This is a genomic window from uncultured Phenylobacterium sp., from assembly GCF_902826855.1.
In the GTDB taxonomy this organism is placed as follows: Bacteria; Pseudomonadota; Alphaproteobacteria; order Caulobacterales; family Caulobacteraceae; genus Phenylobacterium.
The window spans coordinates 22,472-71,240 of sequence record NZ_CADEGK010000003.1 but is presented as its reverse complement, the minus strand read 5'-3'; the positions used below and the strand labels follow the sequence as shown (position 1 = coordinate 71,240).

The following is a 48,769-nucleotide window of genomic DNA, read 5'->3' as shown; positions in this document are numbered from 1 at the left end:
GACGTGAACGGCCGCGAGCGGATCCTGCGCGTGCACATGAAGAACGTGCCCCTGGCGGCGGACGTGGACGTCAAGGTCATCGCCCGCGGCACCCCCGGGTTCTCCGGCGCGGACCTGGCCAACCTGGTCAACGAGGCGGCCCTGATGGCCGCGCGCAAGAACCGCCGCATGGTCACCCAGCGCGACTTCGAGGACGCCAAGGACAAGGTCATGATGGGCGCCGAGCGCCGGTCCATGGTCATGACCGAGGAAGAGAAGAAGAACACCGCCTACCACGAGGGCGGCCACGCCCTGGTGGCGCTGACCGTCCCTTCCTCCGACCCCGTGCACAAGGCCACCATCATCCCGCGGGGCCGCGCGTTGGGCATGGTGATGCAGCTGCCGGAAGGCGACCGCTACTCGGTGAACTACGAGCAGATGACGTCGCGGCTGGCGATCATGATGGGCGGCCGGGTCGCAGAGGAGCTCATCTTCGGCAAGGAGAAGATCACCTCCGGGGCCTCCAGCGACATCCAGGCGGCCACCAGCCTGGCGCGCAACATGGTCACTCGCTGGGGCTACTCGGACAAGCTGGGCCTGGTCTCCTACGGCGACAACCAGGAGGAGGTCTTCCTGGGCCACTCGGTGAGCCGGACGCAGAACGTCTCGGAAGAGACGGCCAAGGTGATCGACGCCGAGGTCAAGCGCCTGGTCCAGGGCGGCTACGACGAGGCCAAGCGGATCCTCACCGAGAAGATCGACGACCTGCATAAGGTCGCCAAGGCGCTGCTCGAGTACGAGACCCTGAGCGGCGACGAGATCGTGGGCGCGCTGAAGGGCGTGAAGCCCAACCGCGACGAAAGCGAGACCAAGCGCCCCACCGGGCCCGCGGTCGCGGTGCCTATCTCGCCGCGTCCGAGCGCCGAACCGGCGTAGGGCCGGGCGACAACCCGAACTTGTGGAGGGCGGTCGCTGCGCAGCGACCGCCCTTTTCCGTTGCCGCCGCGAGCCGACGACGTTGCCGCCGCGCGTAGCGCGCGCCATCTTCGGGCGTCACGAAGCGGGAGGGACGGCATGACCACGACCTGGAGGCCCCGGATCGTCCTGGCGAGCCTCATGGCTGCGGGCCTTTCGACGGCGGCGCAGGCGCAGGACGCCACCGGGGACTGGATCGGCACGGTGAAGACGCCGGGCGCCGAGCTGACCGTCACCCTGCACGTGAAGACCGGCGCGAACGGCGCCCTGGAGGGCCACGCGGGAAGCCCCGACCAGACGCCCGATCCCCTGCCGATGACCGATGTCGCGGTGAAGGACGGAACGTTGTCCTTCGCCGTGCCGGTGGTGCAGGCCACCTATGCCCCCAAGTGGGACCCTGCCGCCAGGGCCTGGACCGGGACCCTGACGCAGGCGGGCTACGACATGCCGCTGACGCTGACCCGCGGCAAGGTCGGGCCGCGGCCCACGGTGGCGGGCCTCGACGGCCAGTGGGCCGGCGTTCTGGCCGCGCCGCAGGGCGACCTGCGCATCGTGATCACCGTGAAGACCGGCGCTGGCGGAACCTCGGCGATGTTCGCCTCGCCCGACCAGAGCCCGGACCAGATGGCGGCCGCGCCCACGCGCCAGGGCGACGCGGTGGTCTTTGAGCTGAAGGGCATCGGCCAGTTCGACGGCAAGCTCTCGCCCGACGGCCAGACCCTCGAGGGCCTCTGGCGACAGGGCGGCGGTTCGCTGCCCCTGACGCTGAAGAAGGGCGGCTAGCTGGGCCTCAGCCCACGAAGATCCAGGCGGGGTCGAGACCTGAGAGGGTTACGCCAACCAGCACCACGCGGGCGCCGCCTGCGACCTCAACGACGGCGTCGGCGCCCTGCTGGCTGGCGGTGAAGCTGCTGCCCGCGTCAAGCCGCACGCGATCGCCTTCGCCGCGGTTGAAGTCGGTCACCCGGTCGAGGCCGGCGTCGCCGAAGCTGTTGAAGATGTCCGCGCCGAGCCCGCCGGTGAGCGTGTCGTCGCCCAAGTCCCCGGAGATGAAGTCGGCGCCATCGCCGCCGCGCAGGACATCGGCGCCCTGGCCGCCGCGCACCAGATCGGCGCCTGCGCCGCCGTCGCCGGTGTCATTGCCGAGGTTGCCGAACACGATGTCGTCGCCGGCGTCACCGCTCAGGCTGTCGTTGTCCTTGCCGCCCACCACCCAGTCGCCGCCGTCGCCGCCGGAGACGGTGTCGTTCCCCATGTTGCCGTGCACGTCGTCGAAGCCGAAGCCGCCGTAGATGACGTCGTCGCCCTCCTCCCCGCGCAGGTAGTCGAGGCCGTCCCCGGCCGTGGCGCCGGGGGTAAGCCGGTGGATGTCGCCGTCCAGGCCGATCACGTAGAGCCGCCCGGAGCCGTCCACCGCGAACGAGGCCAGTTGGTCGAAGTCGCCGCCGCCGGTCAGCGCCAGTTGCGCGTTGCGGTTCATGAAGTCCTGCGCCGTCCCGCCGGGGGCGTAGCTGACGGTCCAGAGGTTGGCCGTGCCGAAGTCGCCGAAGACGTAGAGCCCGTTGGCGCCGCCCGGCCCGTGGTAGACATAGCCGCCGGTGACCGAGAACCCGGAGAAGCCCGGCGTGGAGCGGTTGTAGTCGAGGATCGGATCGGTCAGCCCGCCCGGCGCCGCGCCCTCGAAGGGCAGGAAGCCCTCGCGGAAGTCCCAACCGAAGTTGATCCCGCCCTGCCCGGCCGGGGCCACGTCCACTTCCTCGCGCGCGCCCTGGCCGACGTCGCCGATCCACAGGTTGCCGTTGGCGCTGTCGAAGCTGGCCCGCCAGGGATTGCGCAGGCCCGTGAGCCAGATCTCGTCGGCCCCGGGGGTGGCGCCGGCGAACGGGTTGCCGGCTGGGATCGCGTAGTTCCGCGCCGCATCCGCAGGGAAAGCGTCCGAGTTCACGTCGATGCGCAGGATCTTGCCGAGTAGGGAATTGACGTTCTGGGCGTTTCCCATCGGGTCGCCGCCCGAGCCACCGTCCCCCGAGGCGATGTACAGCATCCCGTCCGGCCCGAAGCCCATCCACCCGCCGTTGTGGTTGGTGAACGGCTGGTCGTAGCCGAGGATCACTCGCCCGGTGGCTTCCGAGTGGTTGGCGTCGGCCCGGCGGTATTCGCGGATTTCGGTGTCACCGGCCGCATTGGTCAGGTTCACGTAGAACAGGCCGTTCGCGGCATAGTTGGGGTGGAAGGCCAGGCCCAGCAGCCCCTGCTCCCCGCCGCCGGCCAGGCTGGAGTCCGGCAGGTCCAGGAAATGGTCGCCGTTCAGCTGGCCGGAGTTGAGGTCGAGGATGCGGATGCGCCCGGTGTGCTGCTCGACGATGAACAGCCTGTCGGGGTCGCCGGGCGGCGAGGCGGCGTAGAGCGGGCCCGAGAGGCCGGAGGCTACTCGCAGGGCGGAGATCGTCGACGACCCAGCGGTGAGGTCCGCGGTGGAGTGGCCATAGATCACATCGTCCGCCGCCCCGCCGAAGACGCTGTCGGACCCGTCGCGGCCGGTGAGCACGTCGGCCCCGGCCGTGCCGTTCAAGGTGTCCCTCGCGCTGGTCCCGTCGATATCCGCCATCGCTCAGCCCTCCACACTCGCCGCAAGCTTCGCTGGGCAGTATGACCACTGTGAGGCCCGATGAGTTCCGCACGCCAGTCCCTATCGCCACCGCCATCGCCAACCCGGGCGCGCGTCATGGGGATCGTGAACACGACCCCGGACAGCTTCTCCGACGGCGGTCGCCACCTGGCGCTGGCCGACGCGCTCGCCCACGCCCGCCGTCTGATCGTCGAGGGCGCCGACATCCTGGACCTGGGCGCGGAGTCCACCCGGCCCGGCGCCGATCCCGTCCCCGCCGAAGTCGAGATCGCCCGCCTGGCCCCGCTGATCGAGGCGATCCGCGCGGAGAGCGACATCCCGATCTCCGTCGACACCATGAAACCGCAGGTGGCGAGGGCGGCCGCGGCGGCTGGTGCATCGATGTGGAACGACGTCACTGCACTGCGCCACGCCCCTGACAGCCTCACCACCGCCGCTGAGCTCGGCTGTGAGGTGGTGCTGATGCACATGCTGGGCGAGCCGCGCACAATGCAGGCCGAACCGCACTACGACGACGTGGTGGCCGAGGTGGCCGCGTTCCTGGCCGTGCGGGCCGAGGCGGCGATGGCGGCGGGCGTGGCGCGCGAACGGATCTGGCTCGATCCCGGCATCGGCTTCGGCAAACACATGATCCGCCACAACCTCCCGCTGTTGGCGGGCCTGGATCGTATCACCGCCCTGGGGTTCCCAGTGCTGCTGGGCGTAAGCCGCAAGTCGTTCATCGGGGCCCTAGACGGTGGGGCGAAGACAGATGCGCGGCTCGGTGGCTCGATCGCTGGCGCCCTGGCCGGCGCGGCGGCGGGGGTCGCGGCCGTGCGCGTGCACGACGTCCGCGACACCGCGCAGGCGCTCACGGTCTGGAGCGCGATCGCTCAGGCGCGGTAGAGCGGGCTCACCTTCGCCTCGCGTTCCAGCAGGACCGACCACGGGGTAAAGATCGCGTCAGTGGCGTCCTGCAGGGCCTCGAGGTGGGCGTGCCAACCCGCGGCCACCCCCTCGCTCTCCGCCACCGAGAGCTTCGTGTGGGTCAGCGTCAGGCGGCAACCGTCGCCGTCGGGGCGTAGGTCGAAGCGCACCAGCGATTCCTTCGTCCCATCGGGCTCGGACCACGCCCAGGCGAACACGTGCGGGGGTTCCAGGGCCACGATGCGGGCCTTGCTGCGGTAGTCCGCGCCACGGAAGTAGAGCTGCATCGTGCCGCCCACTTCGAAGCGATCGATTGTGGTCTCGGCGAACCAGTCGGCGAGCCGCTCCGGCACGGTCAGGGCGGCCCAGACCTTCTCGATAGGCCGGGCGTAGCGGCGATGGAACACCATCTCCACGGTTTCGCCGACGCGGCGCACGTCCCCCATTTCCTGTTCGGCGGCGGCCATGGTCAAGCTCCTGTCTGCAACGGTTCGGTGGTCATTGCTCACGCTCCAGGTGACCTTCCAGCGCGCTCAGCCTGTCGGCCCAGAAGCGCCGGTGCGGCTGCAGCCAGGCGAAGCATTCGGCCATACCGCGCGGGTCCAGGCGGTAGAGCCGGCGCTGGCCGTCCGCGCGGGCCTGCACGAGGCCGGCCGCCTTCAGGATCTTCAGGTGCTTGGAAACGCCAGGCTGGCTGATCGATAAGGCTTCGCCGAGCTCCCCGGCCGCCCGCTCGCCGGTCACCAGCGCATCCAGGATGCGGCGCCGGTTCGGCTCGGCGAGGGCTTCGAAGGGGCTCATGGCGAGATATATTCACAATGGGAAATATAACTCAACAAGACATTATTCGGATCATCCTCCGCAGCTCGGCGGCGGCGCAGCGGTCAGACGTCAGTTGAGCTTCAACCGCACCCGTTCCCGCTGCGCCCGCGCCGCGAGCGCCGCGCCGCCGTCCAGCGCGGTGGCGCGCTGCAGGGCCTCCAGCGCGCCGGCCAGTGCGCCCTGGCCCTCGCGGGCGGACGCGACGTCCAGCCAGGGCCGGTGATCGGTGGGGTCCAACAGTGCGCGGCGCAGTGCGGCGCGTTCCGCGCGGCCGAAGTCGCCGAGTTTGCTGGCCTGGGCGAAGACCACGTTCTGCAGCCGCAACAGCACGGCCCGGTCGCTCACCGGGGCCATCAGCCGGTCCAGCCGGTCGGCGACGTTGGGGGTGAGCCCCGCATGCAAGGCCCGCCGGGTCAGCTCCGACGGCAGCACCACGCGGCCCTCCGAGAACGGGTCCAGCGCCAGCGGCCCCTCCTCGGTCTCGATGCGCAACAGGAAGTGACCGGGGAAGTCCACGCCCTGAACCGTCAGGCCGCAGCGGCGCGCGGCATGCAGGTAGTAGACCCCGATCGTCACAGCCAGGCCTCGGCGGCGGTTGGCCAGCGCCACGACGTCGGCATTGTCCGGGTCGTCCGGCGTGAACAAGTCGCCGGAAAGGCCCAGGTCGCCGGCCATCGTCTCGGCGATCGCCTCCTCAGGACTCTCGCGCTTTAGCCGCTGGGTCAGGCGCTCGACGCCAATGGCGGCCACCTCGCGCGCCGCCGCGGCGTCGCGCGCCGGCTCCTCGTGGATGGCGCAGGCGATCGCGGCTTCCAGCAACGGGAACTCGCCGTCGGTCAGGCTCCCGGCGGAGGACAGGATCGTCTCGGCCTCTTGGCGGTCCATGGCGTCCCTCAGCCACCCTTCCACGCGTCGGGAATATGCCTAGGAAGCCGCCCGGGCGCGAGGGCCAGCAAGTCCAGCCGCACCGCACAGCTCGCCAGCCCTCGTCGGCGCGCGGCCAGGGTCACGCCCGCCCGCCGCAGGCGCTCACGCTGGTCGTAGGTGACCGCCTCCAGGGCGGCCTCGATGTCGGCGCGGCTCTTGACTTCGACCACGGCCAGAACGTCGCCCTTCTTGGCCAGGAGGTCGATCTCCGCCTGAGGAGTCTTCAGGCGGAAGCCCAGGATGCGATAGCCCTTGGCCATCAGCCAGGCCGCCGCCCACGCCTCGCTGCGCCGTCCCGACAGACGGGCCGTCGCGCCGCGCTGGATGCGCGGGTTCACCGGCCCTCACCCTTTGCCTGATCCTTTAGCTCGAGCGCGCGGCGGTAGAGGTCGCGGCGTGGCAGGCCCAGCGCCTTGGCCACCTCGCCCGCGGCGTCGGCCGGCTTCAGCCGCGTGAGCGCATCGGCGAGCGCGGTGTCGGCGTCGGCGGCGGTCGCCTCGGTCTCGCGGCCGGGTCCCACGAGGATGACGATCTCTCCCTTCGGCGCGTCAAGCTTCGGATCGGCGGCCAGCACCGACAAAGGGCCCCGGTAGAAGGTCTCGTAGAGCTTGGTAAGCTCCCGGCAGACCACCGCCTCGCGATCGCCCAGCACCGCGGCCATGTCGGCCAAGCTCTCGGCCAGTCGCGACCCGCCCTCGAAGAACACCAGGGTGGCGCGCACGCCGGCGAACTCGGTCAGGAACGTCCGCCGCGCCGCGCTCTTCGCAGGCGGGAAGCCGACGAACAGGAAGCGGTCGGTGGGCAGGCCGCCAGCCGACAGCCCGGCCAGCAGGGCGGAGGCTCCGGGGATCGGGATCACCGCGTGGCCAGCCGCCGCTGCCTCGCGCACCAGCCGGTAGCCGGGGTCGGAGATCAGGGGCGTCCCGGCGTCGCTCACCAGGGCCACCCGCTGCCCGGCGGCCAGCGCCGCCATCGCCTTGGGCCGCGCCCGCTCAGCGGCGTGCTCGTCGTGCCGCTCTAGCTTGGCCGAGATGCCGTAGGCATGCAGCAGCTTGCCGGTCACGCGTGTGTCCTCGGCCAGCACCAGGTCGGCCTGGGCCAGCACGTCGAGCGCCCGCAATGTGATGTCGCGCAGGTTGCCGATCGGCGTCGCCACCACATAGAGCCCCGCCGCCAGCGGCGTGTCGGAGAGCGCAGGCGTGGCGACGGCGCGGGCCATGCGCGGAGGGTTCGCCGCTCCGGCGCCGAAACGCAAGCATGCTGCACGTTCCCTGGCCTGCCCGGCTTCCTCCTAGGGGAGGGAGGCCGTCGCCAGCTCGCTCGTCAGCCGATCCAGCACCCGCCGTCCTGCGGGCGTGGCGCGCAGCCTGAACGGATCATCCGCCACCAGCCCCAAATCCACCATCCGCCGCACCGCCGGTTGTCCCGCCGACAGCCCCAGCGCCGCCACCTCAGAGAACGCCACGCCCTCGGTGATCCGCAGGCCGGACAGCAGCCGTTCCTCGGCAGCTTCCACCGGCGTGAGCGCCTCCCGAGCGAGCCGGCCCGCGCCGACCGCTGCGATGTAGTCGGCGGGCCGGTCCGGCGCGACCGTGGCCTCGCGGACGCCGCCCAGGGTCAACCGCCCGTGCGCGCCAGGCCCCGCGCCGACGTAGTCCCAGCCCCTCCAATAGACCAGGTTGTGCCGCGAGCGGGCGGCCTTGCCGCGGGCGTGGTTGGAGACCTCGTAGGGGGCGAATCCGCGGGTCTCCAGCACGTCTTGCGTCGCCTCGTAGAGATCGGCGGCCAAGCCCTCCGGCGGCGGCGCGAAAACCCTGCGGCGCACGGCGCGGTCGAAGGCGGTGCCGGCCTCGATGGTCAGCTGGTAGGGCGAGAGGTGCTCCGCGCCCAGGTCGACCGCGGCGGCGAGTTCGTCGCGCCAGGCGGCCAGCGTCTGGCCGGGGCGGGCGTAGATCAGGTCCAGCGACAGGCGGGGAAAGGCGCGCGCGGCGGCCTCGGCGGCGCGCCGACCCTCGGCGGCATCGTGGTTTCGGCCGAGGAACGTCAGCGCCGCGTCATCCAGCGCCTGCAGGCCCAGCGAGAGGCGGTTCACGCCCGCCTCCGCGAAGGCGGCGAAGCGCCCGGCCTCGGCGTCGGTGGGATTGGCCTCCAGGCTGACCTCAAGGTCGGTCGCCGGGGTCCACAGCCGCCGCGCCGCGGCCACGATCTCGCCGGCCCATTCCGGATCCATCAGCGACGGGGTGCCGCCTCCGAAGAACACCGAGACCAGCGTCCGCGGCCCGGTCAGCGCCGCTTGGGCCTCCAGGTCGGCCACGATGGCCCGGGCCAGGCCCGCGGCCTCCGCATCGCGCCCCTTGGCCTTGAAGACGTTGAAGTCGCAGTAGGGGCAGATGCGCGCGCAGTAGGGCCAGTGGACATAGACGCCCAGCGGCGGCCCTTCGGTCATCTCATCCCCCTACGGGTAAGGAGAGGATGGTCGAGCCACCTCACAGCAACGCGGCCTTCAGTTTCGCGAACGCGCGCGCACGATGGCTGATGGCGTCCTTGGCGGCCGGGTCCATCTCGCCGAATGTCTGGGAGAGGCCCTGCGGCGTGAAGATCGGGTCGTAGCCGAAGCCCCGGTCGCCGCGCGGAGGGAAGCTGAGCGTTCCGTCCACCCGGCCCTCGACCACCACGGCCGGTCCGTTCGGCCACGCCACCGCCAGGGCCGAGGTGAACCAGGCGGCAAGGTCCTCGGCGCCAACCTCCTCCAACCGTTCCTCGACCTTACGCATGGCCATGGCGAAGTCCTTCCCTGGTCCCGCCCAACGCGCCGAATAGATGCCCGGCGCGCCGTCCAGCGCGGCGACGGAAAGCCCGGAGTCGTCGGCCAGCGCGATCAGGCCGCTCGCATCGGCGGCCGCGCGGGCTTTCAGCAGGGCGTTGCCGACGAAGGTGGTCTCGGTCTCCTCCGGCTCCGCCAGGCCAAGATCGCCGGCCGCCACCAGCTCGAACCGCCGCTCCAGGATCTCGGCCAGCTCGCGCGCCTTGCCGGGATTGTGGGTCGCCACCACGAGGCGGCTTCCAGGCTCGAGCTTCAGGGCCATGGCGCGGTCTCCTTCGCGGGACCGCGTCTTAGCCTGCCGCAAGCATCGCTGCATTGCGAAAGTTTAATATCGTTACTCGATATTCACGTGATCGAGAAACGATGCGGACGTATTGATAATCACATCGGGACAGCGAGTTCCGACCCACCAGCCGCTGCACTGCAGCAAGCCAACTGGAGAGATAAGATGTTCTCGACCGCCATGACCTTCCTCGACCGCACCGCGATGGTGTTCATCGTCGTCCTGGCCGCCGCGCCGATCCTCAGCATCGCCGCCAACGCCGCCTTCCTCTAAGACTTAGGGTGCAAGTCTTGAGGCACGTCCGATCCGCCCGGCGCCAGGCTGAAGAAGCTCGCCGCGGCGGATCCTGACGCAAGAGGGGAAGCGGAACGGCCATGCGCGCCTTGGGTCCAGGCTCGGTATCGAGCTTTCTGAAGATCATCCTCGACGTGGTCTTCGCCGCCCTCTGGATCGGCGTCGGCGTCTTCGCCCTCATCACGCTCGCGGCGCTGCTGCTGAGCCTCAACCCGGATCTTCTTCCGAACATTCCGTTCCGCGACGAGATCGACGGCAGGTCCGTCCGCACCACCGCCGTCAACGAGCTGGTCAGGAACGGACCTTCCCTCACCAGCGGCCTGTTCGCCGCCGGCCTCTACCTGGCGGGCGTCCTGGTGATCGTGGGCTCGCTCCGCCGCATCTTCACGACGCTCACCGCCGGCGACCCCTTCCATCCCGACAACGTGGCGCGCCTGCGCCTGATCGGCCTGATGCTCGCCGGGCTGGAGCTCGGCCGCTACGCCTTCTGGGCGGTCAGCGCCTGGCTGCTTCCGGCGGTGAACCGTGTCGAGCCGTCCCTCAGCCTCACCGCATGGTTCTCCGTCCTCGTGGTCTTCGTCCTGGCGGAGGTGTTCCGCGAAGGCGCGCGCCTGCGCCGCGAAGCCGAGCTGACGATCTAGGGGCCAGCATGCCGATCCGTGTCAGCCTCGACCGCGTCCTCCTCGAACGGCGCATGTCGCTCACCGAGCTCGCCGACCGGGTCGGGGTGACGATCGCCAACCTGTCGATCCTGAAGACCGGCAAGGCGCGGGCGGTGCGCTTCTCCACCCTGTCGGCGCTCTGCCGCGAACTCGACTGTCAGCCGGGCGATCTGATCGTCTACGAACCCGGCCCAGACGACGGAGCGTTCGAGGAGGAGGAATAGCGCCCGTTGCGGTGCAGCGAAATTTTATTCATCACTTCGGGAAATCCTTGCATTCACCGAGATGCGCACCTACATCCGGCCTACGCTGCACTGCACAACGAAGGAGTGACGCAGATGGTCGCCCGCCTTGAAAAGATCCTCGACGCGATGTTCGCCCCGCTGGCCCGCGAAATCGAGCGCCTGCCCCCGCAGGCCATGCGCTTCTACGTCTGGTTCTAAGACACCCGACAAACATTCCCCGGCCTGGGCGCACCCGGACGGGGACGAGTGAACACCAACGGCGTCGGCCCCTCGCGGGGCGGCGCCGTTTTCGCTTCAGGCGCCCGTCGCCGTCCGCTGCAGGTCGCACAGCTCGCCGATCCCCTTGCGGGCCAGGGAGAACAGCGCGTCGAACTCCGCCTGGCTGAAGCCGCGCTTCTCGCCCGTGGCCTGCACCTCGACGATGTCGCCCACGCCCGTCAGCACGAAGTTCGCGTCCGCCTCGGCGTTGGAATCCTCCTCGTAGTCGAGGTCCAGGACCGGCACGCCGTTGAATATCCCGCAGCTCACCGCCGCCACCTGGTCGCGGATCGGGTCGGCTGTGATCACCCCTTCGTCCAGCAGGTATTTCGTCGCCAGCCGCAGCGCCACCCAGGCGCCTGTGATCGACGCCGTGCGCGTGCCGCCGTCCGCCTGGATCACGTCGCAGTCGACGGTGATCTGCCGCTCGCCCAGCGCTTTCAGGTCCGTGACAGCCCGCAGGGACCGGCCGATCAGTCGCTGGATCTCCTGGGTGCGTCCGCTCTGCTTCCCGGCGGCGGCTTCGCGTCGCCCACGGGTGTGGGTGGCCCGCGGCAGCATGCCGTACTCGGCGGTGACCCAGCCCTGGCCCTTGCCGCGCAGGAAGCCGGGGACGCCCTCTTCCAGGCTGGCGGTCACCAGCACCTTGGTGTGGCCGGCGCTGATCAGGCATGACCCCTCGGCATAGCGCGTCACCCCGGTCTCCAGGGTGATCGGGCGCAGAATCTCGGGCGTGCGTTCGGACGGGCGCATGGGAAGGGTCACTTGAGGCAGGGCGCCGCTTGCGCCGGGGAAGGCCGCGCTTATCCTAGATAGCGACGGCCGCGTCCATGGCCGCCGCAGCCCCGCATCCGCCGAGTGATCGGCGAACCGCCGATCACTCAGACTTTTGCTTAAGGTGGGACCATTCGTCGTGCCGCGTTTGATCCACCCCGAGCGACGAATGGTTCGGCCGTGACGCAGCCCCTGTTCTCCCGCGGACCCAGCCTCGCCGACATGGATGCCCGCGCCCGCGAGATCTTCCGCCGCATCGTGGAGAGCTACCTGGAGACCGGCGAGCCGGTGGGTTCGCGCACACTGTCCAAGGGCGGCGTCTCCCTCTCCCCCGCCTCCATCCGCAACACCATGCAGGACCTGACCGCCCTGGGCCTGCTGGGCGCGCCGCACGCCAGCGCCGGGCGGCTCCCCACCCACGCCGGCCTGCGCCTGTTCGTCGACGGCCTGATGGAGGTGGGTGACGTCGGCGACGATGAGCGGCGCTCCATCGAGGCCCGCCTTATGGCCCACGGCCGCAACTACGATGACGCGCTGAACGAGGCCTCCTCGATCCTTTCCGGCCTGGCCGGCGGCGCCGGGGTGGTCGTCACCCCGATCCGCGACGCGGGGGTCAGCCACGTGGAGTTCGTGCCGCTGTCCGGCGATCGCACGCTGGCGGTGATGGTGTTCGACGACGGCGTAGTCGAGAACCGCCTGATCCGACTGCCGATGGGCGTGACCCCCTCTTCCCTGCAGGAGGCGTCGAACTTCCTCAACGCCCGCATGCGCGGCCGTACCCTGGTCGAGACCAAGACCGACCTGTCCGCCGAGCTGGAGCGGGCCCGCCGCGAGCTGGACGCCACAGCCGCGAGGCTGGTGGAGGACGGCCTGGCCGCCTGGGGCGGCGGCGAGGCGGAGGACCGCGCCCTGATCGTCCGCGGCCGCGCCAACCTCCTGGAGGACGCCCAGGCCACCAGCGACCTGGAACGGGTCCGCTCCCTCTTCGAGGATCTGGAGCAGAAGGAACAGCTGATTACCCTCCTCGATGGGGTCCGCGATGGCCAGGGCGTGCGCATCTTCATCGGCGCTGAGACCCGCCTGTTCAGCCTTTCGGGTTCCGCTGTGATCGCGGCGCCCTATATGACGGGCTCACAGAAGGTGGTCGGCGCGATCGGCGTGATCGGCCCAGCCCGATTGAACTATGCCCGGATCATCCCGTTGGTGGACTACACCGCCCGCGTGCTTGGCCAGGTGATGAAGGTCTAAGAGAGAGATGTCAGAACAGGATTCGCCCGCCGACTGGGAAGCCGACAGCCCCTCCGTCGACGCGGAAGTCGAGGCGTTGCAGGCCGAGGTCCAGGGCCTGAAGGAGCAGGTGCTCCGCTACGCCGCCGAGGCCGAGAACACCAAGCGCCGCGCCGAGCGCGAAGCCAACGACGCGCGCGCCTATGCCATCCAGAAGTTCGGCCGCGACCTGCTGGGCGTCGCCGATAACCTCGATCGCGCGATGGCCGCCGCCCCTGGCGAGAGCGCCGACCCGGCCGTGAAGAACTATGTCGTTGGCGTCGAGATGACCGCCAAGGAACTGCTTTCCGCCTTCGAGAAGAACGGCCTGAAGAAGATCGAGCCGGCAAGGGGCGAGAAGTTCGATCCGCACAAGCACCAGGCGATGATGGAGCAGCCCGGCGGCGACGTGGAGGCCGGCGGGGTCATCCAGGTGCTGCAGTCGGGCTACGAACTCCTGGGCCGCCTTCTGCGACCTGCCATGGTGGTGGTCGCCGCGAAGACCGGCGCAGCCCCCCAAGCCCCCAACCCCTACGCCAGTGGGGGCGACGACGGCCGCGATGGCGGCGAGGTGGATACTCGCGCCTAGGCCATCGGCCAAGCCGTCGCCGTTGGTCTTACCCTGTGGGTTGTAAGGCGGGGGCGCCTGCGATCCCCGCGCGTGAATCGTCTGGTCTTCGGCGAGCTTGTGCGACAATCATGGATTAAGGAGTCGCCTTGCGGGGAGGGGCGCGGAATAGCATGCGCGTGATCGTTCCCTTGCTGCTGTCCCTCTTGATGTGGGTGTTCATCCTGCTGGGCCTCGCCGGCCTGTGGCTCAAGGTCTTCGGCTAGGGGATCAACAGGACGCGCCCGACCGCCTGGCGGCTCTCGATATAGGCGTGCGCGGCCGCAGCTTCCGACAGCGGGAATTCCCGGTCGATCACCGCCGTCAGTTCCCCCTTGGCGACCCGGTCGATCAGGCTTGTGATGCTCTTCTGCACCCGCTCGGTGGCGATCTCGGCGCCCAGGAAGACGCCTGAGATCGTGCGGTTGCCGGCCATCAGGGTGGAGAGGTCCATCTTCTGGCTCTCGCGGCCAGCCTGACCGACGGAGGAGACCCGGCCGCGGTAGGCCAGGCTGAGGATCGAGCCCTGCAGGGTCGGACCTCCGACCGGGTCGACGACGACGTCTGCGCCCTTCTTGTCGGTGATCCGCATCACCTCGGCCACGACGTCCTCAGTCTTGTAGTTGATGCCGTGGGTCATGCCGTAGGCCTTGAGCTTCTCCAGCCGCTCGTCGGAGGACGCGGTGGCGATGACCATCGACGCGCCGGCCCTGGCCGCCAGCTGGATCGCCGCCACGCCGACGCCTGAGGCCCCGGCCTGGACCAGCACCACCTCGCCCTTCTGGAGCCGCCCGAACTCGAACAGGCAGTCCTCGGCGGTGCCGAAGGTGACGGGGACGATGGAGGCCTCCTTGGTCGAGAGCCCCGCGGGGATCTTCCAGGCGCTCCTGGCGGGGACCGCGCGCAGCTCCGCGTGGCTGCCCCAGCCGCTCAGGGTGCAGACCCGGTCGCCCACCTTGAAGCCGGTGACCTCGGGGCCGACCTCGATCACCTCGCCGGCCGCCTGGTAGCCGACCACGTGCGGGGTGGTCATCAGCGGCCCGCCGAGGCGGTTCAGCGTATCGCCGCCCTCGATGGCCACCGCCTCGACGCGGATCACGATGCCCTTCGGATGGCACTGCGGATCGGGGACATCCTCGTACTTCAGGACGCTGGGGGGACCGTTCTCGTAGTAGACGGCGGCCTTCATGCACGTGCCCTCAAACGCTTGTTTGATCGAATCCATTCCACGGGCAAGCTGGCGACACAAGGGAGGAGCACATGCAGCTCGCCAAGCCCCGTCTCGACATCGGCCTCGCCACCAATGACCTCGCGCCCATGCTGGCCTTCTGGCAGGGCGAGGCGGGCATTCCGTTCGATCACATCCTCCCGATCCGCAAGGGCCAGGACCAGCACCGCCACGACGTGCTGGGCAGCGTGCTGAAGATCAACCACCACGCCGACCCGATCCCGGACACCCCGCCCAGTGGCTATCGCGAGCTGATCGTGGCGCGCCAGGGCCTGACCGAGCCACGGTCCCTGGCCGATCCGGAGGGCAACCGCGTGACGCTGGTTCCCCCCGGCGACCAGGGCGTGACCCAGGTCGGCGTGCGCATCGGCGTGCGCGACCTGGCGGCCCATCGTCGGTTCTATGCCGAGGCGCTCGGGTTCCCTGAAGAGCGGCCGGGCGTGTTCCGGGCCGGCGAAAGCCTGGTGATCCTGGAGACCGATCCGGCGGCGCCGTCGGATGCGGAGATGCGCGGGCACGGCTGGCGCTACATCACCTTCCAGGTCTTCAAGGTCGACGAGGAACACGCTCGCGTCCTGGCCAAGGGCGGGCGCGAGGCGATGGCGCCTTTGACGCTCGGGACGACTGCGCGCATCTCCATGGTCCGCGACCCGGACGGCAACTGGATCGAGCTGTCGCAACGTGCGTCGATCGTCGGGTCGCTGACCTAGAGGTCGAACGCCGCGGCCCGCGCCTTCTTCCGCGGCCGCTCGATCATCACGCCGGGGTAGCCCTTCAGCGGCATGAGCGCCTCGCCGAGATAGGCCCAATCCGCCTGCTGGGTGATGTTCAGGTGATAGCGCGGTTCGCGGCCGGTGCGGGTGGCGAACAGGGCGCGGGGGATGTTGACGATCTTCGGCGAGCGGGCGCGTTCGTAGAACAGCGGCGTGCCGCAGCGGGCGCAGAAGCTGCGGGCTGTGCCGGCTTCTTTGTCCTCGTAGCGGGTGACGTGGTCCTCGCCCGCCAGCATCCGGAAGCGGCTCTTCCAGCTGCCGACGTAGGTCGCGTAGGCGCAGCCCTGGGCGTGGCGGCTGGCGGGGCCGTGGTCGTGCCAGGCCCAGACGGCGGGCACGTCGATCTCGAAACGGACCGCGCCACAGGCGCATGCGCCCTCGGCCTGCACCGCAGAACGCTTGGCGCCTTGCGGCAGGGCGGGACGGCTGCGGGGCTTGGCGGGCATGGGGATCTCGGCGGGGCTTGCGGGGGCCCAGCCCACGGCGGATGGTGGCGAAAAGCAAGGTGGGAGAGATGGCCATGGGCGGACGTGCGCTGGTGCTGGGTGGTGGCGGTCCGGTGGGGATCGCCTGGGAGAGTGGCCTCCTGGCCGGGCTGGCCAAGGCCGGCGTCGACCTGGGCCTGGCCGACTTCACCATGGGAACCTCGGCCGGCTCGTTCGTGGGCGCGCGCCTGGCGCTGGGCGCCGAGACCGCAGGCCTGGCCGAGCCGATCCTGGCCGATGCCGCCCGGGCCGAAACGGCGCCGCGACCCACCTCCGGCGGCGGCCGCCCGCCGGCCGACCTGTCGAAGCTGATGGCCCTGATGGGCGAGGTCCAGGCCGGCCAGCGCGATCCCGAGGCCGTGCGCCGCGAGATCGGGCAGTTCGCGCTGGGCGCCGAGACCATGGACGAGATGGCCTTCATCGCCACCTTCGGCCGCTCATTCGCGAGCCTGCCGCAGGACGCTTGGCCCGAGCGGGGCTACGCCTGCACCGCCGTCGACGCGGAGACCGGCGAGTTCAAGCTCTGGACCAAGGACTCCGGCGTCGGCGTCACCCGCGCGGTGGCCTCCAGCTGCAGCGTCCCGGGCATCTATCCGCCGGTGACGTTGAACGGACGCCGCTACATCGACGGCGGCATGCGCTCGGGAACCAACGCCGACATGGCCAAGGGCCACGAGCGGGTGGTGGTGGTCTCGGTCCGCCTCGGCGGCACAGGTGAGGGCGCAGCCCGGGCGCAGGCGGTGGTCGACGGCGAGGTCGAGGCCCTGAAGTCGGGAGGCTCGAAGGTGCTGGTGGTCTCCCCGGATGTCGCGGCCCAGGCGGCCATGGGCGTCAACCTGATGGACTTCCGCAAGCGCGCCGACGCGGCCCGCGCCGGCCTGGCGCAGGGTGAGGCGCAGGTGGCGGCGCTCCGCGAGTTCTGGAGTTAGCCGTTCTTCTTCACGAAGTTGCGGATCGCCGTGACGATGCGGTCCTGCACGTCGGGCTGCAGGTAGGCGTGCATGGGGAGGCTGATGACCTTGCGGGCCGCAGCTTCGGTGACCGGCAGGCCGCCGGGCGCCGGATAGCGGGCGTAGGGCGCCTGGAGGTGCAGTGGGACGGGATAGTAGACGGCGCTGGGGATTTCCTCGCCGCGGAGGTGGGCCGCCAGGCCGTCGCGGTCGTCCGTCTCGATCGTGTACTGGGCCCAGACCGAGACCCCGCCCGCGGTCACCCGCGGCACGCGCACGACGTCGCCCAGCCCCTCGCCATATCGCGCCGCCACGCGGTTCCGGGCCTCGATCTCGTCGCGGAAGATGGCGAGCTTCTGCAGCAGGACCGCGGCCTGGATGGTGTCCATGCGGCTGTTCATCCCGACGCGCATGTTGAGGTACTTGGGGTCGTGGTCGAGGGCGCGGCCCTCGAGATCTGACGCCACCGCCTGGCCGTGGACGCGCAGGCTGACCAGAAGGTCCTGCAGGCGGGCGTCCTTCGACAGCACCGCCCCGCCATCGCCGTAGCAGCCGAGCGGCTTCGCCGGGAAGAACGAGGTGGTGGTGACGTCGGCCCAGTGGAGCGGATGCCTGCCGTGCAGGGTGCAGCCGAAGCCCTGGGCGGAATCGGCGATCAACTTCAGGCCGTGCCGGGCGCAGATGGCGGCGAGGGCCGGATAGTCCGCGGGCTGGCCGAACAGGTCGACGGCAATCACCGCGCGCGGCGTAAGCTCGCCGGCGGCCTTCACGGCCTCGATTGCGGCCTCCAGCCGGGCGGGATCGATATTGTAGGTGTCGGGAAGGACGTCGACGAACACCGGCGATGCGCCCACCAGGGGCATCACCTCGGCCGTCGCCGCGAAGGTGAAGGCGGGGCAGAACACAGCGTCGCCCGGGCCGATCTCCCAGGCCATCAGCGGCAGCACCAGGGCCTCGGTGCCGGAGCCGCAAGAAAGCGCGTGGGGCGCCTCGCCGAAGGCGCGGAGCGCCGCCTCGAACTCGGCGATCTGCGGCCCCATGACGTAGGCGCCGGAACGCACCACCTGCAGGATGGCGTCCTCCAGGGCTGGGCCAAGGCGCGCGCGCTGGGCCTGCAGGTCGATGAACGGGATCATGGCCGCGGTCTCTGCCATGCGTCGGGCCGGCGCGCCAAAACACGCTTGGTGTCGCCGTGTTGCCGAGGACAGATTCTACAGTCAAGCTAGATGTGTTCTAGTCGACTCCATGAGTATGTGTCCTAGTCGACTCATGGATTTCAGTAATATAACATATGTTAATCGTGGCATTTTTGTGTAGAAAAGGGTTTCGGAAAGGTTATTGTCCAATGGATCCGCGTTTTTGGATCATCGTTATTTGACGAATTGGACCATGTGGGCACGGGGTGTGTCTTGCATCGTGCAAATTGGGGGTTTTGATGAAGTTTGCAGGAATTCTGAGCGCGACTGCGCTCGCCGTTAGCGCGTCCCTGGCCGTGAGCCCGGCTTTCGCCGCGTCGATCGAAAACTTCGACGGGCCGATCGTGCTCAGCCCGACCCAGGCGCCGGGAGCCTGGTACACCGACCGGTCCGCTCCCGATGTGTTTGTCTCGGGTGCAACCTACGGCGGCCGCACCGGCGTACTCGAGGTCGGCGTCGACGGCGCTGATTTCCGCGGACCCAACAGCTTCCCTGGCGTGCCGAACTTCTCGGACACTGAAGGCCGCAAGCTCGACCTGGCGCCCGGGACCACCAACCTGAGCATCGAGCTCTACATCGACCCGGCCTACGCGAACGGCGATGCTCGGCGCCTCGCCGGTTTCTGGGGCACCGGAGTCGGCGCCGGCGGCGCGGTCACGGCCTACCCGATCATCGAGTTCTTCAATACCGGCGCCGGCGGCTCCTTCCGGGTCTGGGACAGCACCGCGCCCGGCAGCTTCACCGCGATTGGCCTGCCCACCGGGTTTGCCTATGACACCTGGCAGACGCTGGACATCACGCTCGCCAACAACCAGTTCAACTACACGATCGGCGACCTGAACTTCTCGGTCGCAGCGCTGGGCTCCACCTCCATCAGCAACGTGATCCTGCAGGCCCACAACGCGGGGAGCGACTATTCCGTGCACTGGGACAACCTGTCAGGCGGCGCCGTTCCCGAGCCGGCCACCTGGGCGATGATGATCATGGGCTTCGGCTTCGCGGGGGCGACGCTGCGCCGCCGCGGGCGGGCGCTTGCCAAGGCCTGATCGACGACTGACAACCGAGCGAGGCCGTCCCGCGAGGGACGGCCTTTTTCATGCGCGCCGCCCCTAACTAGGGTTCGCGGCCCATCCGCGCGGCGCCGTGCATCTCCGGATCGGAGATCGAGTCCCGGCCGGTCTCCAGCCGCCCCGCGAAGCGGCGCAGCCATCCGGTGCGGCCGGGCAAGGTGAGCGACAGGTCGTACCAGCCGCCGTGCCTGGCAAGCGGCCAGCTCCTGCTGGCGCTCTGGCCTGGTGGCACGGTGGCCCGCCAACCCTTCAGGCCATAGCCGTTGCCCGCCGCGGCCACGTCCAGCGCCGTCCCGCCGCCATTACGAACGGTCAGCTTCAGGCTCGCGGCCCTGGGGTCGAAAGCGGCGGTGGCGAGGAGCGGCGGGTCGGCGGCGCCGCGGAAGTGGCGATGAAAGCCGGACGGCCCAAGGATCCAGAGATCGTAGCGGCCGCCCTGCAGCGACCAGCCGTCCGCCATCCGCTCCCCCGCCCCCAGGGTGTAGCGTCGCGGCGCTTGGGCCAGGTCCAGGAGGTCGTAGACGTGGAACACGGCCGCCGCCGTGCCTGCGCTCTCCAGCGTTACGTGTGCGCCCTCGGCGTCGACACTCACCGTCGCGTCCAGCGCATAGGGCAGCGCGCGAGACGGGCGCACGCCGCGGGCCTGGACCGGGGCCACGGGCTGGGCGGGCGTCGGCGGCTTGGTGGTCTTCTTCAAGGCTGCGGCGCGGGCGGCGGCATCCGCGGTGGGCGGCAGCCCCGGGCGCGGCTGCTGGCGGTTCGGCGCCCGGAAGTCGAAGGCCGAGGTGAGGTCGCCGCAGACCGCGCGCCGCCACGGGCTGATGTTGGGCTCGCGCACGCCGAACCGGGCCTCCAGGAACCGGATGATCGAGGTATGGTCGAAGACTTCCGAGTTGACCCAGCCGCCGCGGCTCCACGGCGAGATCGCGATCATCGGCACCCGTGCGCCCAGGCCGTAGGGCCGTCCGCGATACTGCGGCAGGTCGAGCCCTCCCGGGACCGGTTTGTCGACGTCGTGGTACTCGCCGGTCAGGTCGACGGTGGAACCGCCCAGCCAGCCGCCGCGCGGGTCCCGCGACGGTGGCGCCGGCGGCGGGACATGGTCGAAGAAGCCATCGTTCTCGTCGAACATCAGGAAGAGTGCGGTCCTGCTCCAGACCTCCGGGTTGGCGGTGAGCGCATCCAGCAGCCGGGCGGTGTAGTCGGCTCCCTGGGCCGGGCTGGAGGGGCCCGGATGCTCGGAGGCTGCGGCCGGGGCGATGATGTGGGAAACCTGTGGCAGCGTCCCGGCCAGGACGTCGGCCTTCAGCGCCTCCAGGGTGTAGGTCGACAGGCCGTCACGGGCCAGGCGGGGATCCGATCCCGGCGCCTTCTCGTGCGCGGCGCGGAACGCGGCGAAGCCAACCAGGGGGTTGTCTCCGAAGTTGTCGGCCATGTCCTGGTAGACGCGCCACGAGACGCCCGCCGCGGTCAGCCGCTCCGGATAGGTGGTCCAGGTGTACGAGGTCTTGGACCCGCCCTTCTCGGGGAACTGGTCGTGGGTGTTGAACAGGCCCGGCCCGCCGCCCTTGCCCAGCGGATCGTGCGTGCCGGTGAACAGGAACAGGCGGTTGGGATTGGTCTGCGCCTGGATCGAGCAATGGTAGGCATCGCAGACCGTGAAGGCATCGGCCAGCGCGTAGTGGAACGGCAGATCCTGCGGCTGGTAGAACGCCATCGAGTGTTCGCGCTTGGCGGCCGGCCAGCGAGCCATGCGGCCCTCATCCCAGGCGGCCTGCGCGTCGGCCCAGTAGTGAGGCGTGCCTTCGACGCGCATGTGGCCGAACGCCTTCTCGGTTTCCAGCGGGAAGGGAGCAATGAAGGCGGGTCGCCCGGGGCCGAGGCCGCTGGCCTGCGTCCAGACCGTGCGTCCGCCAGCGAGGGGTATCGGAAAGCGGTCGGCGAAGCCGCGGACCCCGTTCATGGCCCCGAAGTAGTGATCGAAGCCGCGGTTCTCCTGCATGAAGATGACGACGTGCTCGACGTCCTGGATCGTGCCGGTGCGGACGTGGGCGTCGATGGCCCTGGCCCTCGCGATGGCGGCCGGAAGTCCCGCGGTCGCTGCGGCGGCGAGAAGGAAGCTGCGGCGGTCCATGCGCGCTACGGCCCCTTGTGGACCACGCCCTCCTTCATCACGAAGCCGACGCGGGTGAGGACGCTGACGTCCTGGAGAGGATCGCCGCTCACCGCGATGAGGTCGGCCGCATGGCCGGGGGTCAGCCGGCCTGCAACGTCGGAGATCTGCAGGTGGTCGGCGGCGGCGACCGTGGCGGCCTGTATCGCCTCCAGGGGCGTGAGGCCGGCCTTGACCAGCAGCGCGAACTCCCCGGCGTTGTCTCCGTGGGCCGAGACGCCGGTATCGGTGCCGAAGGCGATCTTGGCGCCCGCCCGGTGCGCGCGCCGGGTCATGTCCAGCATCATCGGCCCGGCCTGCAGGGCCTTGGCCGATTGGGCCGGGGTGAAGAAGTTGTTTGGCCCCTGGACGATGCGGACCACGTAGTCCCCGGCCATCAGGGTGGGGACCAGGTAGCCGCCGCTCTTCTTGAGCAGGGCGATCCCCTCCTCGTCCAGCCAGGTGCCGTGCTCGATGGAGTCGCCCCCCGCCTTCAGGAAACTGACGATCCCGTCGCCGCCGTGGGCATGGGCGGTGACGCGGCGGCCCATGCGGTGGGCGGAATCGACGATCGCCGCCAGCTCCTCGCCGGAGAACTGCTGGCCCAAGCCCGCGGCGGTGTTGGAGAGCACGCCGCCCGTGGCGGTGATCTTGATGACATCGGCGCCCTGCTGGACCTGCTGGCGCACCGCGCGACGGCAGTCATCGGCGCCCGAACAGACCGAGTTGGGCCGCAGCAGGTGCATGATGTCGTCGCGAAAGCCGTTCACGTCGCCATGGCCGCCGTGCACCGAGATCGCCGCACCGGAGGCGATGATCCGCGGGCCGGGCACGTCGCCGGCGGCCGTCGCCTTGCGCAGCGCGAAGACCGCGGCGTTGTCGCCGCCCAGATCGGCCACGGTGGTGAACCCGGCCATCAGGGTGCGCCGCGCGTAGCGGGCGCCGACCATCGCCTGTTCGGCGCTGGACTGGGTCACCTCCTCGAGGCGCTGGTTGGGGTTGGACTCGCCAGTCAGGTGGACGTGGCTGTCGATCAGGCCGGGCAGCACGAAGCTGTTCTTCAGGTCGATCACCCGGCCTCCCGGATCGGCGACGTAGCCGTCGGCGACGCGGATCACCTTGCCGCTTTGGATCACCAGCGTCTTCTGCGTCTCGACCTTGCCTGACGCAGGGTCGATCAGGACGCGTCCGGCCTGCACGAAGGTGGTTGGTGGCGTCTGGGCGGCGGCGGATGCGGCGAACGCTGCGGCGATGGCCGCGCCGAGGACGATGCGCTTCACGGAACTCCCCCCAAGAACGTGGGGCGATCCTAGGCGGTTCGTCGCCAGTGGGAAGGCCGCGTTGGCGATCAGGCCCGCGGGGACATCCGCCGCAGCACCCAGCCCCCGACGGTGGCGGCGACGGCGGTGAGGAAGGTCCCCCAGAGGACGTCGGCGATGGTGATGTGGGTGGCCCAGACCTTGAGCGTCGCCTGGTTGGTCAGGTCGTAGGTGGCGTAGCACATGGCGCCCAGCAGACCGCCGAAGACGGTGGTCTGCCTGAGCGGCTTGTCGCGGTTGGGCCAGATGGCCAGGACCACCACGCCCAGGATGTAGGCGACGTAGAAGGCGATGGCGGCCGGGAAGTCGACCGGATCGTCGATCGGCCGCAGCACCTCGTCCAGCGTCGGATGATAGACCTGTGGCCCGAACTGGGTGAGCCAGACGTAGTCTACCGCCGCGAAGGCGAGGGCGGTGGCCAGGTAGGTGGCGATCAGCCGGATCATCGTCGTCTCCCCCGATTGTCCCGTTGGCTAGGCGGGTTTCAGCCTGTAGTGGCTCACGCCCCATTCCGTCCCGCCACGGTGGCCGAAGAGGCCCGCGGTGGCGAGGAAGAACAGCCGCCAACGGCGATGCCATAGCGTGGCGTCCTTGCCGTAGACCTCCTCCAGGACCGGCCGGATCTTCGCGATGTTGCGGTCATAGGCCTCCAGCCAGTGCAGCGCGGTCTTCTCGTAGTGCGAACCGCTCCAGCGCCAGTCCTGCTCCAGGGTGAAGAGATCCGGGAACTGGGCGATCAGGCCGTGGCTGGGCATCACGCCGCCCGAGAAGAAGTACTTGCCGATCCAGTCGGCCTCGTCGTTGAGGTCGAAGCGGTAGGGCGTGGTGCGGTGCGTGAACACGTGGACGAAGAGGCGGCCGTCCGGCTTCAGCCAGCCCTTCACACGCGCGAGCAGGGCGCGCCAATTGGACATGTGCTCGAACATCTCGACGGAGACCACCCGGTCGAACTCGCCCGGAGCCTCGAAGTCGTTCATGTCGCAGGTGATGACCTCGAGGTTGCCCAAGCCCCGCTCCTGAGCACGGGCCATGATGAAGGCCTTCTGGCTGGCGGAGTTGGAGACCGAGGTGATCCGCGCGTTCGGATAGGTCTTGGCCATCCACAGCGACAGCGAGCCCCAGCCGCAGCCCAACTCCAGGATCCGCTGGCCGTCCCGCAGGTCGGCGTGTTCGGCGGTCTCCGTGAGCGCGTGCTCCTCGGCTTGCGCGATCGTATCGCCGGGGTTCCTGTACAGGCAGGACGAGTACTTCAGCTGCGGACCCAGGCAGTTCAGGAAGAACTCCGCCGGCACCTCGTAGTGCTGGGCGTTGGCCGCGTCGGCGTGCTCGGCGATGGGGTGCTCGGCCATGTCGCGGGCGAAGGCGGCTTCCGCGCCCGGCCCGGCCTTGGAGTGTTCGCGCCGAGCGTTGGCGACCAGCAGCGTGATGGCCGTCTTGCGCACGATATCGGGCAGCGGCGCGCCTTCGAAGGTGTCGATGGTGGCGGAGATCAGGCTCATGCGGAACTCAGGCCCTTTTGGCTGGGACGGGGAAGAAGGCGCTGACGCGCGCCTGGTAACTACGGAAGGCGTCGCCCCGTGTCTTCAACATCGCCGTTTCCAGGGGCGGGACGCCGGAGATGTGCCGCAGAAGGATGTACATGACGACCGGGGCCGCCAGGCTGAGCGCGGTGATCGGCCGGGCGGGATCCAGCGCGATCACCGGGTAGGCGCCCCAACCCAGCCACTGGAAGAAATAGTTGGGATGCCGTGACCATCCCCAGAGGCCGCGGTCCATGACCTGGCCCTTGTTGGCCGGATCGGCGCGGAAGCGCTTCATCTGGCCGTCCGCAACATACTCGCCCACGATCGCAACGGCGAACACCGCGACCGCCAGTGCGTCGCGCAGGCCGAGCTCGGGCTCCGGCGCGCGGGCCGCGAGGATGACCGACAGCGACAGGAGCGCGGTGGCCGGCGCTTGGGGCAGGCTCACGAACAGCATGTTGCGCGGATAGTCCTTGCCGAACTGGCCGCGGAAACTGGCGTAGCGGGCATCCTCCGGATGGGTCGCCACCCGAGGCGTGAGGTAGAGGCCGAGCCGCAGCCCCCACACCGCCATCAGGCCGGCCACCAACCACTGCCGCGGCGCCGGATCGGCCCCGCCGATGGGCCAGAGCGCCGCGCCCGCCAGCGTCGCCATCGTTCCCCACGTCCAGAAGACATCCGTCCATCCGCCGTTGTTCCGCCAAAGCCCGAAGGCCCAGGCGGCGACCATGATCACCAGCATCGCCGCCAGGACGCCCAACACGAGTTGCAGCAGCATGCGTCTCTCCCCGCCACCCCCAGAGCAACGCAGGGGCGGCACGGTGGCGATACGACCATGTTCGGCGGTCCGACGCATCCCCGACGTGCAGCCGCGAACGCATCCGGAGCTGTGATCATGCCGTAGCCTTTGCTAAGCAGAGACGTCGGGTTCGCGCGTTGCTGCAGTGTGCAGACAGGGGTTCGGATAGGGTGGACATGAGTGGCGCAGAGCGGCGCAGGGTCGCCGTCGTCGGCAGCGGCATCGCGGGACTTTCCGCTGCGTGGCTGCTTTCCCAGCGGCATGAGGTCACCCTTTTCGAGGCCGACGGTCGCCTGGGCGGACATGCCAACACCGCCGAGGCGCCAGGCTTCAGCGGTCCCGTCCCGGTCGACACCGGGTTCATCGTCTACAACGAAGGCAACTACCCGAATTTCACGGCGCTCCTGGAGCACCTGGGCGTGCCCAGCGTCTATGCGGACATGTCGCTCTCGGTATCGCTGGACGATGGGGCGTTCGAATATTCCAGCTTCGGCCTCGCCGGCATCTTCGCCCAGAAGCGCAACGCGCTGTCGCCACGCTTCTGGGGCCTGCTGGCCGACATCACCCGTTTCTTCAAGACCGCGCCGCGCGACCTCGCCGAGCTGGAGCTGAAGGCCACCTCGCTGGGCGACTACCTGAAAGCCAAGGGCTATGGCGACGCCTTCCGCGACGACCATCTGCTGCCGCAGGCCGCGGCCATTTGGTCGACGCCGCTGGACCAGATCGCCGCCTACCCGGCGGCCTCGCTGATCCGCTTCTTCCAGAACCACGGCATGATGAGCGTCACCGGGCGCGGCCTTTGGCGCACAGTCGAGGGCGGCTCCCGGGCCTATGTGCGCAAGCTCAGCGAGGCGTTCGGCGGCGAGGTGCGCAAGGGCGTCCGCGTCTGCGGGGTGCGGCGCGCTGCCAATGGCGCGGAGCTGCGGCTGGCCGGCGGAACCCGCGAGCGGTTCGACGAAGTCGTGATCGCCACCCACGGCGATACCGCGCTCGGCCTGCTCGAAGATCCGACCCCCGACGAACAGCGGTTGCTGGGTTGTTTCAAGTACAGCCGCAACCTGATCGCCCTGCACACCGATCCGGTGCTGATGCCGAAGCGGCGGGCCGCCTGGACCAGCTGGAACCACATCGGCTACCGCAACGCGCCCGGCGAGGGGGCCTGCACCTACTGGATGACCCGGTTGCAGAGCCTGAAGGACGCCCCGGACATCTTCTGCACCCTGAACCCGAACAAGGAGATCGCGGCGGACAAGCTGATCCGCACCGAGGTCTACGAGCATCCGCTGTTCGATGCGGCGGCCATCTCGGCGCAGCGGGAGTTCTGGGATATCCAGGGCGTGCGGCGCACCTGGTTCTGCGGCTCCTATCTCGGCCACGGCTTCCACGAGGACGCCCTGCAGTCGGGGCTGGCGGTGGCCGAGCAGCTGGGCGGCGTGCGCCGGCCCTGGACCGTCGACGGCGAGTCGGGCCGCATCCACGTGCGTGGATTCGAGCTGGCGGAGGCGGCTGCCTGATGCGCGCATCCGGCCTCTATCCCGGGGTCGTGACCCATAGCCGGCTGAAGCCCCGGCGGCACAGCCTGCGCTATCGCATCTTCATGCTGCTGTTGGACCTGGACGAGGTGGACGCGCTCGACCGGGAGCTGAAGCTGTTCTCGCTGAAGCGCTTCAACCTGACTGGCTTCGATCCCGCGCGCCACGGCGACGGTTCGAGGACGCCGCTGAAGACCCAGGTGGAGGCCCAACTGGCCGCCGCCGGCATCGCCCACGGCGGCCCGGTGCGCGTGCTGGCCATGCCGCGCATCCTGGGCGGCGGCTTCAACCCCTTGAGCGTCTTCTTCTGCCACCGGGCGGACGGCGCGCTCAGCGCCATCCTGTACGAGGTCAACAACACCTTCGGCGAGCGGCACAGCTACCTGATCCCGGCGGATGACGCGCCGGTGGTGAAGCAGGCCTGCGACAAGGGCTTCTACGTTTCGCCCTTCATGGACATGGGCCTCAGCTACGCCTTCCGGGTCCGCCCACCCGGCGACCAGACGCAGGTGCTGGTGGACGTGGACGACGCCGAGGGCCGGGTGCTGACGACGGGGTTCGTGGCGGCGCGCCAGGAGCTCACCGATCGCAACCTCATGCGCGCCTGGCTGACCCACCCCTGGATGACTCTGGGCGTAGTGGGCGCGATCCACTGGGAGGCGCTGCTGATCTGGCTGAAGGGCGAGAAAATCCGCCACCGGCCGCCGAAGCCCGGCTGGGCGGTCACCGTGGTCAGCCCGGCGAAGCTCGCCGCCTAGGTTTTCCGGAAGACGAAGATGTCGCCGACCCCGCCGATATCGATCGGCGGCCGGTCCGGGATCAGGCCGGCGGTAGCGGCCAGCGGCGCCGGGTCGGTCATGTAGTAGGTGAGACGTTCGGGCGAGCGCGGTCCGATCCGGCCGGCGGCGTCGGCGACGGCGTACTCCACCACCTGGTCCAGGCGATTGACGCCCTCGCGGAAGCTGCGTTCGCGCACGAACATCAACAGGCGGCGGCCGTCGGGCAGGACCTCATCCAGCACCGGAGCCTCCGGATTGGCCGGACCGGCGCGGCGCATCAGGTCCAGCCGGGGCAGGTGGAACGCCGCCAGCCCTCCGGCCCCCAGGTGTTTGGCGGCGACCGCGAAGGTGTTCCGCCACGCTGCGCCGGTTGGCACGTGGGCCAGGGTGAAGAACGGGCAGATTACCAGGTCGAAAGTGGCCTTCAGGTCGAGCGCGGTCATGTCTCCGCGGCGAAGCGTGATCCGGGCGCGGACCTCCGGCGGCAGGGCTGCGGCACGGGCCTCGGCCTGGGCCAGCATGGCGGGCGCGATGTCGACGCCGGTGACCGTGAAGCCCCGCGCCGCCAGCCCGGCCGAAAGGCGGCCCGATCCGGCGCCCAGTTCCAGGATGCCTCCGCCCGACGGCGCGAGGGCGGCGTAGATATCCTCGTCGCCCCGCAGGCGCAGGTCGGCGTCGGTGACGAGGTCGTAGAAGGCGGCGCTAAGACTGCCCGGCGCATAGTAGGCCCTGGTTTTCACCGCCATCGGTCCCCCCAGGCCGAACCCAGACCATGCTCGCGGCGTTGCGTCTGATCAATGCGCGGGCCACATATCGGCAAGACGTGACGGGCCTCGACCCCAGGGGATTTCCATGAAGAGCCTTATCAACCGTATCGGGCGCGCGGCGCTGCTCCTGATCGCGCCGCTGGCCCTGGCCGCCTGCGGGGTCAACACCATCCCCACCAAGGAGGAGAGGGCCAAGGCCCAGTGGGCGGAGGTGCAGAACCAGTACCAGCGCCGAAGCGACCTGATCCCCAACCTGGTCGCGACGGTCAAGGGCTATGCGGCCCAGGAGTCCAGCGTGCTGATCGGGGTCTCCCAGGCCCGTGCGGGGGCCATGCAGGTGAGGTCCGACGCGTCGATCACCACCGATCCGGCGGCGTTCCAGCGCTATGCAGCCGCCCAGCAGAACCTCAGCCTGGCCCTGGCGCCTCTGCGGGTGCTGCAAGAGAACTACCCGGAGCTCAAGTCGAACGAGAACTTCATGGCCCTGCAGAGCCAGCTGGAAGGCACCGAGAACCGCGTGACGATCGCGCGGCGCGACTACAACGAGGCGGTCCGCGACTACAACACCACGCTGCGCACGTTCCCGCAGATCATCTGGGCCAAGACGGTGCACGGCGGTTCGCAGCCGATGCAGCTGTTCCAGGCGACGGCGACCGCGCAGACCACGCCGACGGTCGACTTCAGCCCCACCCAGGCGCCCGCGACGGCCCCGGCCGGCGCGGCCCCCGGCTCCCCGCCGCCGAAGTAGGGTGACGGATTACCTCCCCACGTCCTCCTCCGGCTTGACCGGGGGATTCAGGCGGGCTCGCCGCCGGCCTGGATTCGGCTTGGGCCGCCCGGGTCGGTCTGCGGCTGCCCGTGGGGTGGCGACCGTGAGGTGGGCCGCGGCGGTTCTGGCGGTCATCTTGCTCCTCCCAACGCTCGCCCTCGCCGCGCCGAAGTTCCCGCCCCTGACCGGGCGTGTGGTGGACGAGGCGCAACTGCTGTCGCCGGCGGCGGAGCGGAAGCTGACGGACGAGCTGGCCGCCCTGGAGCAGAAGACCGGCCACCAGGTGGTGGTGGCGACCTTGCCGGACCTGCAGGGCTACGAGATCGAGGACTACGGCTATCAGCTGCTGCGGACCTGGGCGATCGGCCAGAAGGGCAAGAACGACGGCGTCATCCTGATCGTCGCGCCCAACCAGAAGAAGGTGCGCATCGAGGTCGGCTACGGCCTGGAGCCGGTGCTGACCGACGCGCTCTCCAGCCTGATCATCCAGCGCAAGATCCTGCCGGCCTTCAAGCAGGGCCGCTTCGAGCAGGGCATAGTCGACGGCGCAGAGGCGATCGTCGCCCAGATCGGCCTGCCGGAAGCCGAGGCCAAGGCCGCCGTGGCCGCCGCCGAACAGCCGAAGGTCATCATCACAGGCGAGGGTGAACGCGGCAGCGGTATCCCGATCTTCTTCGTCGTCATCATCGTGATCTGGGTGCTGAGCGGCGTGCTGCGGATGTTCGGTGGCCGCCGGCGCGGGGGCTCGGGCCTGTGGTGGCTGCTGCCCCTGGTGCTCAGTTCCGGCCGGGGCGGCCGCAGTGGCTGGAGTGGCGGCGGCGGAGGCGGCTTCTCCGGCGGCGGCGGCTCGGGCGGCGGCGGCGGCGCCTCGGGAAGTTGGTGATCGGGGAGCTTGGCAAGATGGCGCGACCCTTCCTGAAGCCCGGCGACCTGGAGGCGGTGGAGGCCGCCGTGCGCGCGGCCGAAATCCGGACCACGGGCGAGATCTACTGCGTGGTGGCCGAGGAGAGTTCGGACTACCACGCCACGCCCCTGGCCTGGGCGGCCGGGGTGGCGTTGCTGGCGCCGGCGGTGATGCTGCTGGCGGGCGTGCACGTGACCGCGCCCGACATGGCGATGTTCGGCGGCTGGACTGCCGATCAGGTGGAGGATGTGGGTGAGGCCACCGCGCGCGCGGCCCTGATCGGCACGCTTCTGATGCAGGGGCTGTTGTTCGTCGTCACCCTGTTCGTGGTGGCGATCCCGCCGGTTCGCCGGGCGCTGACGCCGCGTGGCATGAAGCGCGACAGGGTCCGCCAGCGGGCCGAGGAGCAGTTCCTGGCGAAGAACCTGCACGCCACGCGTGAGCGCACCGGCGTCCTGATCTACGTCTCGGCGGCCGAGCGGATGGCGGAGCTGATCGCCGATGAGTCCATCGACGCCCAGGTCGACGCCAGTGTCTGGGCCCAGGCCATGGCGGCGCTGACCGACGGTTTGCGCCGCGGCGATCCCGCCGCCGGCTTCGCCGCGGCCATCGCCCAATGCGCGGATATCCTGGCCGACCGCTTCCCGGCCAGGTTCGGCGACAACCCCAACGAACTGCCCGACGCGGTCGTGGTCTTGCCGCGCGCGTGACAGCTCGCCGATCGCGCAAGGGTGCGACCGATTGGATTGTGAGGTTGTCGCAGCGGGGCCGTGGGGCCACATTAGACGGCTGAAGAGAGCGCAAGTGGGGCCCTGTTCCTTGGTCGCGTCTGAGACCACGCCCGATATGCAGGCCTTGCAGGCGCGCCTGCAGCGGCTGGAGACCGCTGTCGAGGCCACTGGCCTGGGCCTGTGGGAGTGGGACCTCGCCACGGGCGAGCTGGTCTGGAATGCGCGCAACCGGGAGCTGTTCGGGGTTGTCGACGAGCGGCCGATGGCCATCGCCGACTTCAACCCCCTGATCCACCCCGACGACCGCGACGTCCTGCGCGCAGCCTACGCCGCGGTGGCGGAGAAGCCTGACGGCGGCGAGTTCACGGCGGAGTTCCGCACGCTGCACAGTCCGGGCGGCAAGGCGCGTTGGATCCAGGCCCGGGGCCGGGTGATTCGCGATGCCGCCGGCCGCAATCTGGTGGTGGGCGGCAATCTCGACGTCACCGACCGCAGGATGGCCGAGCAGCGGCGCAACCTGATCCTTCGCGAATTGGCCCACCGTGTGAAGAACGGCATCCTGGTGATGATGGCCATCGTCGCCCAGACCGCGCGAAGCGCCAAGACGGTGGACGACTTCGAGGCCATCCTGATCGCGCGTCTGCAGTCGATGGCCGACAGTCAGGACCTGGTGACACAGGCGGCCGGCGAGCCGTTGCCGCTCATCGACCTGCTGGACCGGGCGCTGACGCCTTTCGACCAGTCGCGGTTCGAGCGGGACGACAAGCTGGCGCAGGTGAGCATCCCGACCGAGGTCGTCGTGGCCATGGCCCTGCTGTTGCACGAGCTTTCGACCAATGCGGTCAAGTACGGCGCACTCTCCGCGCCCTCCGGCCGCGTGAAGCTGGGCCTCACCGCGGCGAGCGAGGGCCAGGCGGTGCTGAGCTGGACCGAGGTCGGCGGCCCGCCGGTGAAGCCGACGGCGCGGCGCGGCTTCGGGACCCGCCTGATCGACATCTCCCTCCGTGACAACGGCGGGCGTGTGGAAGGCCGGTTCGATCCGGCCGGCTTCCAGGCCAAGATCCATTTCCCTGCCGTCACAGCCTAGAGGGCTGCGGGACCCTGCCGCTATAGGGGAGCCGTCATTCGACGGTCTCAGCCGAGCCGGCGAACTGTTTCTGCGCCGTCACCTACCGGTGCTTTGCCGCGTGCTCGCGTCGGGGTAGCATTGCGCGAACTCCGGGAGAAAAGCGGGCCATGGCCTATACCCTCAATGTCAACGGCAAGGCGCTCAGCGCCGATGTGGACGGCGACACGCCGCTGCTGTGGACCCTGCGCGATACGCTGGGAATCGTCGGGCCCAAGTACGGCTGCGGCGTCTCGGCGTGCGGCGCCTGCACGGTCCACATCGACGGCCAGCCGATGCGCTCCTGCTCGATCCCCACCGGCGCGGTCGGGGCCGCCAAGGTCACCACCATCGAGGCCATGGCCGCCGACCCGGTCGGCAAGAAGGTGCAGCAGGCCTGGATGGACCTGGACGTGGCCCAATGTGGCTACTGCCAGCCCGGACAGATCATGAGCGCCACGGCGCTACTGGCCAAGACGCCCAAGCCCACTGACGCCCAGATCGACGCGGCGATGAGCGGCAACATCTGCCGCTGCGCCACCTACGTCCGCATCCGCGCCGCGATCAAGCGCGCCTCCGGCCAGAAGGAAGCGTGAGCACCATGACGCTGCATTCCAAGATTCTCCCCGAGGCCAACCGCCGCGAGGTCCTGGCCTCGGTCAGCGCCGCCGGCCTGACCCTCGCTTTCACCGTGGCGCCCAAGGCCAACGCCCAGACCGCCGGTGTCGGCGCGCTCAACGCCTTCGTCCGCGTCGCGCCAGACGGCATGGTCACGATCATGGCCAAGAACCCGGAGGTGGGCCAGGGCATCAAAACGATGCTGCCCATGCTCATCGCTGAGGAATTGGACGTGCCCTGGGAGAAGGTCCGCGTCGAGCAGGCGGACAACGATCCCAAGGCCTTCGGCCGCCAGTTCGCCGGCGGCTCGATGGCCACCCCGCTGCACTGGGACGAGCTGCGCCGCGTGGGTGCGGTCGCGCGCGCCATGTTGATCCAGGCGGCCGCCACGGCCTGGAACTGCGGCCCCGCCGACTGCGCCACCGACTCCGGCAACGTGATCCACAAGCCGTCGGGCAAGAAGCGCACCTACGGTTCCCTGGCGCTCGCCTGCGCCAACATCACCCCGCCCGACCCCAAGTCCCTGACGCTGAAGGACGCGAAGGCCTATCGCATCATCGGCAAGGCGACGCCGCAGTACGACGTCGCCAAGATCGTGACCGGGGCGCCGCTGTTCGGCATCGACGTGCAGCGCCCGGGAATGCTCTACGCCACCTACGCCAAGGCCGGTGTGTTCGGCGCCAAGGTGGCCAGCGCCGACCTCGAGGCGGCCAAGACCGTCAAGGGCGTCCGCAAGGCGTTCGTGGTCGAGGGTGACCCGAACGGCCTGTTCCCGGCCGGCCAGCTGGGCCAGGGCCTTTTGCCCGGCGTCGCTGTCGTCGCCGACACCTGGTGGGCGGCCAAGAAGGGCCGCGACAAGCTGAAGGTGAAGTGGGCCGACCATCCGACCTCCAGCCAGTCCACCAAGGGCTTCGCCGAGCAGGCCGCCCAGCTCCACGCCGGCAAACCGCAGAAGAACGCCCGCAACGATGGCGACGTGGATGCGGCGTTGAAGGGCGCGGCCAAGACCGTCGAGGCGGCCTATGCCTACCCCTTCATCAGCCACGCCACCCTTGAGCCGCAGAACTGCACCGCCGAGTTCAAGGACGGCAAGCTGGAGATCTGGGCGCCCACCCAGAACCCCGAACCCGGCCGCCAGCTCACGGCGCGCACCCTGGGCATCAAGCCCGAGGACATCACCATCCACATGATCCGCGGCGGCGGCGGCTTCGGCCGGCGGTTGGCCAACGACTACATGGTGGAAGCCGCCTGGATCGCACGCGAAACCGGCGCGCCGGTGAAGCTGCTCTGGACGCGCGAAGACGACATGGCCCACGACCAGTACCGGCCGGGCGGGTTCCATTTCCTGAAGGGCGGCGTCGACGCTCAGGGTAACCTGATCGCCCTGCAGGATCACTTCGTGACCTACCAGGTCGGCCAGGGCGTCGCGCCCAGCGCCGGCATGGCGGCGAACGAGTATCCCGCCGGCTTCGTGCCGAACGTGCGCTACGACACCAGCATGATCCCGATCGGCATCCCGACGGGACCCCTGCGGGCGCCGGGCTCCAATGCGCTGGCCTTTGTGTTCCAGTCCTTCATCGACGAGATGGCGCACGCGGCGGGACAGGATCCGCTGGCCTTCCAGCTCAAGCTGCTGGGCGACAAGGACGTGGTCGGCAACCCGCCCAGCCGCTATGGCGCGGGCCGGATGCGCGCCGTGCTGACGGCGGTGGGCGAGATGTCTGGCTGGGCCGACCGGGGCAAGCTGCCGAAGGGCGAGGGCCTGGGCGTCGCCCACTACTACAGCCACCAGGGCTATTTCGCCGAGGTGGCCCACGTGGCGGTGGCGACGGACGGCGCGGTGAAGGTCAAGAAGGTCTGGGTGGCCTGCGACGTGGGTTCCACCATCATCAACCCGCACGGGGCGATCAACCAGGTGCAGGGCTCGGTTCTGGACGGCCTTTCCGCGGCGCTTCACCAGTCCATCACCATCGAGAACGGCGCGGTCAAGGAGCGGAACTTCACCGACTACCGCCTGCTGCGGATGAGCGAGTCCTGCCCGGTGGAGGTGAAGTTCCTGAAGACGGACTTTCCGCCGACCGGCCTGGGCGAACCCGCCCTGCCGCCGGCCATCCCGGCCCTGGCCAATGCCATCTTCGCGGCGAGCGGCAAGCGGGTTCGCAGCCTGCCGATCACCAAGGACATGCTGAAAGCCTAGGCGCGCTCGTACCGCAGGATCAGGGAGCCGACGTCCAGGCGTCGGCTCTCCACCAGCCTGAGGTCCCGATGCACGCCTTCGGGGAACAGGCGCTTCCCGCCACCCAGCAGGACGGGGCCGACCATCACGCGATACTCGTCCGCGAGGTCCTGGGCGATCAGGCTGTGCGCCAGGGCCGCGCCGCCGAAGCTCAGGATGGCCTTCCCGTCCTCAGCCTTCAGACGGGCCACCTCGGCCGCGACATCTGCAACCGCGCGGCCGTTCCAGCCCAGGTCGCCGGTCAGCGTCCGTGACGCGACCGACTTGGACAGGCTGTTCATGAACTCCCTCTCCGGCAGATCCCGGGCCTCGTCCGAGGTCCAGAACCCGCGGTTGAACTCGAAATTGACCCGTCCGTAGAGGAGGTGGCCGCCGTTCTCGCCGGCCCAGCCCGACCACTCCCGCGCGACCTCGTCGGACCACGCCGGCTGAACGAAGCCGTCGGGCCCCTCGATGTAGCCGTCCAGGCTCATGAACATTGAGAGGATCAGCTTACGCATGGGTTGGTCCTTCCACTCTGGTGCGAGGCGTTTCGCACCAGTAATAAAACCAGTTGCAATATGAAAGCATATAATTTTACCGACGCCGAGGCTTGGCCCGGCGCGGGGTCTGGGCATGATGGCCGCCCGCGGCGGGAGACCGCGATCTGAGGGGACGGGCCGCCAGTGAAGACGCTTTTGATCGCCAACCGCGGGGAGATCGCGGTGCGGATCGCGCGGACCGCCGCCGAAATGGGCATCGACACCATTGCGGTCTATTCGCAGGACGACGCTGCCTCCCTGCACACCCGCAAGGCCGACCGGGCCGTGGCGCTCAACGGCTCGGGGCCGGCGGCCTACCTCGACATCGACCAGATGGTCGCCGTGGCCAAGGAGGCCGGCGCCGATGCCGTGCATCCGGGCTACGGCTTCCTCTCCGAGAACGCCGCCTTCGCGCGGGCCTGCGCGGCGGCCGGCCTCACCTTCGTGGGCCCCAGCCCCGAGACCCTGGAGCTGTTCGGCGACAAGGGCCGCGCCCGCGCGCTGGCCCAGCAGTGCGGCGTGCCGGTTCTTGCCGGGACCGACGGGCCGACCACCCTGGCGGAGGCGGAGGCGTTCTTCGCCGCCAACGGGCCGGTGATGGTCAAGGCGGTCGCCGGCGGCGGCGGGCGCGGCATGCGCCCGGCCACCACAGCGGCGGAGCTGGCGGAAGCGTTCGAGCGCTGCGCGTCGGAGGCCAAGGCGGCGTTCGGCAATGGCGACCTCTACGTCGAACGCTTCCTCGTCCGGGCGCGGCACCTGGAGGTGCAGATCGTCGGCGATGGCGAGAGCGTCAGCCACCTGTGGGACCGCGAGTGTTCCCTGCAGCGCCAGCGCCAGAAGGTCATCGAGATCGCGCCCGCCGACACCTTGCCCATGGCGGTGCGCGAGCGGCTGTTCGGCTACGGTGTGGCGCTGGGCCAGGCCGCCGCGTACCGCAGCCTGGGCACCATGGAGTTCCTCGTGGACGGCGACGACGTCGTCTTCATCGAGGGCAATGCGCGCCTGCAGGTCGAGCACACGGTCACCGAGGAGGTCACCGGCCTGGACCTCGTGCGCCTGCAGCTGCGGATCGCCGCCGGACGCTCGCTCTCCGACCTGGCCCTCACCCAGGACCGTGTGCCGGAGCCGCGCGGCCACGCGGTGCAGGCCCGCGTCAACCTGGAGACCATGGCCGCCGACGGCTCCGCGCGGCCGGCCGGCGGGACGCTCAGCGTGTTCGAGCCGCCGTCGGGGCCCGGCGTGCGGGTCGACGGCTTCGGCTACGCCGGCTACCGCACCTCGGCTCGGTTCGACAGCCTGCTGGCGAAGCTGGTTGTGCACGCCGGTGCGGGCGGCCTGAGCCGCGCCGTGGCGAAGGCCTACCGCGCGCTGTCGGAGTTCCGCATCGAGGGCAGCCCCACCAACATCGCCTTCCTGCAGAACCTCCTGGCCCACCCGGCGGTGGCGCAGGGCGAGACGCACACCCGGTTCATCGAAGAGCACATGGGCGAACTGGCCGGCGAGCCGGAGGCCCATCCCAAACTCTACTTCGACGCCGCGGCGCGGGGCGCAGCGGGACCGAAGCGCGTCGGCTACCAGGTCGATGCGGCGGACCCCCTGGCCATCCTGGCGCTCGGCAAGGCGGAGGCCGAGGTCGCCGACGAGGAGGAAGAGGCCGAGGGGCCGGAGGGGACCAAGCCCCTGCGCGCGCCGCTGCAGGGCACTCTGGTCAGCGTCTCCGTCGCGGCCGGAGAGACCGTGCGGGCCGGGCAGGCGCTGATGATCATGGAGTCCATGAAGATGGAACACGTGATCGGCGCTGAAGCGTCCGGCATCGTGCGCCTGGTCAATGTCGTCGCTGGGGACACTGTCTACGAGGGCCACCCCCTGGCCTTCATCGAGGAGAGCGAGATCGACGGCGGCGGCGTCGTGGAGGCCGAGGAGATCGACCTCGACTTCATCCGGCCGGACCTGGCCGAGGTGCTGGCCCGGCAGGCCAAGACCCGCGACGAGGCCCGGCCCGAGGCGGTGGCGCGCCGGCGCAAGACCGGCCAGCGCACGGCGCGGGAGAACATCGCCGACCTGGTCGATCCCGGCAGCTTCACCGAATATGGCGCGCTGACCCTTGCGGCGCGCCGGCGGCGCAACACGCTGCAGGAGCTGATCGACACCACCCCCGCCGACGGCATGCTGATGGGCCTGGCCTCGGTGAACGGATCGCTGTTCCCGGAGGAGAAGTCGCGCGTCGCGGTGATGAGCTACGACTACACCGTGCTGGCGGGCACCCAGGGGACCAACAACCACTTCAAGCTGGACCGGATGACCGAGCTGGCCATTCGCTGGAAGCTGCCGGTGGTGTTCTTCACCGAGGGTGGCGGCGGGCGGCCCGGCGACACCGAAGGCGGCGGCTTCACCCGGGGCTTCGAGTTCTGGGGTCGCCTGTCGGGGTCCGTGCCCCTGGTGGGGGTGAACTCCGGCCGCTGCTTCGCCGGCAACGCCGCCATCCTCGGCTGCTGCGACGTGATCATCGCCACCAAGGATTCCTCCCTCGGCATGGGGGGCCCGGCGATGGTGGAGGGCGGCGGCCTGGGCGTGTTCCGGCCGGAGGAGATCGGCCCGATCAAGGTGATGCAGGCCAACGGCACCATCGACGTCCTGGTGGAGGACGAGGAGGAGGCCGTCTTCACCGCCAGGAAGTACCTCTCCTACTTCCAGGGCCCGGTGGCCGACTGGTCCTGCGCCGACCAGCGGCTGCTGCGCCGCGTGGTCCCGGAGAACCGGCTGCGGGTCTACGACATCCGCAAGGTGATCGAGCTCATCGCCGACAAGGACTCGGTCCTCGAGCTGCGTCCCAAGTTCGGCCTGGCCATGGTCACCGCCTTCGCGCGGATCGAAGGCCGGCCCATCGGCATCTTCGCCAACAACCCGATGCACCTGGGCGGCGCGATCGACAGCGACGCCTCCGACAAGGCCGCGCGGTTCCTGCAGCTCTGCGAGGCCTTCGACATCCCGGTCCTGTCGCTCTCCGACACCCCCGGCAACATGGTGGGGCCCGAGGCGGAGAAGACCGGCCTGATCCGCCACTGCGCGCGGCTGTTCGTGATCGGGGCCAACCTGACCGTGCCGATCTTCTCGGTGATCGTGCGCAAGTCCTACGGCCTGGGCGCCATCGCCATGACCGGCGGCAGCTACCAGGGCGCGATGTTCTGCGTCTCCTGGCCCACCGGCGAGTTCGGCGGCATGGGCCTGGAGGGCTCGGTGAAGCTGGGATACCGCAACGAGCTGGCCGCCATCGCCGACCCGGTGGAACGCAAGGCCAAGTTCGACGAGATGGTCGCCGCCGCCTACGCCCGCGGCAAGGCGCTCAGCACCGCCACCAGCCCCGCCCTCGACGACGTCATCGACCCCGCCGAGACCCGCCGCTGGGTGCTGGCGGGCCTGAAGAGCCTGCCCCCCATTCCGGCGCGCACGGAGAAGAAGCTGCGCTGGATCGACAGCTGGTGAGGGGGCAGGGAGGTTCTGACGAACATCGGCCGCGGCGAACTTAACGGTCTTCTTTCAGCCCAGCTTTACGCCGACGCTTGATGCATGCGGGGGCATTGTGGGGAGACGCGCATGTCCATCAACAGTTTCGCCAGCATCGAAGGCGAAGACACCCTGACCACCACCCTCAACGGAACGTCCGGGGCCGATATCCTGGAAGGCGGCGAAGGTCAGGATATCCTCCATGGCCAGGCCGGCGACGACTCCCTGGTGGCGGGCGCCGCGCACGATGCGCTGAACGGCATGGCCGGCAACGACACCGTGGACGGCGGCGACGACGACGACTGGGTGCTGGGCGGCAAGGACCAGGACCTCCTCTTCGGCGGCCTGGGCAATGACTTCGTCAACGGCAACATCGGCGACGACACCGCGGACGGCGGCGAAGGCGACGACATGGTCTACGGCGGCCAGGGCGACGACAGCCTGTCGGGCGGCGACGGCAACGACTTCATCTCCGGCGACAGGGGGAACGATACCCTGGAGGGCGGCGCCGGCGGCGACACCTTCAACATCTTCGCCGGTGGCGGCAGCGACGTGATCATCGACTTCAACGCTGAAGACGGCGACGCCATCCGCATCCAGGGCAACGTACCCTACACGGTGGAACAGGTCGGCGAGGACGTCGTGATTTCGCTGACGGGACACCAGACCCTCACGCTCGAGGGCGTCGATCTGGCGAGCCTCCCGGAAGGCTGGATCATTTAGGCCTGGGAGCGGGGCCGAAGCCCGCCCCGCCTCCCCTGGGCCAACGCAACCAACGCCGCCATCCAGAAACCGCTCGATCGCACAGCGCAGGGTTGGACCGAGGCCCGCCGCTGGGTGCTGTCGGGCCTGGAAAGCCGCCCGCCGATTCCCGTGCGCGCGGAGGAGGCGCCGGGCTGGATCGATAGCGGGCGAGGGCGTACCCATGGCAGCCTTCAACAGGGCAATGCCATGAACCAGATCACCCCCTTCGTCCTGGACGTACCGCAAGCGGAGCTCGACGATCTGCAGCGCCGGCTGGCGAACATCCGCTGGCCCGAGCAGGAGACGGTGGGGGACTGGTCGCAAGGCGCGCCGCTGGCCAAGGTGCGCGCGCTCTGCGACCACTGGCGCACGGGTTACGACTGGCGTCGGTGTGAGGCCCTGCTGAACGGCCTCGGCCAGTTCAAGACGCACATCGACGGCCTGGGCATCCACTTCCTTCACGTGCGTTCGCCGCACCCGAACGCCCTGCCCCTGCTGCTTACCCACGGCTGGCCCGGCTCGGTGATCGAGTTCCTGAAGGTCATCGGCCCGCTGACCGATCCCGTCGCCCATGGCGGCCGGGCCGAGGATGCGTTTCACGTCATTGCGCCGTCCGTCCCCGGCTTCGGCTTTTCCGACAAACCGTCGCAGACGGGCTGGAACATCAAGCGGATCGGCGACGCCTTCATCACCCTGATGGCGCGTCTGGGATATGAGCGCTGGGTGGCTCAGGGCGGGGATGTCGGCGCCTTCGTCAGCACCGCGATCGGCGTGGCGCGGCCCCCGGGCTGCCTGGCGATTCACCTGAACATGCCGCTCGCCGGTCCGACGGCCGAGGATCGCGAGAACCTGACGCCGGCCGAGGAGGCCTCTCTGGCGGCCAGCGCGGAGTTCGCCCGTACCGGCCAGGGCTATTCCGCCCAGCAGGGCACGCGGCCCCAGACCCTGGGCTACGGCCTGGTGGACTCGCCGGTCGGCCAGGCCGCGTGGATCTACGAGAAGCTGTGGGCGTGGAGCGACAACAAGGGTTCGCCGGAAGACGTGTTCACGCTGGACGAGATGCTCGACAACATCATGCTCTATTGGCTGCCGGCCGCCGCCGCGTCGGCGGCGCGCCTCTACTGGGAGGGCGCGCAAGGCGCTCAGGCCCGGGGCGCATCCCAGCTCGAGCTTCCGGTCGGCGTCAGCATCTTCCCCAAGGAGATTTCGCGGCCCTCGCGGCGCTGGGCGGAGCGGCGCATGTCGAACATCATCTACTGGAACGAACTGGACCGCGGCGGACACTTCGCGGCCTGGGAACAGCCCGACCTCTTCGTGCAGGAGCTGCGCAGCTGCTTCAGGCTGGTGCGCCCGGCCTAACGGACGGCGGCCCAGGCATCCTCGAAGTAGCGGCGCGGATTCTCGACGGTGATGTCGTCCAGGTCCTGCTGGCTCATCCCCATCTTCTTCAGTTCCGGGAAGATGTTCTCGAACAGGTGGGTCATCTTCCAGTTCGGCAGGGCCTTGTTGAGCTCCATCGGATCGGTGTTTCCGTAGGCGCCGGCCCAGCAGTTCACCGTGTCGTGGGAGACGAGAATCTGGTCCTTGTGACCGGCGTCGACCAGCGCCTTCAGGTTCTTGGTCCGGATGACGTCGGAAATCTCCTGCTCGAGACCGAAGCGGTCGAAGCCGACGTACGCGCCGCGCTCAGCCAGCGACTTCTGGTAGGGATGGTCGTCGGTTCCGCAGCTGTGGCCGACGATCAGACGGGAGTACTTCAGCCCCCGGCCGGTGGCGATGTCGATCTGGTCGTGCCCGCAGTTGCAGTTCTCGGTGTGCGAGATCAGGGGGACGCCGGTGGCCTTGCCCGCCATCGAGGCGGCCGTCAGCACCTTGCGCTCATAGTCAGACACCTTGCCTCGGCCCGTGGCGATCTTGATCACGCCGCAGCGGATGCCGGTGTCGCCGACGCCGCGCTCGATCTCCTTGATGAAGGCTTCCGCGATGGCCTCAACGGGCAGGTTCTTGAAGGTCCAGGGGATGCCCATGTCCTCGACATAGGCGCCCGTGGCGCAGATCAGGTTGATACCGGTCTTCTGCGAGACCTCGGCGCAGATCTCCACGTCGCGGCCCAGGTCCATCGGGCAGGGATCGATCACCGTGCGAACCCCGTGGCCGTGCAGTTCCTGGAACGCGTCGACCACGCGCTCCACCGCCTCGCGGCGATTGAAGGCGGGCTGGCGGGCGTCCATGAACCAGCCGGGGAAACCGATCAGCACATGCTCGTGCACCAGGGTGCGGCCCAGCTCCGATGCCTTCGTCGGGCCCAGGACGGTGTTCACAGTGGCGCTCATGGTGTCTTCCTCCCGCGGTCTCCGCCGCTCGCTTCGCGACACTCAAGGCGCGGATGGGACGCGTCAAGTGCCGGCCAGGACGTAGCGGCTCCGCATGGGGTCGTGGCGTCGCCCCGAGAGATGCTGACCTGCCCCCGCCGAGATATGGTGGTCGGCGCCGGAGCCAAGACCCTGTAGGCCATCAATCCGGAAGCCGTCGCGCGCCGTGTGGCGCGAGCCTGGGCAAAAATCAGCAAGGGGAAACGCATCACATGGAAATCTCACTGAAGGGGCGGGTCGCCCTGGTCACCGGTGGCAGCCGGGGCATCGGCAAGGCGATCGCCTTGTCTCTGGCCGAGGCCGGCGCGGACGTCGCCGTCAACTACCGGCGCGATGAGGCCGCAGCGGCCGACACCGTGGCCCAGATCGAGAAGCTCGGCCGCAAGGCGAAGGCGTACTCCGCGTCGGTTGAGAACCTCGACGAGGACCAGGTGATGGTGGAAGCGATCCTGCGCGACTTCGGCGGCATCGACATCCTCGTCAACAACGCGGGGATCGCATCGCGGGGGCAGTCCGTCGCCGACACCGACCCCGCCGAGATGGAGCGGGTGGTGCGCGTGCACGCCTTCGCCCCGCACTACCTCGCCAAGCTGGTGATCCCCCAGATGCGGGGACGCGGCCGCGGCGACATCATCATGATCTCGTCCGTCGCCACGCTCGGCAACGGGCCCAACGGCGCGCCCTACAACATGGGCAAGGCCGCCATGGAGGCTCTAGCCTACACCCTGGCCAAGGAGGAGCGGCGTCACGGCATCCGCACCAACATCGTGGCGCCCAGCCTGACGGTGACGGAAATGGGCATCCGCCTCAGCAAGGCCACCCGCGGCGTGGCCGACATCCACGAACTGGACGCCGCCTCGCCGTTCGGCCGCGTCTCGACGCCCGAGGACGTCGCGGCCGTCGTCACCTACCTCGTTTCCGACGCCAATCCCTACGCCAACGGCCAGAAGGTGAACATCAACGGTGGCGGTTGAGCGTCACAAGCATCGCACGTGCTCGAGGGTCCTCTCCGCGGCGTGTAGGGCCGTGAGAGAGGCCGGCGGGGACGTCCAGCTCCAGCGAATATAGGTGACGTAGCGTCACGGTTGCCAGCCCCCCAAAGGCGGATACCGTTCCTTCCAACAAGAGTGGGTGGAAGGAAGCAGACGTGGCGGTGGCTGAAGGGATTCCCGGTGCGACCATAGCTGGCGCACCCGCCCTTGCGGGGGACCTGAAGCCGCCGGCGAGGGTCAAGTTCTTCTACAGCCTCGGGCAGTTCGTTGAGTCCGGCTACCTGGCGGTCAACGCCCACGTGTTCTTCTACTATACGGCCGTCCTGGGCATGTCCGGCAGCATGGTCGGCGCAGCGCTGGCGATCAGCCTCGCCCTCGACGCCGCCGCCGATCCCCTGATCGGGTCCTTCTCGGACAGCGTGCGCTCGAAGTTCGGCCGCCGCCTGCCGGTGATGCTGCTCGCCGCGCCGCTCACCATGCTGACGATGGGCATGCTGTTCTCGCCGCCGTCGACGCTCACGCCGTTCCTGCTGTTCCTGTGGCTGACGGTCTCGAAGATGGGCGTCCGCGCCTTCGCCTCGATGTTCAACATCCCCTACTTCGCGCTGGGGGGAGAGATGTCGGACGACTACACCGAGCGGGCGCGGATCGTCGCCTGGCGCCTGCTGGCCGGCATCCTGATCGGCGTCGCGACCACCTTCCTGGCCTATTCCGTCTTCTTCGCCGGCGAGGGCGGCCTGCAACAGCCGGAGCGCTATCCCGCCTTCGGTTGGACGATCGCGGCGATGGTGCTGGTGGCGGCGCTGCTCTCTTGCGCGGGGATCTGGCGCTACGCCGCCGCCCTGCCGCAACCGACGACGACGCCGCGGCCGATGACCGCCCGCCTGGTGGGCGAGGTGATGTCGATCATGCGCAATCCCACCTTCCTGCGCCTGTTCCTGGCCATGCTGATCTTCTCGACGTCGGCCGGCCTGCACGGCGCCGTCCAGAACCACGCCTATGTCTTCGTCTGGCAGCTGCGGCCCGAGGCGATCCAGTTCAACACCTATGCCCTCCTGCTCGGCATCACCATTGGCGTGCCGGTGACGCCGATGTTGCTGAAGCGCATCGAGAAGAAGACCGCCGTCCTGATCGGGTTCGCGACCGTGATCCTCTCCTACGCCCTCTTGCCGGGCATCCGCGCAGCCGGGTTGTTCGCGCCGACGGGCCTGGAGGCGCTGCCATGGTTGATCGCCACCACCTTCGTCGTCGGCCTCGGCTCGGGCCTCATCTTCATCGCCCTGCCCTCGATGATGTCGGACGCGGCCGACGAGCACGAATTCAAGTACCACGAGCGGCAGGAAGGCCTGTTCTTCTCCGGCCTCGGCTTCGCCGGCAAGGCGGCCGGGGGTCTTGGCCTGCTGCTCGGCGGCGTGGCGCTGGACGTCCTGCGCTTCCCCCGCGAGATGGGCCGTCAGGTGAACGCCGTGATCTCGGAGGACGTGCTGGCGGGCCTGATCATCGTCTGGGGCCCGGCCTGCTCGGTGCTCACCCTGCTGGGCGCCCTGGTCTTTGCCCCCTACGCGATTACCCGGGTCAAGCATGAGGCGATGCTGACCGAGCTGAAGCGCCGTCGCGCCGCGGAGCTCTGACGCCGGGTCACGCTTGCCACGGCCGCCCCCGCGGATACCGTCCGTTCAAGGGACTGCGGGGGACGTAATTTGGCGATCGCTGGGGATGTCACTGGGCCTGCGCCCGATGCGGCGACGGCCGAGGGAGAGCTCAAGCCGCCCTTCTCCGTGAAGTTCATCTACGGCTTCGGCCAGATGATCGAGTCCGGCTACCTCACCGTCGCCAGCTTCGTCTTCTTCTACTACACCGCCGTGCTGGGGCTCTCCGGCGGCCTGGTGGGCCTGGCGCTGGCGATCAGCATGGCGGTCGACGCGGTGTTCGATCCCCTGATCGGGTCGATCAGCGACAACGTGCGGTCCAAGTTCGGCCGACGCCTGCCGCTGATGGTGCTGGGCGCGCCGCTGATGGCCCTCTCGCTTGGCCTGCTCTTTGCGCCGCCCGCCGCGCTCGCGCCCTTCCTCCTGTTCGGCTGGCTGACCGGGTCCAAGCTGGCGCTTCGCGGCTTCGCCTCGATGTTCAACCTGCCCTACTTCGCCCTGGGCGCGGAGATGGCAGACGGCTACGTGGAGCGCTCCAGCATCGTGGCCTTCCGGACCTTCGCCGGCATCGCCGCGGGGCTCCTGATCAACGTGCTCGCCTACATGGTCTTTTTCGCGGGCCCGGGCGGCCTGCAGCGCGCCGAGGCCTATCCCGCATTCGGCTGGACCGTCGCAGGCCTCTGCTTCGTCTCAGCGGCGATCTGCTGCCTGGGCATCTGGCGCTATGCCGCGCGCTTGCCGCAGCCGCTGACGCCGCCCAAGTCGCTGGTCCACAGCCTGATTCCGGAGGTGATCGAGATCTTCCGCAACCCGTCGTTCCGGGTGCTGTTCACGTCGATACTCCTGACCTCGGCGGCCGCCGGGCTTACCGCGGCGCTCAACTCCCACGCCTACGTCTTCGTCTGGAAGGTGGCGCCGGAGACGATCCTCTTCATCACCCTGGCCTACCTGTTCGGGATCGCGGTGGGCGTGCCGATCACGCCGCTGCTGCTGCGCCGGATGGAGAAGCGCTCCGCGGTCGTGCTGGGCCTGGGCTTCGTGATCGTCGGCTGGACAGTGCTGCCAGGACTGCGCGCCGCGGGCCTCTACGCCCCGACCGGAACCGACGCCCTGGGGGCGCTGATGCTGAACGCGAGCTGGATCGGAATCGGCTCGGGCTTCTTCGCCATCGCCTACCCCTCGATGATGGCCGACGCGGCCGACGACCACGAGGTGCGGTTCGGCACGCGTCGCGAAGGCATGTACTTCGCCGGCCTCGGCTTCGCGGGCAAGGCGGCGACGGGCCTGGGCGCCCTCATCGCCGGCGAGGCGCTGGACTGGATGAACTTTCCCCAGGACGCGGGACGCCAGATCAACGCCGTGCTGCCCGAACACATGCTGGCTCAGCTGATCCTCGCCTGGGGCCCTGCCGCGGCGGTGATCGGGATCGTCTCGTTGGTGATGCTTCTGCCCTATGGCATCACGCGCGAGCGTCACGTGGTGATCGCCGCCACCCTGAAGGCCAAGCGCGCCCTCGACGTCAGTGAGGGACGTAGCTCCTGAGCACGTCGTCGATGACGCGCTCCAGCTGCTCCAGGGTGCCGCACTGCTTGGCCACATGGCAGAAGCGGGCGTAGCGGTGCATGACGCTGTCGCCCTGGGCCCAGTAGCTCTCTGGCTCGGGATTCAGCCAGATGACGGCGCGCGCCCGGTCATGGATCTGGCGCATCAGGTCCAGCCGCGGGTCGGCGAAGTTGGAGCGGCCGTCGCCCAGGAAGATCACCGTGGTGCGGCGGTCCAGCCGGTCCAGGTGGTTCTCGGCGAAGTCCTGGAGTGACCGACCATAGTCGGTCTGCTGGAAGCCGATCTCCTGCAGCACCTTCAGGATCGCGACCTCGACGCCGTTGTCGTCCAGGATGTCGTTCACGCTGATCAGCCGCCCGGAGAACGCGAAGGCGTCCATTCGGTCGACCACCTCGTTCAGGGAATAGAGGAAAGTCAGCAGGAACTGGGCCGCGGCGGCCACCGACTTCGACACATCGCAGATGGCAACGATCGACGGCTTGTCGACCTTCTTGACCTTCCACGAGATCTCGAACGGCACGCCCTCGTGGGCCATGGACCTGCGCAGCGTCCTGCGGACGTCCAGGTGGCCTTTCTGGGCGGCGCGACGGCGGCGCGAGTACTTGGCCGCCAGGCGCTTGGCCATCTTCTTCACCAGGGCGGCCATCAACCGGTAGTCGACCGGGTCGACGCCGCCGTCGGCGTTCAACTGCTTCCTGAGCAGCCGCTCCTCGCGCAGTTCCTGCGCGGAGCCGGCGGCGTAGAGGTCGTGCTGGCGCGCCACGAACTGCTGGGCCTGCTCGAACAGATTGCGGCGCGCGCCTTCCAAGCGGTTGGCCAGGCCCTCGCCCGCGCCGTCCGGCATGCGGCGCGCGTTGGCGGTGATGCGCTCGATCTCCTCCAGGCCCATCCCCTCCAGGAGACGCCTGGTAAGGAGGGGGGGGCGGGTGGAGGGGGGGATCTCGGCGACGCCGGCCCGGGCGGCGGCCTCCTCCATCGACTGCTGGACGGCCGCGGCGTCGCCGGTGAGGACGGCCTGGGCGAGCGGCGAGCCGGCCGCCTGGTCCAGGTCCTCCTGGCTGGGCTCGCCCTGGGGCGAGTCCGAGGGCGGCGGCATCGAGACGGCGTCGCGGGCGAAGAATGTCTCGAACACGGAGTCGAACGCGTCCACTTCCTCGGCGGACTTGGCCAGCGTCGAGCACAAAGCGTCCTTGAACAGCAAACGGTCGGCGTAGCCGGTGACCATGACCGCCCGGCTGGCGTCGATCGCCTCGGCCGGCGAGACGCGGACGTCGGCGGCGCGGAGGGCCCGGAAGAACTGTTCGAGGGTGTGCTGCATCGCTTAGCGCCGGTGCAGCAGCTCCACCACCTGGGGCTCGACCGCGACGATATCCTGCTCGAACTTCAGGATCACGTTCAGGGTGTCGCGGACCAGGTCGGGGCTGAGACTGTCGGCGTGCAGGAGGACGAGCGCCCGAGCCCAGTCGACGGTCTCGGAGATCGACGGTGGCTTCCTCAGGTCCATGGTGCGCAGCGACTGGACGAAGGCCACCAGGTCGCGGGTGAGCTTGGCTTCCACACCGGGCACCCGGCTGGCGACGATGCGCTCCTCCAGCGCCGCCTCCGGCAGCGGTATGTGCAGGTGCAGGCAGCGGCGCTTCAGCGCGTCACCCAGGTCGCGGACGTTGTTGGAGGTCAGGAAGACCAGCGGCGGCGTCTTGGCGACGATGACGCCCAGTTCCGGCACCGAGACCTGGTAGGCGGAAAGCACCTCCAGCAGGAACGCCTCGAAGGCCTCGTCGGACTTGTCGACCTCGTCGATCAACAGCACGCAGCCGTCATCCTGGCGCAGCGCCTGCATCAGCGGCCGCGGCTCCAGAAAAGGCTCGGAGAAGAACAGATCGCCCATGCCGTGCAGGCGCACCATGGCGGCGTCCATGTCCGCCGCATCAGCCAGCGCCGCGCCCATCCGGTCCTTGAGGATCTGGGTGTAGAGCAGCTGCTTGCCGTACTTCCACTCGTACAGCGCCTTGGACTCGTCGAGGCCCTCGTAGCACTGCATCCGGATCAGCGGCAGGCCGAGCAGGTTGGCGGTGGAAAGCGCCAGTTCGGTCTTGCCGACGCCGGCGGAGCCCTCGACCAGGATCGGCTTCTGCAGCTTCACCGCCATGTAGAGGGCGGTCGCGATCCGGCGAGAGGCGATGTAGCCGACCGAGCCCAGGCCGTCGATCAGTGCGTCGACCGAAACCAGGGGGTCGGCGGCCGGGGCGTTGGCCGCCGGAGGGGTAATCGTCAAAGTCTTCACGTCTTTCGAAATGGGCGTCGCGGAAAGCCCGATTGTGGCAAGCGGCCCCGGCGGAAGCAAAGCGCCGTTTGGACGCGGTCCGCCCCGCCCGCGCTAGACCTCGAACGTAACACCCTGCGCCAGCGGCAGGGTGGCGCCGTAGTTCACCGTGTTGGTCGCCCGGCGCATGTAGGCCTTCCAGCTGTCGGAGCCCGCCTCGCGGCCGCCGCCGGTCTCCTTCTCGCCGCCGAACGCCCCGCCGATCTCCGCGCCCGAGGGGCCGATATTGACGTTTGCGATGCCACAGTCCGAGCCGCGCGCCGAGATGAACAGCTCGGCCTCGCGCATGTCGTTGGTGAAGATCGAGGACGACAGGCCCTGGGGGACGTCGTTCTGCAGCGCGATGGCGTCGGCCAGGTCCCGATACTTCATTGCGTAGAGGATCGGCGCGAAGGTTTCGCGCCGGACCACCTCAGCCTGCGCCGGCATCTCCACCAGGGCGGGGCGGACATAGCAGCCGCCGCCCAGGTCCACCGTCTCGCCGCCGTGGACTTTCGCGCCGGCGGCCCGCGCGTCGGCCAGCGCGCGCTGCATGCCGTCCAGCGCGGCCGGGTCGATCAGCGGGCCTACGAGGGTTTCGGGCTCGCGCGGATCGCCGACCTTCACCGAGGCGTAGGCGGCCCTCAGGCGCGGCAGCAGGGTGTCGTACAGGCTCTCGTGAATGAACAGGCGGCGCAGCGTCGTGCAGCGCTGGCCGGCGGTGCCCACGGCGGC

45 protein-coding genes and 2 pseudogenes (1 of these 47 only partly in view) are annotated in these 48,769 nt (G+C 69.5%); 24 read left to right on the top strand and 23 right to left on the bottom strand.

The annotated features are described in order from the left end of the window. A pseudogene (locus QZV94_RS01125) lies at positions 1-915 on the top strand (cell division protein FtsH); the annotation flags it as partial. 138 nt (positions 916-1,053) lie between these two features. After that, a complete protein-coding gene (locus QZV94_RS01120) occupies positions 1,054-1,737 on the top strand; it encodes a hypothetical protein (RefSeq protein ID WP_293675951.1) in 684 nt (227 codons plus the stop codon). Positions 1,738-1,744: 7 nt separating this feature from the next. Here QZV94_RS01120 and QZV94_RS01115 read toward each other — a convergent pair whose 3' ends face one another. Then, positions 1,745-3,562: a PQQ-dependent sugar dehydrogenase gene (locus QZV94_RS01115; protein ID WP_293675950.1), complete on the bottom strand. Its 1,818-nt coding sequence runs from the start codon at positions 3,560-3,562 to the stop codon at positions 1,745-1,747. A 117-nt stretch (positions 3,563-3,679) separates the two neighbouring features. Between QZV94_RS01115 and folP the strand changes: the two genes are divergently transcribed. Continuing rightward, positions 3,680-4,468: a dihydropteroate synthase gene (folP, locus tag QZV94_RS01110; RefSeq protein ID WP_293675949.1), complete on the top strand. Its 789-nt coding sequence runs from the start codon at positions 3,680-3,682 to the stop codon at positions 4,466-4,468. Here folP and QZV94_RS01105 read toward each other — a convergent pair. The 7 genes from QZV94_RS01105 to rdgB form a co-directional block, all read right to left on the bottom strand. After that, positions 4,456-4,956: an SRPBCC family protein gene (locus tag QZV94_RS01105; protein WP_293675948.1), complete on the bottom strand. Its 501-nt coding sequence runs from the start codon at positions 4,954-4,956 to the stop codon at positions 4,456-4,458. The two genes, folP and QZV94_RS01105, sit on opposite strands and share 13 nt — an antisense overlap. Positions 4,957-4,987: 31 nt before the next feature. Then, positions 4,988-5,290, bottom strand: a complete 303-nt coding sequence (locus tag QZV94_RS01100; protein WP_293675947.1) for a helix-turn-helix transcriptional regulator — start codon at positions 5,288-5,290, stop codon at positions 4,988-4,990. Positions 5,291-5,380: 90 nt separating this feature from the next. After that, positions 5,381-6,196: a transglutaminase family protein gene (locus tag QZV94_RS01095; protein WP_293675946.1), complete on the bottom strand. Its 816-nt coding sequence runs from the start codon at positions 6,194-6,196 to the stop codon at positions 5,381-5,383. 8 nt (positions 6,197-6,204) lie between these two features. After that, positions 6,205-6,576 carry a YraN family protein gene (locus QZV94_RS01090; protein WP_293675945.1) on the bottom strand — a complete coding sequence of 124 codons (372 nt, stop codon included), beginning with the start codon at positions 6,574-6,576 and terminating at the stop codon, positions 6,205-6,207. Next, positions 6,573-7,457, bottom strand: coding sequence for a 16S rRNA (cytidine(1402)-2'-O)-methyltransferase (gene rsmI, locus QZV94_RS01085; RefSeq protein WP_293675944.1), 885 nt, complete (start codon positions 7,455-7,457; stop codon positions 6,573-6,575). Before rsmI ends, QZV94_RS01090 begins: the two co-directional genes overlap by 4 nt. 72 nt (positions 7,458-7,529) lie before the next feature. Then, the gene (hemW, locus tag QZV94_RS01080) at positions 7,530-8,684 is read right to left on the bottom strand and encodes a radical SAM family heme chaperone HemW (RefSeq protein ID WP_293675943.1); all 1,155 of its coding nucleotides are present in this window, start codon (positions 8,682-8,684) and stop codon (positions 7,530-7,532) included. Between the two features lie 40 nt (positions 8,685-8,724). After that, entirely contained in the window at positions 8,725-9,324 is a 600-nt protein-coding gene (rdgB, locus tag QZV94_RS01075; protein WP_293675942.1) for an RdgB/HAM1 family non-canonical purine NTP pyrophosphatase, read from the bottom strand. Positions 9,325-9,719: 395 nt separating this feature from the next. Between rdgB and QZV94_RS01070 the strand changes: the two genes are divergently transcribed. After that, positions 9,720-10,280 (top strand): DUF2975 domain-containing protein, encoded by a 561-nt coding sequence (locus QZV94_RS01070; RefSeq protein WP_293675941.1) that lies wholly within the window; start codon positions 9,720-9,722, stop codon positions 10,278-10,280. 8 nt (positions 10,281-10,288) lie between these two features. Beyond that, positions 10,289-10,525, top strand: a complete 237-nt coding sequence (locus tag QZV94_RS01065) for a helix-turn-helix transcriptional regulator (RefSeq protein WP_293675940.1) — start codon at positions 10,289-10,291, stop codon at positions 10,523-10,525. A 315-nt stretch (positions 10,526-10,840) separates the two neighbouring features. On the opposite strand, the gene rph is transcribed toward QZV94_RS01065, so the two are convergent. After that, positions 10,841-11,557, bottom strand: coding sequence for a ribonuclease PH (rph, locus tag QZV94_RS01060; RefSeq protein ID WP_293675939.1), 717 nt, complete (start codon positions 11,555-11,557; stop codon positions 10,841-10,843). Positions 11,558-11,800: 243 nt separating this feature from the next. Here rph and hrcA point away from each other — a divergent pair, with 243 nt between their 5' ends. Together hrcA and grpE are read left to right on the top strand one after the other, a co-directional pair. Then, complete coding sequence (hrcA, locus tag QZV94_RS01055) at positions 11,801-12,826, top strand: heat-inducible transcriptional repressor HrcA (RefSeq protein WP_293675954.1); 1,026 nt, start codon at positions 11,801-11,803, stop codon at positions 12,824-12,826. 7 nt (positions 12,827-12,833) lie between these two features. Beyond that, a complete protein-coding gene (gene grpE, locus QZV94_RS01050; protein ID WP_293675938.1) occupies positions 12,834-13,433 on the top strand; it encodes a nucleotide exchange factor GrpE in 600 nt (199 codons plus the stop codon). 241 nt (positions 13,434-13,674) lie between these two features. Here the strand turns inward: grpE and QZV94_RS01045 are convergent, their stop codons facing one another. Beyond that, positions 13,675-14,640, bottom strand: a complete 966-nt coding sequence (locus tag QZV94_RS01045) for a zinc-binding dehydrogenase (RefSeq protein WP_293675937.1) — start codon at positions 14,638-14,640, stop codon at positions 13,675-13,677. Positions 14,641-14,711: 71 nt separating this feature from the next. Here QZV94_RS01045 and QZV94_RS01040 point away from each other — a divergent pair, with 71 nt between their 5' ends. Beyond that, positions 14,712-15,389, top strand: a complete 678-nt coding sequence (locus tag QZV94_RS01040) for a VOC family protein (RefSeq protein ID WP_293675936.1) — start codon at positions 14,712-14,714, stop codon at positions 15,387-15,389. Here QZV94_RS01040 and QZV94_RS01035 read toward each other — a convergent pair. Further along, positions 15,386-15,898, bottom strand: a complete 513-nt coding sequence (locus QZV94_RS01035; RefSeq protein WP_293675935.1) for a GFA family protein — start codon at positions 15,896-15,898, stop codon at positions 15,386-15,388. The two genes, QZV94_RS01040 and QZV94_RS01035, sit on opposite strands and share 4 nt — an antisense overlap. 41 nt (positions 15,899-15,939) lie before the next feature. Between QZV94_RS01035 and QZV94_RS01030 the strand changes: the two genes are divergently transcribed. After that, the gene (locus QZV94_RS01030) at positions 15,940-16,866 is read left to right on the top strand and encodes a patatin-like phospholipase family protein (RefSeq protein WP_293675934.1); all 927 of its coding nucleotides are present in this window, start codon (positions 15,940-15,942) and stop codon (positions 16,864-16,866) included. On the opposite strand, the gene QZV94_RS01025 is transcribed toward QZV94_RS01030, so the two are convergent. Continuing rightward, complete coding sequence (locus tag QZV94_RS01025; RefSeq protein ID WP_293675933.1) at positions 16,863-18,041, bottom strand: DegT/DnrJ/EryC1/StrS aminotransferase family protein; 1,179 nt, start codon at positions 18,039-18,041, stop codon at positions 16,863-16,865. The two genes, QZV94_RS01030 and QZV94_RS01025, sit on opposite strands and share 4 nt — an antisense overlap. Positions 18,042-18,379: 338 nt before the next feature. On the opposite strand from QZV94_RS01025, the gene QZV94_RS01020 reads away from it, so the two are divergent. Continuing rightward, positions 18,380-19,129 carry a PEPxxWA-CTERM sorting domain-containing protein gene (locus QZV94_RS01020; protein ID WP_293675932.1) on the top strand — a complete coding sequence of 250 codons (750 nt, stop codon included), beginning with the start codon at positions 18,380-18,382 and terminating at the stop codon, positions 19,127-19,129. Between the two features lie 67 nt (positions 19,130-19,196). Here QZV94_RS01020 and QZV94_RS01015 read toward each other — a convergent pair whose 3' ends face one another. From QZV94_RS01015 to QZV94_RS00995, 5 genes are all read right to left on the bottom strand, one after another. Beyond that, a complete protein-coding gene (locus tag QZV94_RS01015) occupies positions 19,197-21,287 on the bottom strand; it encodes a phosphocholine-specific phospholipase C (RefSeq protein ID WP_293675931.1) in 2,091 nt (696 codons plus the stop codon). A 5-nt stretch (positions 21,288-21,292) separates the two neighbouring features. Then, positions 21,293-22,558 carry an amidohydrolase family protein gene (locus QZV94_RS01010; protein WP_293675953.1) on the bottom strand — a complete coding sequence of 422 codons (1,266 nt, stop codon included), beginning with the start codon at positions 22,556-22,558 and terminating at the stop codon, positions 21,293-21,295. Between the two features lie 95 nt (positions 22,559-22,653). After that, positions 22,654-23,070 carry a DUF2177 family protein gene (locus QZV94_RS01005; RefSeq protein WP_293675930.1) on the bottom strand — a complete coding sequence of 139 codons (417 nt, stop codon included), beginning with the start codon at positions 23,068-23,070 and terminating at the stop codon, positions 22,654-22,656. A 27-nt stretch (positions 23,071-23,097) separates the two neighbouring features. Next, positions 23,098-24,123, bottom strand: coding sequence for a cyclopropane-fatty-acyl-phospholipid synthase family protein (locus QZV94_RS01000; protein WP_293675929.1), 1,026 nt, complete (start codon positions 24,121-24,123; stop codon positions 23,098-23,100). A 7-nt stretch (positions 24,124-24,130) separates the two neighbouring features. Continuing rightward, positions 24,131-24,925, bottom strand: a complete 795-nt coding sequence (locus QZV94_RS00995; protein ID WP_293675928.1) for a DUF1295 domain-containing protein — start codon at positions 24,923-24,925, stop codon at positions 24,131-24,133. Between the two features lie 197 nt (positions 24,926-25,122). Here QZV94_RS00995 and QZV94_RS00990 point away from each other — a divergent pair, with 197 nt between their 5' ends. Beyond that, positions 25,123-26,460, top strand: a complete 1,338-nt coding sequence (locus QZV94_RS00990) for an NAD(P)/FAD-dependent oxidoreductase (protein ID WP_293675927.1) — start codon at positions 25,123-25,125, stop codon at positions 26,458-26,460. After that, positions 26,460-27,236: a DUF1365 domain-containing protein gene (locus QZV94_RS00985; protein WP_293675926.1), complete on the top strand. Its 777-nt coding sequence runs from the start codon at positions 26,460-26,462 to the stop codon at positions 27,234-27,236. The genes QZV94_RS00990 and QZV94_RS00985 overlap by 1 nt, the downstream gene beginning before the upstream one ends. Here the strand turns inward: QZV94_RS00985 and QZV94_RS00980 are convergent. Beyond that, on the bottom strand, positions 27,233-28,003 hold the full coding sequence (locus QZV94_RS00980; protein ID WP_293675925.1) for a methyltransferase domain-containing protein: 771 nt from the start codon (positions 28,001-28,003) through the stop codon (positions 27,233-27,235). The genes QZV94_RS00985 and QZV94_RS00980 overlap by 4 nt on opposite strands. A 106-nt stretch (positions 28,004-28,109) precedes the next feature. Between QZV94_RS00980 and QZV94_RS00975 the strand changes: the two genes are divergently transcribed. From QZV94_RS00975 to QZV94_RS00950, 6 genes are all read left to right on the top strand, one after another. Beyond that, a complete protein-coding gene (locus tag QZV94_RS00975; RefSeq protein ID WP_293675924.1) occupies positions 28,110-28,772 on the top strand; it encodes a LemA family protein in 663 nt (220 codons plus the stop codon). Positions 28,773-28,929: 157 nt separating this feature from the next. After that, the gene (locus QZV94_RS00970) at positions 28,930-29,676 is read left to right on the top strand and encodes a YgcG family protein (RefSeq protein ID WP_367253652.1); all 747 of its coding nucleotides are present in this window, start codon (positions 28,930-28,932) and stop codon (positions 29,674-29,676) included. 17 nt (positions 29,677-29,693) lie between these two features. After that, on the top strand, positions 29,694-30,407 hold the full coding sequence (locus tag QZV94_RS00965; RefSeq protein WP_293675922.1) for a TPM domain-containing protein: 714 nt from the start codon (positions 29,694-29,696) through the stop codon (positions 30,405-30,407). A 109-nt stretch (positions 30,408-30,516) separates the two neighbouring features. After that, on the top strand, positions 30,517-31,515 hold the full coding sequence (locus tag QZV94_RS00960) for an HWE histidine kinase domain-containing protein (protein ID WP_293675921.1): 999 nt from the start codon (positions 30,517-30,519) through the stop codon (positions 31,513-31,515). A gap of 149 nt (positions 31,516-31,664) precedes the next feature. Next, the gene (locus tag QZV94_RS00955; RefSeq protein ID WP_293675920.1) at positions 31,665-32,129 is read left to right on the top strand and encodes a (2Fe-2S)-binding protein; all 465 of its coding nucleotides are present in this window, start codon (positions 31,665-31,667) and stop codon (positions 32,127-32,129) included. A 5-nt stretch (positions 32,130-32,134) separates the two neighbouring features. Continuing rightward, positions 32,135-34,348, top strand: coding sequence for a xanthine dehydrogenase family protein molybdopterin-binding subunit (locus QZV94_RS00950; RefSeq protein ID WP_293675919.1), 2,214 nt, complete (start codon positions 32,135-32,137; stop codon positions 34,346-34,348). Here QZV94_RS00950 and QZV94_RS00945 read toward each other — a convergent pair. Next, the gene (locus tag QZV94_RS00945; protein ID WP_293675918.1) at positions 34,345-34,887 is read right to left on the bottom strand and encodes a dihydrofolate reductase family protein; all 543 of its coding nucleotides are present in this window, start codon (positions 34,885-34,887) and stop codon (positions 34,345-34,347) included. The two genes, QZV94_RS00950 and QZV94_RS00945, sit on opposite strands and share 4 nt — an antisense overlap. A gap of 165 nt (positions 34,888-35,052) precedes the next feature. Between QZV94_RS00945 and QZV94_RS00940 the strand changes: the two genes are divergently transcribed. The 3 genes from QZV94_RS00940 to QZV94_RS00930 all read left to right on the top strand — a co-directional run bounded on the left by QZV94_RS00940 (position 35,053) and on the right by QZV94_RS00930 (position 40,515). After that, entirely contained in the window at positions 35,053-38,391 is a 3,339-nt protein-coding gene (locus tag QZV94_RS00940) for a carboxyl transferase domain-containing protein (protein ID WP_293675917.1), read from the top strand. 111 nt (positions 38,392-38,502) lie between these two features. Continuing rightward, the gene (locus QZV94_RS00935) at positions 38,503-39,135 is read left to right on the top strand and encodes a calcium-binding protein (RefSeq protein ID WP_293675916.1); all 633 of its coding nucleotides are present in this window, start codon (positions 38,503-38,505) and stop codon (positions 39,133-39,135) included. A gap of 228 nt (positions 39,136-39,363) precedes the next feature. Continuing rightward, positions 39,364-40,515: an epoxide hydrolase family protein gene (locus QZV94_RS00930; protein WP_293675915.1), complete on the top strand. Its 1,152-nt coding sequence runs from the start codon at positions 39,364-39,366 to the stop codon at positions 40,513-40,515. On the opposite strand, the gene QZV94_RS00925 is transcribed toward QZV94_RS00930, so the two are convergent. Then, positions 40,512-41,489 (bottom strand): phosphotriesterase, encoded by a 978-nt coding sequence (locus QZV94_RS00925; protein WP_293675914.1) that lies wholly within the window; start codon positions 41,487-41,489, stop codon positions 40,512-40,514. The genes QZV94_RS00930 and QZV94_RS00925 overlap by 4 nt on opposite strands. Before the next feature lie 251 nt (positions 41,490-41,740). On the opposite strand from QZV94_RS00925, the gene QZV94_RS00920 reads away from it, so the two are divergent. The 3 genes from QZV94_RS00920 (at position 41,741) to QZV94_RS00910 (ending at position 45,711) form a co-directional block, all read left to right on the top strand. Further along, positions 41,741-42,502: an SDR family oxidoreductase gene (locus tag QZV94_RS00920; RefSeq protein ID WP_293675913.1), complete on the top strand. Its 762-nt coding sequence runs from the start codon at positions 41,741-41,743 to the stop codon at positions 42,500-42,502. A 173-nt stretch (positions 42,503-42,675) separates the two neighbouring features. Continuing rightward, positions 42,676-44,151 carry an MFS transporter gene (locus QZV94_RS00915; RefSeq protein WP_293675912.1) on the top strand — a complete coding sequence of 492 codons (1,476 nt, stop codon included), beginning with the start codon at positions 42,676-42,678 and terminating at the stop codon, positions 44,149-44,151. A 69-nt stretch (positions 44,152-44,220) separates the two neighbouring features. After that, the gene (locus QZV94_RS00910) at positions 44,221-45,711 is read left to right on the top strand and encodes an MFS transporter (RefSeq protein WP_293675911.1); all 1,491 of its coding nucleotides are present in this window, start codon (positions 44,221-44,223) and stop codon (positions 45,709-45,711) included. Here QZV94_RS00910 and QZV94_RS00905 read toward each other — a convergent pair. From QZV94_RS00905 to QZV94_RS00895, 3 genes and pseudogenes are all read right to left on the bottom strand, one after another. Further along, positions 45,689-47,050: a VWA domain-containing protein gene (locus QZV94_RS00905; protein ID WP_293675910.1), complete on the bottom strand. Its 1,362-nt coding sequence runs from the start codon at positions 47,048-47,050 to the stop codon at positions 45,689-45,691. The genes QZV94_RS00910 and QZV94_RS00905 overlap by 23 nt on opposite strands. Before the next feature lie 3 nt (positions 47,051-47,053). Then, a complete protein-coding gene (locus tag QZV94_RS00900) occupies positions 47,054-48,016 on the bottom strand; it encodes a MoxR family ATPase (RefSeq protein ID WP_293675909.1) in 963 nt (320 codons plus the stop codon). Positions 48,017-48,109: 93 nt separating this feature from the next. Next, positions 48,110-48,769: pseudogene (locus QZV94_RS00895) on the bottom strand (aldehyde dehydrogenase family protein); it runs 839 nt beyond the window's last position.

Excerpts from the sequence above, each read along its gene's own strand:
- QZV94_RS01070 (WP_293675941.1), top strand. The coding sequence starts at position 9,720 with ATGCGCGCCTTGGGTCCAGGCTCGGTATCGAGCTTTCTGAAGATCATC.
- QZV94_RS00920 (WP_293675913.1), top strand. The coding sequence starts at position 41,741 with ATGGAAATCTCACTGAAGGGGCGGGTCGCCCTGGTCACCGGTGGCAGC.
- rdgB (WP_293675942.1), bottom strand. The coding sequence starts at position 9,324 with ATGGCCCTGAAGCTCGAGCCTGGAAGCCGCCTCGTGGTGGCGACCCAC.
- QZV94_RS00985 (WP_293675926.1), top strand. The coding sequence starts at position 26,460 with ATGCGCGCATCCGGCCTCTATCCCGGGGTCGTGACCCATAGCCGGCTG.
- QZV94_RS01100 (WP_293675947.1), bottom strand. The coding sequence starts at position 5,290 with ATGAGCCCCTTCGAAGCCCTCGCCGAGCCGAACCGGCGCCGCATCCTG.
- QZV94_RS01035 (WP_293675935.1), bottom strand. The coding sequence starts at position 15,898 with ATGCCCGCCAAGCCCCGCAGCCGTCCCGCCCTGCCGCAAGGCGCCAAG.
- QZV94_RS00955 (WP_293675920.1), top strand. The coding sequence starts at position 31,665 with ATGGCCTATACCCTCAATGTCAACGGCAAGGCGCTCAGCGCCGATGTG.
- QZV94_RS00935 (WP_293675916.1), top strand. The coding sequence starts at position 38,503 with ATGTCCATCAACAGTTTCGCCAGCATCGAAGGCGAAGACACCCTGACC.
- rsmI (WP_293675944.1), bottom strand. The coding sequence starts at position 7,457 with ATGGCCCGCGCCGTCGCCACGCCTGCGCTCTCCGACACGCCGCTGGCG.
- QZV94_RS00930 (WP_293675915.1), top strand. The coding sequence starts at position 39,364 with ATGAACCAGATCACCCCCTTCGTCCTGGACGTACCGCAAGCGGAGCTC.
- QZV94_RS01095 (WP_293675946.1), bottom strand. The coding sequence starts at position 6,196 with ATGGACCGCCAAGAGGCCGAGACGATCCTGTCCTCCGCCGGGAGCCTG.
- QZV94_RS01025 (WP_293675933.1), bottom strand. The coding sequence starts at position 18,041 with ATGGCAGAGACCGCGGCCATGATCCCGTTCATCGACCTGCAGGCCCAG.
- QZV94_RS00990 (WP_293675927.1), top strand. The coding sequence starts at position 25,123 with ATGAGTGGCGCAGAGCGGCGCAGGGTCGCCGTCGTCGGCAGCGGCATC.
- QZV94_RS00980 (WP_293675925.1), bottom strand. The coding sequence starts at position 28,003 with ATGGCGGTGAAAACCAGGGCCTACTATGCGCCGGGCAGTCTTAGCGCC.
- grpE (WP_293675938.1), top strand. The coding sequence starts at position 12,834 with ATGTCAGAACAGGATTCGCCCGCCGACTGGGAAGCCGACAGCCCCTCC.
- QZV94_RS01015 (WP_293675931.1), bottom strand. The coding sequence starts at position 21,287 with ATGGACCGCCGCAGCTTCCTTCTCGCCGCCGCAGCGACCGCGGGACTT.
- QZV94_RS01115 (WP_293675950.1), bottom strand. The coding sequence starts at position 3,562 with ATGGCGGATATCGACGGGACCAGCGCGAGGGACACCTTGAACGGCACG.
- QZV94_RS01040 (WP_293675936.1), top strand. The coding sequence starts at position 14,712 with ATGCAGCTCGCCAAGCCCCGTCTCGACATCGGCCTCGCCACCAATGAC.
- QZV94_RS01045 (WP_293675937.1), bottom strand. The coding sequence starts at position 14,640 with ATGAAGGCCGCCGTCTACTACGAGAACGGTCCCCCCAGCGTCCTGAAG.
- QZV94_RS00995 (WP_293675928.1), bottom strand. The coding sequence starts at position 24,925 with ATGCTGCTGCAACTCGTGTTGGGCGTCCTGGCGGCGATGCTGGTGATC.
- QZV94_RS00950 (WP_293675919.1), top strand. The coding sequence starts at position 32,135 with ATGACGCTGCATTCCAAGATTCTCCCCGAGGCCAACCGCCGCGAGGTC.
- rph (WP_293675939.1), bottom strand. The coding sequence starts at position 11,557 with ATGCGCCCGTCCGAACGCACGCCCGAGATTCTGCGCCCGATCACCCTG.
- QZV94_RS00945 (WP_293675918.1), bottom strand. The coding sequence starts at position 34,887 with ATGCGTAAGCTGATCCTCTCAATGTTCATGAGCCTGGACGGCTACATC.
- QZV94_RS00925 (WP_293675914.1), bottom strand. The coding sequence starts at position 41,489 with ATGAGCGCCACTGTGAACACCGTCCTGGGCCCGACGAAGGCATCGGAG.
- QZV94_RS01065 (WP_293675940.1), top strand. The coding sequence starts at position 10,289 with ATGCCGATCCGTGTCAGCCTCGACCGCGTCCTCCTCGAACGGCGCATG.
- hemW (WP_293675943.1), bottom strand. The coding sequence starts at position 8,684 with ATGACCGAAGGGCCGCCGCTGGGCGTCTATGTCCACTGGCCCTACTGC.
- QZV94_RS01005 (WP_293675930.1), bottom strand. The coding sequence starts at position 23,070 with ATGATCCGGCTGATCGCCACCTACCTGGCCACCGCCCTCGCCTTCGCG.
- QZV94_RS00965 (WP_293675922.1), top strand. The coding sequence starts at position 29,694 with ATGGCGCGACCCTTCCTGAAGCCCGGCGACCTGGAGGCGGTGGAGGCC.
- QZV94_RS01120 (WP_293675951.1), top strand. The coding sequence starts at position 1,054 with ATGACCACGACCTGGAGGCCCCGGATCGTCCTGGCGAGCCTCATGGCT.
- folP (WP_293675949.1), top strand. The coding sequence starts at position 3,680 with ATGGGGATCGTGAACACGACCCCGGACAGCTTCTCCGACGGCGGTCGC.
- QZV94_RS01030 (WP_293675934.1), top strand. The coding sequence starts at position 15,940 with ATGGTGGCGAAAAGCAAGGTGGGAGAGATGGCCATGGGCGGACGTGCG.
- QZV94_RS00905 (WP_293675910.1), bottom strand. The coding sequence starts at position 47,050 with ATGCAGCACACCCTCGAACAGTTCTTCCGGGCCCTCCGCGCCGCCGAC.
- QZV94_RS01105 (WP_293675948.1), bottom strand. The coding sequence starts at position 4,956 with ATGGCCGCCGCCGAACAGGAAATGGGGGACGTGCGCCGCGTCGGCGAA.
- QZV94_RS01000 (WP_293675929.1), bottom strand. The coding sequence starts at position 24,123 with ATGAGCCTGATCTCCGCCACCATCGACACCTTCGAAGGCGCGCCGCTG.
- hrcA (WP_293675954.1), top strand. The coding sequence starts at position 11,801 with ATGGATGCCCGCGCCCGCGAGATCTTCCGCCGCATCGTGGAGAGCTAC.
- QZV94_RS00975 (WP_293675924.1), top strand. The coding sequence starts at position 28,110 with ATGAAGAGCCTTATCAACCGTATCGGGCGCGCGGCGCTGCTCCTGATC.